Genomic DNA, 57,671 nt, shown 5'->3' with positions numbered 1-57,671 from the left:
CGCGCACCGCGAAGCGCAGGAAGGCCCAGCGCACGCACAGGTCATGTTCGCCGTCGAAGGCGGCGCGGTACGCGGCCAGGGCCTTCTGGGGGTCTTCAGTGACGGCGAGCCGGAAGGCGGCCATCTCGCGCACGTCGCGCTCCTTGTCGGTGCGCATCACCTTGGCCAGCGCGTCGATGGAGTCCGAGTCGAGCAGCGGGTCGGAGTACGACGGCATCTCCAGCGCGAGCAGCCGCACCGCCGAGTCATCCGACGTGGTGCCGATGTCCAGCAGGTCCTTCCAGTACGGCGCATACGTGCCGGTGCGCTCGTAGTCCTCCTTCATCACCCGGCCCAGCGTGCGCGTGGCCATCCACGCGGCGGAGTCGGCGGAGTCATCCATCGCGATGGCCTTGAGCCGGCCGCGCGTCTCCGGCGTGAAGCGGTGCTGCGTCTCCAGCGCGTCCAACGCGGAGGCCCGGTCCGTGGTGGCCACCGACTTGTCCTCGGCCACCGACACCAGCTTCTCCGTGACGCGCGGGTGGCGCACGGCGGGCGAGGCCTTGAGGGCCTCCAGGTAGATGGCCGGCTCTGGCGGCGCGGCGTTCACCGCCCACGCCACCAGTTGCAGCGCTCGGTCCGGGTCGTTGCCCACGAGCTCCGTCAGGCGCTCCTGGAGATAGGCCACCAGCGCTGTGTCGCGCGCCTGGATGGCGGCGGCCACGGCGGCGTGCAGCGACTCCATCGTCGCGGACCTGTCCAACGCGGCGAGCCCGTCCCAGCACCCGGGCATCGGAATCTCCTCGCGCGGGCCCGTGCGCGCGGAGGGCGGAGGCTCCGCGTTGGTGGCATTCCCGGCGGCGGCCGTGGCCATGGCAGGAGTCACCGCGACGTGCGGCGGAGGACCGGCGTCATCGCTCCCGGCCGAACCTCGCCACCACACGACGCCCAGGGCGACGAGGAGGACGAGGCCGGCGAGCGCGACCTTGAAGAGGGGACGGGAGGTCATGTCGAAGGGGGCTCACGCGGAGGAGGAAGGACGGGCGCACGCGCGCCGGACATCGGAGATGTGAAGCCGGGCAGGGGACGTGCGGCCCCCGCCCGAGGACACCTGCACGCTTTGGCTACAGCGTGGGAACGCCCAGCCGGTTGGTGCAGTTGGCGTTGGTGCCGCACGTGGTGCCGACGCTGGTGTACCAGGCCGACTTGCGCGTGCCGTACTGCCGGTTGTCCGCGTGCACGTGCGGGCCAGTGGCGCTGCCCGTGCCGCCCACGAGCCCCAGCGCGCAGCGGTCGCACGTCTTCGTGCCGGAGCTGACGTTGGCGTAGAAGTGCAGCTGGCGGAAGTCCCAGCCGTTCGCGCCGGACACCACGTAGTAGTTGCCCGCGCCGCCGTTACACGTGGATCCGTAGCAGGCCGCCGCGCAGCCGCCGTAGTAGTAATAGTAGTAGTTGCCCACCAGCATGCCGCGGTGGTTCCACTCGCCGCAGGATCCGTTGCCGATATCCAGCGCCGTGTGGCTGCTCCCGGTGCAGTTGTAATAGGTGGTCGAGTTCACGTAGGCCGCCGGGTCGCAGATGGGGCCGTTCGCCGTGGCCGCCACCCCCGGACTGGCCCACGCCGCGGCGGCCAACGCCACCCCGGCGGACAGCAACGTCTTCAGCTTCATGCGGTGCTCCCTCCCGTCATCCACCCCCCCGTTTCCCCTCGAATGGGGCGGGGGTGGTGAAGCCGTAATACATGAAAAACTGGAAACCGTCTCGCGAATCGGGAATTGAGAAACACAACGATTCCAAGGGCTTCCGTGCCGCGCCGTGTCGTTTCCCGGTGTGCGACGCAACTGGCGGCAAACGTTCACGACAATCTGGAATGTCGGCGTTCTGCCGACCCTGGCGCACCGCTGCCGGGACCCTCAGGCCAGGTGTCTCCGTCACCTGGGAGAAGCGACATGACCACGATTGGCAAGCCCGGCTCGCGCACGACGTCCCCTGTCAGCACCCCGCAGCCGAAGACGCCCGCCGCGCCCGGGAAGCCGAACGCGGTGAAGGCCGCCGTCACGCAGCGGATGTCGGACGGCTTCGACTCGGGTCCCCGCGCGGGTTCGCGTCCCCAGCTGACGGAGGTCCGCACCACCGAGACGGCGCTGAAGAAGGACAAGGACGGCGGTGGCTTCCTGGGCGGAATCGGGTCGGGCATCGGATCGGCCATCGACAAGATCGCCAAGGGCGTGGCGAAGGCGCTCGCGCCGCAGGTGAGCACGAACGCGGACGGCCGCACGGTGGTGGACCTGGGCGCGGGCAACAACACCGCGACGGTGTCGCAGAACAAGGACGGTGGGCTGACCATCAAGTCCGGCAGCGACACGGTGACGCTCACCGCGGAGCAGGCCAAGGGCGCCATCATCAACGGCGGCGCGGGCAACGACTCCATCACCGTGGACAAGAGCGTCACGCAGGACATCACCCTGGACGGCGGTGAGGGCGACGACAAGCTCACGGGCGGCGCGGGCAACGACACGCTCATCGGCGGCGCGGGCAACGACACCGTCATTGGCGGCGAGGGCAAGGACACGCTGAAGGGCCAGGACGGCGACGACTACCTGGAGGGCGGCGCGGGCGATGACCGCATCATGGGTGGCGAGGGCCGCGACGTGATGTACGGCCTGGACGGCAACGACTCCCTGTCCGGCGGCAGTGGCCGGGACTACATCGACGCGGGCGCGGGCGATGACCGGGCCTACGGCGGCGAGGGCGACGACCAGGTCATCGGCGGGCGCGGCAACGACACGCTGTCGGGTGGCGCGGGCAACGACGCGGTGGCGGGCGGCGCGGGCAAGGACACCGTCCGTGGCGGCACGGGCACGGACAAGCTCTACGTGGAGGAGGGCGAGACCACCGCCGACGCGGCCGAGGGCGAGCGTGAAATCGTCGACATGACGGACGCGGACCAGCGGGGCTCCTCCGTCTCCGTGACGGGCAGCGCGGAGTTCCAGGCGCGCGTGCAGTCGGACCTGGACGCGATGCGCTCGCTGCCTTCGGGCCAGGACCTGCTGCGCACGCTGGACGACAGCGGCAAGAAGACGGTCATCCGCGAGACGTCCAGCGGCAACAGCGCGGGCGGCACGAACTTCAACGACGGCTTCATGAACGCGGACGGCACGCCGGGCAAGGGCACGGACTCGCAGGTGAACTACAACACCACGCGCATCTCGCTGGGCAGCGAGGAGTGGATGAACCGCCCGCCGGTGGTGGGTCTGTTCCACGAGCTGGTGCACGCCTCGGACATGAACAACGGCACGCTGGCGCTGGGCTCCAAGGACGGCACGCGCAACCTGGAGACCTCCGCGGTGGGCCTGCCCATCGACCTGGACCAGAACCCGGCGACGCCGGACGTGGTCCAGGGCGGACGTCCCGGAGAGAACGTCCTGCGTGACGACCTGAACCTGCCCACCCGCCCGCGCTACTAGGATTCGGGGGATGAAGACCTTCCGCCGCGCTGGTGCCATCATGGCGCTGGCAATCATCGTGGGCTGTGCGCGGGCGCCGGAGCGGCCCGCGCCCCCAGCGGAGCCAGGAGGACAGCGCGTGGCCCAGGCGGACGTGGAGCTGAAGGTGGAGTCGGTGACGCACGAGGCGGACACGCTCGCCGTCACCTACGCGGTGCACAACCGGACGCAGAAGGCCGTGCTGCTCACGGACGGCCTGTGGGACGTGGGCTTCAGCGGCCACCTCACGCTGGCACCCGAGCGGGCCTACGTGGACCTGTCCGGCGGAAAGGTGGTGCTGTCGCGGATGTTGGTGCCGGTGCCGGAGAACCTGGAGGTGGAGGCGCCGGAGGTGCCCGCGGTCAGCCGCGTGGAGCCGGGCGCCACGGCGAACCGCCGCGCGGTGGTGCCGCTGCCCCTGCGCACCGCGCTGCCGTACCCCACGGGCCCGGAGGAGACGCGCGAGCTGTCCACCGTGCGCGAGGTGTCCCTGCGCGTGGGCTACCTGCCGGACGCGGACGCCATCACGCTCAGCCAGGGGAAGGACGCGCAGGGCACGCCCATCCAGACGCCCCGGTACGGGCCGGTGGTGATGGCACAGCGGGTGTTGGACAGCGGACCCCTGCCGGTGACGGACGCGAAGTAGGGAACCCGGGCCCTGGCGGTGGAGGACGAGCGCGATGACGGCTCCGGGCCCGTCATCGTCACCGAGGACGAGCAAGGGCGCCGCTCGCTGCGCTTCGGCGACGGGGGCGCGCGCCAGAGCGTGGTGTGGCCCGGCGAGCCGCTGCGGCTGGAGCTGCCGTACACCCGCATGGCGATGGTGTCGCTGGCGTTCGTGCCCCGGCCGGAGAACATCCTCGCCATCGGGTTGGGGGGGGGCGCCATCCCCATGTTCCTGCGCGCGGTGCTGCCGGACACGCACATCGACGTGGTGGAACTGGACGCGGCGGTGGTGGACGCCGCGAAGGAGTACTGCGGCTTCCAGGAGGACGCGCTCCTGCGCGCGCACGTGGCGGACGGGCGGGCCTTCATCGAAGCGGACGGGCCGCCCTACGACCTCATCCTCCTGGATGCATACGGAGCGGATCAGATTCCCGGGCACCTGGCCACGCGCGAGTTCCTGGGCGCGGTGCGCGCGCGGCTGACGCGAGGCGGGGCGGTGGTGAGCAACGTCTGGGAGTCCGCGGCGAACCCGCACTACGACGCGATGGTGCGCACCTACCAGGTGAGCTTCCACGGCCTGTCCGTCTTCGAGGTGCCCACCACGACCAACCGCATCCTGGTGGGGCTGGAAGGCCCGCTGCGGCTGACGCGCGAGGCGCTGGTGGAGCGGGCCCGCCGGGTGGAGCGGGAGCGCAAGCTGCCTTTCCGGTTGAGCACCCTGGTGGCGCAGCGCTACCGGCCCCTGACGCGGCGGCTGGGGCGGGGCCGGGTGTTGACGGACGCGGAACTGGGGCCCGGCGGCCTCATCCCGGAGGAGTGAGGCCGCTCTGCTGGCCAGTGAGCACAGCCCCGCCCGGCCGCGGCTGAATCAGGGGGTGGCGCTGCTAATCTTGAAGGCTCGGTACGTCAGCATCCTTTCGGGAGACGCGATGAACGGCGCGAACGACGGACGACCCGGCCAGCCCTCTGCTTCCTCCGAGGACGAGGCGACGCTGGCGGATGGCGAGTCCGATGCCGCGGGCCTGGAGGCCCGTCCGAAGTCGAAGCCCATCTACGTGTTGGAGGGCAACACGCTGAGGACGCGGCTGACGCGCGAGCTGGGCATCCACTATCCCTTCGTCGGAGCAGGCATGGCGTTCGTGTCCCTGCCTCCGCTGGTGGTGGCGGTTTCGGAAGCGGGCGGCCTGGGAATGTTGGGCACGGCGCCAGAGCCGCCGGGCGTGCTGGAGGCGCGGCTGAAGGCCATCCAGGCGGGCACGCAACGCCCCTACGGCGTGGACTTCATCGTGGACAAGGAGCCACACGGCTTCACGACGCGGGACCACGTGGACACATGCATCGCGGCGAAGGTGCCGGTGGTGGTGTTCCACTGGGCGTTGCCGCCGCGCGAGTGGATTCAATCGCTGCAGGCCGCGGGGACGCGGGTCTGGGTGCAGGCAGGCACGGTGGAGCTGGCGAGGCAGTCGCTGGACGCCGGGGTGGAGGGGCTCATCGCCCAGGGGCGGCAGGCGGGCGGGCGAAACCTGGGCAGCACGCCGACGTTGGTCTTGCTGAAGGAGTTCCGGAAGTTGACGGGCGTGGTGCCGGTGCTGGCGGCGGGAGGCATCGCGGACGGGTTCAGCGCGGCGCGCGCGCTGCATCACGGCGCGGACGGCGTCTGGGTGGGCACGCGGCTGGTGGCGTCGGTGGAGGCGTACGCGCACCCGCTCTACAAAGAGCGGCTGGTGGACGGGGACGCGGGCGACACGGCGATGACGACGCTGTTCGGGCCGGAGTGGCCGGGCAAGCGCATGCGGGTGATCCGCAACCGCGTGGTGCGCGAGTGGGCGGGGCGGGAGTCGAGCGTGCCGGCGACGGCGGAGTCGGGCGCCATCGGGACGACGCGGCTGTTCCCGGGCGTGCTGGACGTGCAGTACGTGATGCCGAGGTTCAGCTCCTTCCTGCCCACGCCGGACACGCAGGGAGACCTGGAGGAGATGAGCCTCCCGGCGGGAGGCGCGAGCATGGCGCGCATCGACACCGTGCAGCCCGCGGGGCAGATCGTCGTGGAGATGATGGAGCGGGCCCGGCGGTTGTTGGAGTCGCCGGAGGGGCTGGATGAGGCGGACGAGGACGACCGGGGTTAGCGCGCCGGGAAGCGCTGTTCGAGGCGGTCTTCCCAGTCGTCCAGCGCGGAATTGGCCCCCGCGTAGTCCTTTGCGGAGCGCGCGTAGCTCGCGGACTGCGCGATCGCTTGCAGTGACTCCTTCAGCGCCTTTGCTTCTGGTGCGCCCGCGCTTCTGCGAAACAACTCCGTCCGGAGCCGCTGGATGCGCTGAAAGAGCTCCTTCTTTGCCTGTGAGGGCTTCGGAGACCTGGCGTCCACGCCCGCGTCGGTCCCAGGGGTGCCCGCGTCAGCCCCCTGGATGACTTCATGAGTCTCATGTGGGCCCGCGTCAGTCCCATGGGGGCTCGCCTCAGTCCCATGGGGGTTCGTATCGGCTGGGGTTTCGGTAGGAGGAGAAGGCACTGAGCGGAGCCGGACGATGCCAGCGCCTACGCTCAGCAGCACCAACGCGCCAAGCAGTGCCCATCCAATGCCCGGCGGTTGGCGAATGGCCTTGAGCGCTTCCTGCGTGCTGGGCGTATTGCTGTCACCCGCAGGGAGCGGGATCTCGGTCTTCGTGAGGGATGGCGCGCGAGGAGGCGAGCGCAGTGGGATGCGCTTCAATTGCTCACGCACGGCTTCGGCGGAAGGCGGCCGTGACGCGGGGTTCTTCGCAAGCAGATGGAGCACCAGGGCGTCCACTTCCTGCGGCAGTCCCGGGAGGCGCGACGAAGGCAGCGGCGGCGCCTGCTCCAGGTGCGCGAACATCACCTGGACGGACTCGCCCTGGAAGGGGCGCACGCCAGTGAGCAACTGGAACATCAGCACGCCCACCGCGTAGAGGTCGGTCGCCGGCCCGACGGTGTCGCCGCGGATCTGCTCGGGCGCCATGAACTCCGGCGTGCCGATGACCATGTCGTCCGCCGTCAGCGGCTTGTCGCGCGACTCCATCAACTTCGCGATGCCGAAGTCGACCAGCTTCACGGCGGCCGGAGTCGATGGCGCTTCCACGATGAAGACGTTGGGTGGCTTCAGGTCGCGGTGCACCACGCCGGCACGGTGCGCGGCGCTCAGCGCGGAGAGCATCTGGTCCATGACCCAGACGACGGACTCCAGGTCCATGGGGCGCTTCGCGCGGACGAAATCAGAGAGCGCCCGTCCCTGGAGCAACTCCATGATGACGTAGGGGCGCTCATCCGGGAGGGTGCCAAAGCCGAAGATGTCGATGATGCCCGGATGCCGGACGGCATTGACCGCACGGGCCTCCACCAGCAGGCGCTGCACCTGCTGCTGCGACACCATCTCGACGCGCATGACCTTGATGGCGACCTGCTTGCCAATCAGCGGGTGCACGGCGCGGTACACCACGCCCATGCCGCCCGCGCCGATGCGCTCCTGGACGACGAACTCCCCCAACTGCGAACCCAACAAAGGATCCGGAGGCGTGCTGACCCGCGATGGGGGGCGCATGACCTGTGTGGCATCGCTTCGAGAGGAGCGGGGGCTTTTCATGGGGGCGCTGGCGCGCGAACCATAGGCATGCGCTCCCAATGCATTCAAACATCCGCGGGTCAGCGGATCACGATGTGGAGGATCTCCTGGGACAGGGAGACCCACAGGGTCGTGCCTGACTTCCCTGGGAAAGAAATGATCAGCGCGGGAAGCGCGCCTTCAGCTTCTCCAGCCAGGCGTCCATTCTGTTCAGAAGGGCCATACTTCCGTCGGACGTCTGCTCCGGGGCATTCGCCTCTGTGTGGAACTGCTGGAGTTGGGATTCGAGTTCCGGAACGCTTCCCGCATCACCGGTTCGACTCCTGAGTTCCTTGGCCAGTTGCTCCAGCTTCAGGGTCACCTTCTCGGCGATAGAGAGTTTCCGAACCGAGGTGACAGAGGTGGACGGTGGTGGCGTGGCGGGGGCGGGCACGACAGGCTCACGCGACGGTGGCTTGGGAAGCTCGGCCAGAGCAGGTGTGAAGCTCGCCGGAAATTTTTGGGGATCGGAACGCCAGCGCTTGAAACTCTTTTCCCAGCGCTCGATGTCATCCAGGATGAGGTTCGCCTCGCTCGGAGTTTCCGCCCTGACTGCCGCCTGGTAGTACTTGACTAGGCTTTCCTGAAAAGCTGGTGGAGGGCTTCCGTTGGGGCTTTGGGAATAGAGAGCCTCGTACAGCGCATCCAGCTGCTTCGCTAGGTATCTCTGCGTGGACGAGTCCTGCGAGAGCTTCGGCCGCGCGAAGCGCGCAACAGCAACGGGCGGCGCGACGACCGGGGCGGACGCGGGCTGCGTCGGGGGCGGAGCGGGTGTCCCAACGAACTTGTTGCCTTCAGTCTCCGTGACATCGGTCACAGTGGCCTTGCCCTGGGCCGCGATGGGCGGCTCCGGAGTTACAGAGGGGATGGGCTCTGGCAATGACGTTGAGGAGACCTTGGTTTTGTAAGTGATTCTTCCCGTGCGAGAGGGCCGTGAAGGTGACCCTTTCTCCTCGGATTCGGACGAAACCTTTTCGGCCTCCTTGTCAGGCTCCTCCTCCGTCGACGGGACGGTCACCGTGGTGCCCACGGCCTGGGAAGTTTCCGAAGTGGCCTGCTTGACGCGAACTTCTTTCGTGGGCTCGGTTTCAGGCTTGGGCGCTATCTGCGTGGGGACCGCTTCAGTCGGAGCAACCGGGTGGCTCAGCCACCACGCTCCAGCCCCCAGGCCCACGAGCAACGCCGCGCCTCCCAGCATCCAGCCCAGGCGCGCTGGCCGCCGGAGGGTCTGGAGCGTCTCCGTCCCCGAGTCTTCAGCATCCGCGACCACGACAGGCGCACGGGTGGCGACACGGGCCGCGGCGGGCTTGGGCACAGGGGCCGGGCGCTGTGTGGATGCCTTGGGCTTCAGGCCCGGGGGCCTCGCGAAGGTCTGGGTGCGGGACTCCGTGGGCACCCGCTGGAGCTGCTGCTGCACGGCCTCGGCGGAGGGTGGGCGCAGGGCGGGGTCCTTCGCCAGCAGTTGGAGCACCAGCGTGTCGAGCTCCGGGGGAATCCCCTCCGCGCGCGAGGAGGGCAGCGGAGGGATCCGATCGACATGGGCGAACAGCACCTGGACGGGATCGCCCTGGAAGGGCCGCGCGCCCGTAAGCATCTGGAACGCCATGATGCCCAGCGCGTAGAGGTCCGTTGCCGGGCCCACCGTGCCGCCGCGGATCTGCTCGGGCGCCATGAACTCGGGCGTGCCCAGCACGGAGCCATCGAGGGTCGTCGGGCTCTCCCTGTTCTCCAGCAGCTTGGCGATGCCGAAGTCGACCAGCTTGATCGTGGGCGCGGCGTTCGGCGGCTCCACCATGAACACGTTCGCTGGCTTCAGGTCCCGGTGTACGACCCCCGCCCGGTGTGCCGCCCCCAGCGCTGAGAGGATCTGATCCAACATCCAGAGGACGGTGGGCACGTCCAACCGCTTCTGGTCGGACAGCAGCTCGGAGAGCGGCCGGCCCTCCAGCAGCTCCATCACGACGTAGGGGCGCCCATCCGGAAGCTTGCCGAAGCCGAAGATGTCGATGATGCCCGGGTGCCGGATGGCATTCACCGCACGGGCTTCCACGAGCAGCCGCTCATGCACCCGGGGGGAGACGAGCTCCGCGCGCAACACCTTGATGGCGGCCTGCTTCCCGATGAGGGAATGGGTGGCCCGGTAGACGACCCCCATTCCTCCGGCGCCGATCCGCTCCTCGACGGTGAAGTCACCAATCTGTGACGAGAGCAGCGGATCCACGAGAGGCGTGGTGTCCGCCGACGCGGTCTTCCGCAGGGTGAGCGTCGCCCCGTCGGGAATGGAAGGACGGTGGGTTTTCATGAGGGGAGTTCGCGCGGACCATAGCCGCCCATTTCCCCTGATTCCAAACAACCCACCAGCATGGGGCGGCGGGTCGTGAGTGACTGCCGGGATGTAAAATCATACCCGCCAGGGATTGCCTCCCGCCACATGCGCGGGTCAGCGCGCAGGGAAGCGTTGATCCAGGCGGTGTTCGAAGTCGTTCAGCGCCTGCTTGATCGTGGCCAGCTCCTTGCGGGTCTTCGCCGTGGCGATGCTGTTCAGGAGCATCACCTGCTCTTCGACAATGTCCTCCGGAAGGTCTTTGCCTCCGTTCCGGACCCGCATCTTCGCCACGAGGGTCTTGATCCGCCCGAGCAGCTCATCCTTCTTGTCCTGGATGCTTACCGAAGGAGGGGGAAGCATCTGCGCTTGCGCGGGCGGCGGACTGGACGCTGGCAAGGTGGTGACCGTCGTCGGCTCCTCGGGGGGCTCCTGAGCGGGCGCCGGTGGCGGCGTCTGTACTTCCGAACGGGAGTCCTGCTGAAGCTGGGGCTGCGCGGGTTCCGGCCGTGGTGGCGCTTTGGCGACGTGGGCGGGAGGGGGCTCGGAGGTGACTGCTGGCACGGGATCGGGCGTCCGGCGCTGGATGACCGCGGCCCCCGCAACCAGGAGCAGCACTGCCCCCGCCAACCCCCAGCGCAGGCCAGGTGATGGGCGGATGGCATTGATCGCATCCTGTGTCGTGCTGTGCGTCACGGTGTCTCCCGCGGAAGGTGCTGTCGTAGGTGTTGCGTCTGGCCTCGGAAGCGAAGGGGCCCGGGGCGCGGAGCGCAGGGGGATGCGCTTCAAGCGCTCGCGCACGGCTTCGGCGGAAGGAGGGCGCCGCGAGGGGTCCTTCTGCAGCAACTGCAGGACCAGCGAGTCCAGTTCCTGCGGGAGCCCGGGCACGCGCGAAGAGGGCGCGGGAGAGCGCTCCTCCATGTGCGCGAACATCACCTGCACCGAGTCCCCCTGGAACGGGCGCACGCCGGTGAGCAACTGGAACATCATCACGCCCACTGCATAGAGGTCCGTCGCGGGGCTGACGTCGCCGCCACTGCGGATCTGCTCCGGCGCCATGTACTCCGGCGTCCCGATGACGGAACCGTCAGCCGTGAGCGGGGTGTCGTGTGACTCCAGGAGCTTCGCGATGCCGAAGTCGACGAGCTTCACGGAAGCCGGCGCCTGGGCGGTTTCCACGATGAAGACGTTCGCGGGCTTCAGGTCCCGGTGCACGACCCCCGCACGGTGCGCGGCCTCCAGCGCGGCCAGCATCTGGTCCATGACCCAGACGACGCTCTCAAGCTCCATGGGCCGCTTCGCACGGACGAAGTCCGACAGCGGTCTTCCCTGGAGCAACTCCATGGTGACGTAGGGCCGCTCATCCGGAAGGCTGCCGAACCCGAAGATGTCGATGATGCCCGGATGCCGGATGGCATTGACCGAGCGGGCCTCCACGAGGAGCCGCTGCACCAGCGGCGCGGACACCAACTCCATCCGAAGGACCTTGATGGCGGCCTGCTTGCCAATCAGCGGGTGCACGGCGCGATACACCACGCCCATGCCGCCCGCACCAATGCGTTGCTGAATGACGAACTCACCCACCCGTGTGCCCAGCAGGGGATCCGGGGCTGCGCTGGACCGAGACTCTGGCTGGGCGGATTGCCCTGCGTCGCTTCGAGAGGAAGAGGGGTTTCTCATGGGGGGCGCTGGCGCGCGAACCATAGCCATGCGCTCCCAGTGCTTTCAAACATCCCCTGATCCGCATTCCCGATGCGGAGGAACCCGTGGATCCACATGACCCACTCAGGGTCTTGTCTGACTTCTCTATTGGGGAGAGATGATCAGCGCGGGAGCCGTGCGTTCAGCTGCTCCTGCCACGAATCCAGCGCCTGATTCACTGCCATGCGGTTGGTGGCGGTATCGGCCTTCACGGCCTCCGTGTAGAGGCCGACCAGCTTCCGCGTGAGGTCCGGCGCGACGTCCTGGCCCTTCGTGCGTTTGCGCAGCTCCGCGACCAGCTTGTCCAAGCGCTGGGCCAGCCTCTGCTCAGACACGTTGGCCCGGGGCAGAGTGGGCAGCGAGGGCAGCACGAGCGGCGGGACCTTGGGCATCTCCGGGACGACGACCACGGGCGGCGCGTCATGCAAGGCGATGCGCTGCGCCAGCTCCTTCTCGATGCCATCCAGCGCCATGTGGATCCGCGCGCGCTCGGCCTCCGTCGTCGCGTCCGCGGCGGCCCGGTACTGGTGGATCAGCTTGCCGCGCAACGCTCCTTCCTCGTCCACGTCCTTCGCTCGCGCCCGCTGTTGCTTGAACAACCCGGACAGCCGCCGCGCCAGCTTCTTCTCCGACGCCGTCGAGAGCGGCAGCGGAGGCAGTCCTGTCTTCACCTCCGTCTCCGGCGCCTCTTCCTCGAGCTCCTCGGGCTCGGGCTCGGCTGTCACGACCGGATCCGGCACGGGTGGCACCACCGGATCCGGCGCCTTCACCACGGGCGGGACCGGCATGGGCAGACGCTGCTCCAACCTGGGAGGCGTCTCCGCGGGCCGCGTCACCCACCAGAGCCCCGCGCCCAGCAGCGCCACCCCCGCGACCGCCGCCGCCGCGAGCGGTGCCACCTTCCAGCGATCCGCGAGCCCCGGCGGCCGGGGCGCCGCCGGAGACGTGGGCTCCTCCCGCTTCGGCTCCACCGCCACGGAAGGTCCCAGCGCATCCGGAGGCCGCTCCAGGGACAGCGCCTTCAACCTCTGCCGCACCTCCTCCGCGGAGGCAGGCCGCTTCGCCGGAGCCTTCTCCAGCAACTGGAGCACCAACGCGTCGAGCTCTGGCGGAATGCCCTCCACCTTCGACGAGGGCGGCGGCGGTGCCTGTTCGACGTGCGCGAACAACACCTGCACGTTGTCTCCCTGGAACGGACGCGCGCCGGTGAGCATCTGGAACGCCATCACGCCCAGCGCATACAGGTCCGTGGCAGGGCCCACCGCGCCGCCGCGGACCTGCTCCGGCGCCATGAAGTCCGGTGTCCCCAACACGGAGCCGTCCGCGTGCGTCAGTCCCTCTTGCGACTGCAGCACCTTGGCGATGCCGAAGTCGACCAGCTTGAGCATGGGCGCCGCGTCCGGCCGCTCCGCCATGAACACGTTCGCCGGCTTCAGGTCCCGGTGCACCACGCCCGCCCGGTGCGCCGCCCCCAGCGGCGAGAGGATCTGATCCAACATCCAGACCGCTGTCCCCACGTCCAGCCGTCCCCGCGAGCGCAACACCTCCGCGAGCGACTGGCCCTGGAGCAGCTCCATCACCACGTACGGCCGCCCGTCCGGCAACGACCCGAAGTTGAAGATGTCCAGGATGCCCGGATGACGGATGGCGTTGACCGACCGCGCCTCCACCAGCAACCGCTGCGCCTGCTCCGGCGACATCAACTCCGCACGCAACACCTTGATGGCGGCCTGCTTGCCAATGATGGGGTGCTCCGCCCGGTACACCACCCCCATCCCACCCGCGCCAATGCGCTCCTGGATGATGAACTCACCCAGCTGCGCCCCCAGCAGCGGATCCGCCTTTGGCGCCGTGGGTGCCATCGCCACCGGCACCTCCCGCTCCGTCAGCGCCCGGTGTGCCCCCGTCTCCGGAATTCTTCGCGTCTTCATGGAAAAGCTCGTTTTGCGGTGACAGTACCGTGAGCCCGGGACGCCGTCGCGTGCCCTGAGGACTTGCCGGTTGTTCGCTCGTTCGACAGGCGACGCGGAGGTCCCCTTACTTCCAGTGAGCCGGTCCTTTTCCTCCCTGTTACCTCCGGAGGAATCCCTCATGGCGACGCCCGCCAAGGCCCGTCATGTGGATGTTGAGGGCTCGGGACTTCCGTGGATCCCCTGGACGTAATGCTCAGCGCGGGAAGCGCGCCGTCAGCCGCTCCTGCCACGCATCCAAGGCTTGATGCACGGTCATGCGCTCGGTGGCGGTCTGGGCCTTCGCGGCCTCAGTGAAGATGTCCACCAGCTGCTTCGTGAGCTCCGGCGCGACGTCCTGGTTCTGAGTGCGCTTGCGCAGCTCCGCGACCAGCTTGTCCATGCGCTGGGCCAGCTTCTGCTCGGAGGCATTGCCCTGGGGCAGGGTGGGGAGCTTGGGAATCACGAGCGCAGGGACCCGGGGCGCCACGGGGGGCGTGACAACGGCGACGACGGGAGCCGGGGGCGCGTCGTGCAGCGCGATGCGCTGGGTCAGCTCCTTCTCGATGTCATCCAGCGCGACATGGATGCGCGCACGCTCGGCGTCCGTCTTCGCATCCGCGGCGGCCCGGTACTGCTGGAGCAGCTTGCCGCGCAGCGCTCCGTCCGCATCCACGTCCTTCGCCCGCGCCAGCAGCAGCTTGAACAGACCTGCCAGCCGCTGCTCCATCTTCTTCTCGGAGGCAGTCCCCGCCGGCAACGGTGGCAACTTCGTGGACTTCGCCAGGGTCGCTGTCGCGGTCTCCGCCTCCGCGGACGCTTCTTCCTCGATGACCTCGGGCGGCTCCTCGACAGGGGCCTGCGTCGCAGTGACCGGCGGCGGTTCCACCGGAATCGTGGGCCTCGTGTCCACCATCACCTGCTCGGAAGGTCGCGGCGGCGCAATCACTTGCGTCTGCTCCGCCTTCCGCGCCTGCATCCCCAACCCGTAACCCACTCCCAGCAGCGCCACCCCGGCGACCGCCGCCACCGCGATGGACACCCCGTTCCGGCGAGGCGGAGCCACGTTGGCCGTGGGCACCTCCGATGCAACTCGCGGCTCCACACTCGACGGCGGTGCAGCCTCCGGCTCCACGTTCACGGAGGGCACGGGCGGTCGCGCCAGCCCCCGGAGCTTCAGCCGCACGGCCGTCGCGGTCGCGGGCCTCTTCGCTGGCGCCTTCTCCATCAACTGGAACACCAGCTCATCGAGCTCCGGCGGAATCCCCTCCACCCGCGACGACACCCGGGGAGGGACCTGCTCCACGTGCGCGAACATCACCTGCACGTTGTCACCCTGGAACGGCCGGGTGCCCGTGAGCATGTGGAACGCCATCACTCCCAGCGCGTACAGGTCCGCGGCCGGGCCCACCTCGCTGCCGCGGATCTGCTCCGGGGCCATGAAGTCCGGCGTCCCCAGCGTGGAGCGGTCCGCCCGCGCCAGCGCGTCGTGCTCCTGCATCACCTTGGCGATGCCGAAATCCACCAGCTTGATCAGCGGCGCCGCGTCCGGCTGCTCCATCAGGAACACGTTCGCGGGCTTCAGGTCCCGGTGCACCACCCCCGCCCGGTGCGCGGCCGCCAGCGCGGCCAGGACCTGCTCCAACACCCAGGCCGTGGTCCCCACGTCCATCCGGCCCCGCTCGCGCATCCGGTCCGCGAGCGACTGGCCCTGGAGCAGCTCCATCACCACGTACGGCCGGCAGTCCGGCAGCGTCCCGAAGTTGAAGATGTCCAGCACGCCCGGATGCCGGATGGCGTTCACCGCCCGCGCCTCCACCAGCAGCCGCTGCTCCTGCTCCGGGGACACCAGCTCCGCGCGCATCACCTTGATGGCCGCGTGCTTGCCGATCAGCGGGTGCTCCGCCCGGTAGACGACTCCCATCCCTCCCGCGCCCACGCGCTCCCGGATGATGAACTCGCCAATCGTCGACCCCACCAGCGGATCCACCGACGGCGCCGGCGCCGCCGGGACCTCCTCGTCCGTCACCACCTCCGGTGACCCCGCTTCTGGCAATCGTCGGCGTTCATGGGAGAGCCCGTCTGGGGCCATGGTATCGGGCCATCGCCATGACGTCGCGCGTCCAAGCGAGCCATCTGCCCGCTCGCCCGCCGACCTATCCTCGCTGATCAGAGAATCCAGTTCTCCAGAGCGAAAAATGCTGATCCGTGGAGGGGGCCCGGCCTCAAGGAAACGGGGGTGACCCGTTGTAGAATCAGGTCCGTCCTCACCTGGACGTTCCCGGGTCGCGCTTCCGGATCCCTGCTCCCCAGGGACCGCACCCGAGGGGGAACATGGCACCGGCATACGACGCCCTGGTCATCGGCACCGGGTTTGGCGGGGCGGTGGCGGCCTGTCGGCTCGCGCAGGCGGGTTTGTCCGTGCGCGTGCTCGAGCGCGGCCTGCGCTACCCGAAGGGCAGCTTCCCTCGCGACTTCGAGGACCCTCGCAACGGCTGGCTGTGGCAGCACCGGCAGGGGCTCTTCGACATCAAGCTCCTCAAGGGGATGAGCGTGGTGCAGGCCGCGGGGTACGGCGGCGGCTCGCTCATCTACGCCAACGTGCACCTGCGCCCGCCGCCGGACGTGTTCGCGTCCGGGTGGCCGGAGGGCTTCAGCCGGGAGTCGTTGGATCCGTACTACGACCTGGTCGCGCACATGATGGACGTGCAGCCCATCACCGCCTCCGCGCGCGGCCTGCCGCCCAAGACGAAGCGGATGCAGGAGGTGGCGAAGAAGCTGGGCCGCGAGGCGCAGTTCTTCTACCCGAACCTCGCCGTGCGCTTCGCCCCCGCAGGCGAGCCCCTGCCCAACAAGTTCGGCGTGCTCCAGGAGGGCTGCAACTACTGCGGCGAGTGCGACATCGGCTGCAACCGCCGCGCGAAGAACACCCTGGACCTGAACTACCTGGCCGTGGCCGAACAGCGGGGCGCGGAGGTCACCACGCAGGCGGAGGTCACCCGCATCGAGCCCCTGTCGCCGGGCTATCGCGTCACCTTCACCGACCACGCGAGCGCCGGCATGCAGCGCACCGTGGACGCCCGCCGCGTCTTCCTGTGCGCGGGCGCGGTGAACTCCACGGAGCTGCTGCTGCGCAACCGCGACGTGCTCGGCACGCTGCCGGACCTGAGCGCTCGGCTGGGCACGCGCTATTCCGCCAACGGGGACTTCCTCGCCTTCGCCTTCGACACGAAGGAGCCGTGGGACCCCGCGGTGGGCCCCACCATCACCACCGGCATGGTGGTGGATGAAGGCCAGGGCAAGGACAAGACCTGGTTCCTCTTCCAGGAGGGCGGGCACCCGGTGCAGGCCGCGGGGCTGATGGTGGCCATGGACCCCGACCGCGCCATGTCGCTCCCGGCGGACCTGCTCCAGCGCGAGCTGGTGAAGGTGCTGCGCACGCGCTCCAAGGAGATGGCCGCCATCGAGAACGAGCGCGGCCGCTTCCAGGCCGTGTTCCTGGCCATGGGCCGGGACAAGTCCAACGGCCGGCTGACGCTGTCCCCCATCACCCGCGAGCTCCAGGTGCAGTGGGACGTGCCCGCGAACCTGCCGCTGTACCGCACGCAGGAGCAGCTCTGCGAGGACGTGGCCCGCGCGCTGGGCACGCGCGCCGCCTACAACCCGCTGTGGGAGCGGCTGCACCTGCCGGTGTCCGTGCACAACCTGGGTGGCTGCGCGATGGCGGAGGAGCCCGCGTACGGCGTCCTCAAACCCGACGGCCAGGTGCACGGCTACCCCGGCCTGTACGTCATGGACGGCGCGGCGCTGCCGGTGGGCGTCGGCGTCAACCCGTCCTCGACCATCGCCGCGGTGGCGGAGCTCAACGTGGAGCGGGCCATCCGCGAGGCGAAGGACGCGCCGGGCTGGGTGGCGCCGGAGCGCGCGCCCATGAAGGCCGCGCCCGCGTACCCGCCTCGCGTCAGCCTGCGGATGATGCCGGAGGTGGAGACGGTGGCCCCGCCGGTGGTGCCGGGAACGGATCCGCTGGGCGACGTGGTGATTCCTGTCGGCGGCACGGTGGTGTCCCCCACGCCGGTGGTGGGCCTGCGCTTCACGGAGCGGATGAAGGGCTTCCTCCAGCCGAACCACCCGTCGCCGGAGGACTTCGCCGGAGCGGCGCGGGCGGGCCAGCGCGGGGGGCAGACGGCGGAGTTCGTCGTCACCATCACGCTGCCCAACCTGGACCGCTTCCTCGCGGAGGAGTCTCACGGCGGCATCGTTCAGGGCACGCTGCACGTGCGCGGCTTCACGCCGCCCGGAGGCGCGCCGGTGGAGAACGGCGTCTTCAACCTCTTCGTGGGCACGGAGCGCTTCTACGAGCGGCGCATGCTGTACCTGATGCCCTTCACCGGCGTGGACGGCCAGCCGTATCTCCTGGATGGCTACAAGGAGGTCAACGACGACGCGGGCTTCGACGTGTGGAGCGACACGTCCACGCTCTACACCGTGCTGCGCAAGGGGCACGAGCGCACCGGCCCCATCGTCGCCACCGGCATCATCCGCCTGCACCTGCCGGACTTCCTCCAGCAGCTCACCACGTTCTCCGTGCTGGGCACGTCCTCGCCGCTGAAGCAGGCGGACGCGATGCGGCGCTTCGGCGGGATGTTCATGGGCACGCTCTGGGACGTCTTCGCCCGCGCGAAGTTCGACTAGGGGGGAACACATCGTGGGCATGGCGAAGAAGTACGACGTGGTGGTGGTGGGCTCCGGGTTCGGTGGTTCCATCACCGCGCTCAGGCTGGCGCAGGCGGGCAAATCCGTGGCGGTGCTGGAGAGGGGCCGCCGGTACAACCCGGGCCAGTTCCCCCGGGACGTCACGCGCGCGGACGAGCTGCTCTGGCGCCACCCCATCCGCCCGGAGGCGCGCGGGCTCTACGACGTGCGCTTCCTGTCCGGCATCGGCACGGTGACGGCGAGCGGCGTGGGCGGCGGGTCGCTCGTCTACGCCAACGTCCACGTGCGGCCGGACCCCGTCGTCTTCGACCATCCGCGCTGGCCCCGGGGCTTCAGCCGCGAGGCGTTGGATCCGTATTACGACAAGGTGGCGAGCGAGCTGGACGTAAGCCCGTTCCCCGCGTCCATCCCGCTGAAGAAGCGCGACCTGTTCCAGCAGGCCGCGCGGCGCATGGGCCGCCAGACGTTCGACCCGGACGAAGCCGTGTCCTGGACGGAGCCCTCCGCCCCGGGCCGCAAGGCGTGTCAGCGCTGCGCGGAGTGCGAGTTCGGCTGCCAGTACGGCGCGAAGAACACCCTGGACCTCACCTACCTGGCGCGAGCGGAGAAGCTGGGCGCCACGGTGTGGCCGGGCCTGTCCGTGTCCCACGTGCAGCGCGTGGCGGGCGGCTACCGGGTGCACTTCAAGGACCTGGCCACTGGAGAGAAGACGTCCGTGGAGGGCAGCCGCGTGGTGCTGTCCGCCGGGGCGCTGGGCACGGTGGAGATCCTGCTGCGCAGCCGCGACCGGACCCGCACGCTGCCGCTGGTGAGCGACTGGCTGGGCAGGGGCTACTCCGGCAACGGCGACTTCCTGGGCTCGATGCACGGCAGCCGAGAGGAGATCCTCCCGTGGGAGGGGCCGGACGTGGCCACGGTGATGCGCTTCTTCGACGCCGCGCCGCGCTTCACCATGGTGACGGCCACGTTCAACCGGCCGGCGACGGCGGTGCTCGCGGGGATGGGGCAGCCGCAGCTGGGGCTGCTGGGCGGCGTGGGGGCCCCGCTGTGGCCCAAGCTGTGGCCGCTGCTGCACGGCGCGTTCGCCAAGGGGCTGTTCAACAAGCCGCTGGGCACCGGCGTGGACCCTTCGCGCACGAGCAACCTGTTCGCCATTGGCCAGGACAATGCCAACGGGCACATGGTGCTCAAGGGCGACCGGCTGGACATCGAGTGGGACTACGCGAACGAGAACGTGGCGCTGGTGAACCGCATGACTTCCGCGATGCAGGAGCTGGCGTCGCAGTACGGCGGGACGTTCGCGCCGCTCGTCACGTGGGAGCTGTTCCGCCGGCCGTTCACGGTGCACTCGCTGGGCGGGGCGCACCTGGCGGAGTCGCCGGCCCGAGGCGTCGTGTCGACGGAGGGCGAAGTGTTCAACTACCCCGGACTGTACGTGGCGGATGGCTCCGTCATCCCCACGTCCATCGGTTTCCATCCGGTGATGACCATCAGCGCGGTGGCCGAGCGCATCGCGGAGGCGGTGGCCCATGGCTTTTGATTATCGAAGCAGCGCGGCGGTGTTCCGGACGCGGTCCCAGGATGTGACGCTCCAGGGCCTGCCCATGGCGGAGCGGTACGACTTCCTCGCGGGCGACGGCGTGCCCCTCAAGCTCACCCGCTACGTGGGGGGCACGAAGGGGCCGGTGCTGCTGGTGCACGGCGCGGGCGTGTGGAGCGGCATGTTCATGCTGCCCACGCTGAAGGAGAACTTCGTCCAGTACCTGGTGCGCCACGGCTACGACACGTGGCTGTTGGACTGGCGCGCCAGCGTGCAGCTGCCCCTGCGCCAGTTCACGCTGGACGACGCGGCGGACCACGACATGCCGGCGGCGGTGCGGCGCATCCGCGAAATCACCGGCGCGGAGTCGGTGCAGGCGGTGGTGCACTGCGCGGGGTCCGCGGCGTTCTTCATGTCCATGGCCGCGGGCCACCTGCCGGACGTGCGCACCGTGGTGGCGTCGCAGGTGGCGCTGCACCACCACACGCCGGCCTCCACGCGCTTCAAGGCGCTCCTGCGGGTGCCGGAGCTGCTGGACGCGGGGCTGGATTCGCTGACGCCGGATGACGCGTCCCGCACGCCGCTGTTCCAGGCGGCCTTCACGAAGGTGTCCAGCTTCCTGCGGATGGAGTGTGACAACCCGGTGTGCCACCGGCTGTCGTTCATGTACGGCCGGCTGTACCGGCACGCGCGCCTCAACCCGGAGACACACGCGCGGCTGGAGGAGCAGTTCGGCAGGTGCAACCTGCTGACGTTCCGGCACCTGGGGCAGATGTCGCGCGGCGGTCACGCGGTGAAGTTCGACTACGGCCGCGCGGAGAACCTGCGGCGCTACGGGCAGGCCCGGCCGCCGGACTACCTGGATCCGGAGCCCTTCCAGCGGCCCATCACGTTCGTCTCCAGCGAGCAGAATCGCACGTACCTGCCGTCGTCCACGGAGCGCACCTTCCAGTGGCTGCGCGAGGCGAACGGCGCGCGCTGGTACCAGCGCCGCATGCTGCCGGGTTACGGACACCTGGATACCTTCATGGGCAGCACCGCCGCGGAGGACACGTATCCGGTGCTGCGCGAGGCGCTGGAGTTCCAGCCCCGCTGACAGGCCGCCACCGTCCAGGGGAGCAGGAGGCGGGGCGACCGGTCGCCGACGATGGCGGCCCCTTCGCGGGTGCTTACCGTTGGGCCGACGTTGGAAGTCTCTTCTCTCGCTCGGCTTTAGTGGAGGCCCGGATGAAAGCGGTCGTGCTCAAAGGCTATGGGGACGTGGATGTGCTCGCGGTGCAGGAGATGCCCGAGCCGAAGGTGGGGCCGGGCGAGGTGAAGGTCCGCGTCACCGCCGCGAGCATCAACCCGGTGGACTGGAAGATCCGCCGCGGGGACATGAAGGGGCGGATGGACCTGAAGTTCCCCACCATCCTCGGGCGCGACGTGGCCGGTGAGGTCGTGGAGGTCGGCACGGGCGTGGAGTCCTTCGAGCCGGGCGACCGCGTGATGGGCCTGGTGAACGCCGGCTACGCGGAGACGGTGGTCGCGCCCACGGAGGCCTGGGCGAAGGTGCCCGACACCCTGGACCTGCGGGACGCCGCCGCGCTGCCGCTGGTGGCGCTGACGGGCACGCAGCTCATCGAGGAGCACGTGCGGCCCTCGCAGGGGGAGACGGTGCTCGTCACGGGCGCGCTGGGCGCGGTGGGGCGCTCGGCCGTCTTCGCGGCGCGGGCGCGGGGCGCGCGCATCTGGGCGGGCGTGCGGAAGAAGCAGGTGGAGGAGGCCCGGAAGCTGGGCGTGGACGGCGTCGTCGCGCTGGATGATCCGAAGGACGTCGCGAAGCTGCCCACGCTGGACGCGGTGGCGGACACGGTGGGTGGTGAGGCCGTGGCGGCGGTGCTCGGCAAGGTGAAGCACGGCGGCACCGTGGGCACCGTGGTGGGGGAACCGAAGGGCGCGAAGGAGAAGGGCCTCGTCGTGCGCAGCTTCATGGCCCATCCGGATGCGCACCGGCTCGAGCAGATTGCCCAGAGCGCGGCGAAGGGCGAGCTGGTGATTCCCATCAGCCGGACGTTCAAGCTGGACGACGCGCGCGAGGCCCAGAAGGTCGCGGAGCAGGGCGGCGTGGGCAAGGTGCTGCTCGTCAACTGACGCGAGCGTTCAGAACGGGGCGGCGCGGGTGAAGGACACGCGCTGCCCCGTCGCCGGGTGCACGAAGGACAGCGTTTCGGCGTGCAGGTGCAGGCGCAGGCCCGCGTGTCCGTACAGCGGGTCTCCCACGATGGGCGCGCCCAGGCCTTGCGGGTGCGCTGCGTGGACGCGGAGTTGGTGCGTGCGTCCGGTGCGTGGATGGAAGGCCACTCGCGTGTGGCTCGCCGCGCGGTGGAGGACCTCCCAGTCGGTGACCGCGGGCTTGCCGTGGATGGGGTCGACGATCTGCCGGGGACGGTCGTCCAGGTCCACGCGGAGGGGCAGGGTGATGGTGCCCGCGTCGCCGTGCACGGGACCGTCGATGAGCGCCACGTAGCGCTTGGCCACGTCGCGGTGGAGGAACTGGCGTTGCAGGGACGCGTGTGTGCGGCTGTCCAGCGCGGCGACGAGCAACCCGGACGTGTCCAGGTCCAACCGGTGCGCGAGCAGCGGTCCCGTGGCGTTGGGGTATCGCGCGCGCAGGCGGGTGAGCACCGAGTCCAGCAGTGAGGCATCCCGGCCCGGCACGGACAGCAGGCCACAGGGTTTGTCGATGACGACGAGCCACGCGTCCTCGAAGACGATGGACAGGTCCGGCGTGGGCGCGGGCGGCGGGACGAAGACGCGGGGCGCGGAGACCTCCAGGCCCTCCAGCATGAATGGGAGCAGGGGACCGCACTTGTCTCGGCACGCTGGATAGAAGGCGCCCTGGATGCGGCCGCCGGACGCGGGTGGCGTGCCCCACCAGAACTCCGCGAGCGCCACCGGCTGGAGTCCGTGCGCGAAGGCATGGGCGAGCAGCTTCGCGCCCGCGCAGTCACCGGCACCGGACGGAGGCTCCGCGCCGCCGTAGAGCGAGCGCAGGGGGCGGGATTCGCTTCGGGCGTTGGTGATGGCGTAGGTGTCGTGGAACTGCTTCATGAAACCGCGAGAGACGATGCGGCGCAGGCGGTCCAGCGCGCGCACGCGACGTTCCGCTTTCGCTCGGGCAGGGGCGAGCAAGCGCCGGGCTTCTTCCTGTGCCGCGTCCCACCTGCGCTTCTCCGCCTTGTCACCCCGGCTCTCCTGGTCGAGCGCGTGCAGTGCCTGGGTGCGTTCGGTCTCCGTGAGCGTGGACATGGCGAGAATGTCTGCTCGTCGCTCATGGCGCTGGCGGCGCCGGGCGTCGTGGCGCAGGCGCATGGCCTCGCGCTCCGTGGCCTCGCGCGACTGGCGGGCGTCATCGTCCTCGCGCAGGCGACGCAGCTCCTCGGAGGTGCTCCATGCTTCGGCGCGCGCGAGCAGGGCCTTCACCGTGGTGTCGGCCACCGACTCCACGCGGGCCCGTGCCTCGCGGTCGAACACGGGGGGCACGAAGCCCGGTACGTCCCAGCGTCCCGCGAGCATCGCGGAGAAGGCTCGCAGTACGCCGAGCGTTCCATCCGGCTGCCGCACCACGAGCACGCCGAACATCTTCCCGCCGTCAGGCCCCTGAAGGATGGAACTCGGGAGCCCGGGCGCGATGAAACCCTCGCGGAGCGTGGCCTGCAGCGCCTCCGCGGCCCGGCGCGCGAGTGCGTGCGGACCCACGGCGTCGAAGGGGCTCGGGAACGCTCCTGGCACTTCATCCGCTCGGGGTGCCGGTTCGAGGAGGGTGAAAAGCGGGTCCACTGCGCCGGAGTAGCACGAAACTCGTACGCAGGCCCCACCGGTCCTGAGCGCCTGGCGGGCAGGCTGGCTGCCATTGCAAGTGCATGTCAGGATCGCGCTTCCATTCATGCCCATGCACCTTTCATCCGCGACGTCTCTCCTCTGGTCCGCCGTGCTCCTGACGGTCCTCGCGACAGCTCCGGCGGCCGCCGAGGAGCCCCCGTCCTCCACGCCCCCCAGCAAGGGCAGCCAGGACGCATGTCCACCGGCGCTCCGCGTCGTGGTGGATCCCCAGGAATTGAAGAAGCAGGTGCGCGCTGCGAAGACGACCACCGGATTGCGCAAGCTCCTCCACCCGCTGGGCTTGGACTCCGCGTGGGAGCAGCACGAGTGCCTGAAGGAGGAGGGACAGGTGTCCGCGCAGCTCGACGTCTTCCGGGCACGCATCCTGTTGGCGGACGCGCAGGACTTCGTCCTCCAGGCACGGGGACAGGCGTGTGATGGGCTGAAGCTGTTGGATGGGGTGGTGCTTCATCCGCTCGGCGGCAAGAACACCTTCTGCGCCATTCCGATGGACTTCCTTCCGGGCGTGGTGGAGAGCCAGGCCTATCGCGCCGTGTTCTCCTTCGAGAACCTCACCGACCCGGTGCGGCAGGTCGTCCGGGTCGAGAAGTCCGACGCGGACTCGCGCAACGAATACCAGACGCTGTCGTACTGGGAGGCGCAGGAGGGCACGCTGCGCTCCATCTTCACCATCGAGTCAGGAAGCCACATGGGCTTCGTCCATGGCGCGACCGAGGTGAAGGTCACCCCGGTGGGAGACGCCTTCCCACGCTTCCTCCAGGTCAAGGAGTCCAGCCGGGACTGCGGCAGTTTCGTCGACATGCCCTCGGGTGAGAGCGTCTATGAGTCCAGTTGCAGGGACGCCGAGAACGAGGTGCGCATGTGCTACCGCCGCAAGTCACCCGGTGCCCCGGGGGGCTATGACAAGTGCTAGGGCGCTGGGCGCGCGGGCCGGCTGGCGCGGAAGAGGGCGGCAGCGCGGTCCATGCATCGCTGGACGTCATCCAGTTCCAGGTAGCCCGCGTCGTAAGGCCCGCCCGGCCAGACCTCTTCGTGGCGCCAGCCCTCTCCACGAGCCATCGCAGCCTCGTCGACGTCGAGCGGGTCGCAGCCTGGTTGCGCGATGTCCAGCTCCCACGAGTCCCAGCGCGCACGGAAGTAGAACGGAAGTCCATCCACCTCGCCGTCGCCCTGCATCGGGCAGGACCCGCCGAAGTCACCGCTCCATCCGTTTCCCTCGAGCTTCACGGTACGAGCTCCTGAATGCGTCACAGCCCATCCCGGATGGGCCATGTTCGAACGAACCCCGCGTGAAATGGAGGCGAAGTGATGGACATCCCTGTGCGGTTGCGTGAGTGGATCTCCGCAGGGCGACAAGTGGGGAAGCGTAGAGACCTGGTGCGGGAGGGAGAAGCGATCTACCAGACCATGGGGATTCAGCGCTCAGGGGATGTTTTTGTTGCCTATTATTTTGAGATCCCTGAGGCGCTGATGGCTGTTGAGGAGAATGCTCTTGAGTTGATGGAGAGATTCGAGACGTTGGAAGCCGCCCTCGCTTTTCTAGAGAAGGTTTCGGGTTTAGACGTGCTCGACATGACGCCTCAGAAGGGGCACAAGATTTTCCGAGTTCGATGAGTGGATCAGCTGATGTGAAAATGTCGGAAAGGGCTGTTGAGATTCTGCGAGACCTCCGTAGTCGAGGCCTGACAGTGGAACAGGCGTTGGATGAGATGCGGGGGATGAAGCTGGGGCTTATCAATGTCGTGATCGCTCTTCGTGCTGTGGGCTCGCACCGCCATCCTGAAGGCAGGGGAGGGCTGGAAGCTGGAGGTGGACGGCCAGCCCTACGTGGCGAAAGGCGTCACTTTCAATGGCACGGGAGGGCCCGCGAACTTCGACAAGGATTGCGAGCAACTCAAGGCCCTGGGCGTCAACACGCTGCGCACCTGGGGCACGGGTGATGAAACGCCCGCGCTGCTCAATGCCGCGCAGAAGCATGGCCTGCGAGTGCTCGTCGGACTGTGGCTGCGGCCCGGCCGTCCGGGCATGGAGAATGACGACGCCTTTGACTACGTGCGCGACGCCAAGGGCCGTGAGGCGCAGCTCCAGGCCACGGTCGCGCAGGTGCGCCGCTTCAAGGACCACCCGGCGGTGCTCGCCTGGGGCGTGGGCAACGAGGTCATCCTCAATTCGCCGGATGAGCCGTCCAAGGTCGCCTACGCGCGCTTCCTGGAGAAGGTCGTCCGCGCGGTGAAGAAGACGGACCCCGCGCACCCGGTGCTGTCCGTGGATGCTTGGACGCTGGGCATCCCGTTCTGGGAGAAGTACGTCCCCTCGCTGGATGCGTATGGCTTGAATGTCTACGGCCGGGGCATCCATGCGCTGGCGGACGCGGTGAAGCAGGCCGGTGGCCGCAAGCCCTGGTTCATCACGGAGTTCGGCGCCCAGGGCGAATGGGAGGCCCCCAAGGACGCTCGCGGCGTGCCCCAGGAGCCGGGTGACGGCGAGAAGTACGACGTCATCGTGGACGGCTGGCGCAACGCGCTGGCTCCGCACGTCCAGGCGGGCCGGTGTCTGGGATTGTTCGTCTTCAACTACAGCGCGGCGCTGGACCACACCGGGCTGTGGCTGGGGATGCTGTCCGGCACTTCCACTCGGCCGGCGTGGCACGCGGTGCGGGAGGCGTACACGGGCGTGAAGCCAACGCCCGCGCTGCCCGTGCCGGTGCGACTGGAGGTCCGGGGCTTGGAGAAAGACTGGGCGACCGTGGCCTTCGACGTCACGTCCGCCACGCCGCTGGAGGTCTCCTTCGCCTACAACTTCCGGGGCGCGGCGACCCGAGCGGAGCGCGACCGCGTGACGGTGCTGAAGTCCCGGAAGGGGACCACTCCCGGTACGTGGCGGGTGCGCCTGCCAGTCGTGACGGGCGCCATCAAGCTGTACGGCCTGGCGAAGGACGGCGCGGGGAACCTGGTCGCGGCCACGACGTCCGTACCGGCTCCAGCGACTCCTTGAGGGCCTGCGCTACAGTGCGCCGCCATGTCCTGGCGTCTGCTGTTCCTCTCCCTGCTGTGCCTTTCAACGGGTTGTGGCCACTACGGTCTTCCCCCATCCACTGCGAGTCACGGTCACCTGTCGCTGGCCATGGATGCCTACCTGGACGACCCGAGTTCCTATGAACGCCGCATCGCCCAGGGCACGAACTTCGGGTTTGTCACCACCGACGCGCTCGCTTCCTTGAGGGCCCCTTCCGTGGAGCTGGAGCCTGACCAGGCGCCCCGTGTCTTCGAAGAGGCCGTCCAGGTCCTGAAAGGAAATCCCTCCGACGAGGAACTCCGCCGCGCCTTCGGGGAGCTGCGAGCCGCCTGCGACGCTGACCATGAGCAGGCGTGCGTGTTCTTGAAGGAGCAGGTGCAGCCCGCGGTCATCCTCGAGGCAGCGGCGGTACGCCCCATGAAGAGGGAGCCGCGGTTCACCCATGCCGAGTACGCGCTGATCATCCTCGGCTGCCGGCTGGATGTGGATGGCCGCCTGCGCGACTGTCAGGTCATCGAGAATGGGCCGGAGCATGAAGCAGAGCACCTCATCGCGCAGCTCTCCATGGACCGGTACAAACCATGGATGCTGGCGGGACATCCGATGAGCCGCCCGTACACCGTCAACTTCCTTCCCGTTTACGGCAGCAACCGGAGTCCGGACCTGTCCACGGAGTTGAAGCTGGAGTGGGCCCGGAAGCGGGTGGGGTGGTCTCCCACGAGCACATCGGCCTGGACCAACCTGGCCGCGCAGCTCGCCATCCATGCACCGGATCATCCGCATTATCCCCGGGTGCTGGCCCGGGCGTACGCGCTGGCGCCCGAATACTGGTGGATCGCCACGGAGATGGCCTGGCAGCGCGTCCAGGCGGGCCAGCACGCCGACGCGCTGATGGCACTGCGCCCCGCCATCCGCCGCTCTTCGCTTTCGCTGGGCGAGCGCCCCAACCCCTACGTGCTGGAGACCGCCGCCGCCGCGCACTTCGGGCTGAAACAGTGCACCGAAGCGCTGGCGCAGCAGCGCAAGGCCGTGGAGCTGTTGCCCGCGCAATGGCCCGCGCCGGAGCGGGAACGCTTCCAGCGCAAGCTCCAGGACTACCAGTCCTCCTGCGCGCCTTCCGCGCCAGCGGCTCACTGAGCTCGCGCGGTCAAGGCGCCTTGGGCCCGTCCTCCGGGAACTGACGCCTCCACCCGGGCGCGAGGTTGGGATTGGCCTTCAGCGCCGCATCGCGGTCCTCGCGGGCCTGGGCTGAGCCCGGGTCCTTCGTGCGCAGGATGGCCGCGCGCAGCAGCAGGGCTTCGGGCCAGTTCGGACGCTCCTTAAGCAACGCGTCCGCCAGCGCGAGTCCCTTGGACAGGAGTGGCTCTGGGTCCTGCTTCGCGGCCTTTCGCACCACCGCCCACTCACGGAAGAGGTGCCCCTCCTCCAGACGGACCTCCCGGTTCAAGGGCTCCACCTGGAGGGCCTCCTCGTAGGACTTCTCCGCGCTGAGGAACTCCTTCTCCGCCTTCTCCGGATCCGTGCGGGCCGAATGGCGGGCCCGCAGGCCGGACATCGCCCCGGTGGCGCGATGACGCAGGACGGGGTCCTGACCAATCCGGCCCATGATGTCGAGGCCCTCCCACGGCCGCTTGAGCACGGGCTCGGGATCCTGGCCCTGCTCCAGCAGTTGGTGCGCCAGGAGGTGGGAAACCTTCATGCGGCCTACGAACTGCTGATTCTTCTGGGTTCTGAAGAAGGGGCGCGCCTGGCTGTAGAACGCGTCCGCCCGCTCCGCCTCCTCGGTGGGATCCGCTCCCCGCCACCAGGCGTACTCCGCCCGCGCAGCATGGACCGCCGCCTGCCCGACCTTGCCCAGGTCCTGGGAGGGCGCCCGCTTCGCCGCCTGGACCTGGGCCGCCTCCGCCTGATCAATCAGGGCGGTGGGGTCGCCTCCGTGCTCCCAGAGTTCCCTTGCGTGCTCCAGGAGGACGAGCCCCAGTTCGTGATGCAGGGTCGGATTGTGGGTATCGTTGATGAGGGCATTGCGAATGTTTTGCGCGGCCTGCTCGAACCTCCACGGGGCCGTCTCGCCTTGGGCCCGCTTCCGCAAGGCCTGAGCCACGTCGTGGTGCGCCCAGAGGAGCCACACCGCGGGTGCCTTCGTGCTGCCCCCTTTCAGAGCATTCGACACAGCCACTCCCGCTTGCTCCAGGTCCTCGTCGACATCCTTCGCCGTGGGATTGGAAGCCCGGGCCAGGAGGAGCTCTCCCAGCCGGACCCAATACGCGGGGACGCGCGCCTCGAGCGCGACCACGCTCCGATAGGCTTCGATGGCCTGCTCCTGGTGCTGCCAGCCTTTGGATCCGGCCCTCCAACTCCCTGCCTGGAGGTCGGCCTCCGTCCAGAGATGGAGGAGCCGGGCGCGCAGGAGGTGATACGCGAGATCCCGTCCAGACGGAGGAACGGCGTCCAGCAGAGAGAGGGCCTCCTGGAGCTTGTAGAAGTCCACGGGGCTCTCCTGCAGGACCTTCTCGGTCTCCTGCACCATCACCCGGGTCCGCTCCATGCGGCCGCATGCGCTCGTCGGATCCAGCGCCAGGGTGTGTTGCGCGGCCTCGACGGCCCTGCTGCGCAGGGAAAGGAGGGCCCCATAGGAGTTCGGGCGCTCCGCGAGCATGGTGAGGAAGCGCGCCTTCTCGCAGGCGAACCCTGCATCGCCGGGATCCACCTGGGTGGCCGCGTCCATCGCCGCGAGCCCCGTCTGCGCCGGGCCTGGCTTGTCGTCGTCCTCGCTGGAGAGCATGAACACGGTCCCGTCGAAGTGGGTCCGCACGAGTTTCATCCCAGCGGCCTGGTAGCGCCCCATGGCGAGGTGGGCCGGGGCGAAGCTCTCCGCGGTGGCCCGGGCATCCGTGAACGCCTGGAACGCGGCTGTCATGTCCTCGCCCGTCTCCTTCCGCCGCTGCTGCCTCCAGTGCCAGGCCGCACGCAGCAGGAGCACGTCCGCGCGCATCAGCCGCGCTTCCACGAACCAGGGATGTTTCCTGCCCACGGCCTCCAGGAGCTCCAGCGCCGCGTCCAGCCGTTCCTCGTGCATCGCGACCAGCGCCGCGCCGTAGTCCGTTGACGGATACTCCGCCCCCGCGGCCTGCCGCAGCAACGTGAGCACCGGCTCCCGGTACCTGCTCTCCGCGTCCGCCTCGCGCGCCTTCCGCTCGTCCCCGTCGGGAGCGGCGATGGCTTCCATCCGCAGCACGCGGTAGCGCTCGCTCAAAATCTGCGCACGGACCCACGCCACGCGAGGATCGCGGAAGCCTGCGTTCCAGGCCGCATCCAGCTGCGCGAGCGCTTCCGTCTCGCGACCCAGGGCCCGTTCCCCACACGCGAGCGCGTAGTGTCCGGGCCCCTGGGCCTCTGCGCCGCCGAGCGCCATCTCCTTGGAGACGGTCTCCATCCAGCCGCGCAGCTCCGCCTGCTCCGCGCGCACGTCGTGCAGGCGGGCCATGCCCACCGAGCGGGCCCGGGCCTCGATGCGGTCCGCGGCGCTGGTGAAGTGCGCGGCCCAGACCGTGTCCCGCTGGGATTGCCTGTCCGCCGCGCATGACGTTGCCACAATGATTAGCAGGACCTGCAAGGCCCGCACGCCGCTCCGGGACCTTCCAGCGGTTGCGCTGCTCGGGACGTCATTCAATGGCGCGGCTCCTGGTGCGTTCCGTGACGGACACAGAACGTGTGCCATTCCAGGATACAAAGCCTTACGCCGTTATGGATATTTTGCTTGCCGCGCGGCGCTCAAGGCACCGGGAGCTTGTCCTCCGGGAACTGACGCCTCCACCCGGGGGCGAGGTTGGCATTGACCTTCAGCGCCGCGTCCCGGTCCGCGCGGGCCTGGGCCGAAGCCGGGTCCTTCGTGCGCAGGATTGCCGCGCGCAGCAAGAGGGCTTCGGGCCAGTTCGGACGCTCCTTGAGCAACGCGTCCGCCAGCGCAAGTCCCTTTGCCAGCAAGGGCTCCGCGTCCTGTCCGGCGGCCTTCCTCGCCATCGCCCGGTACCGGTTCACCTCACCCAGATCCAGACGGACCTCGTGACTCCGAGGCACGTTCTCCAGGGCCTTGGTGAGGGTGGCTTCCGCGCCGTCGAAGTGCAACTCCGCCTGCTGTGGATCCGTCCGGGACGTCCACCGGGCCAGCAAGAGGGCGTCCCCGCTCGCGAGTCGCAGGTATTGGACTCGCCGTATCAAGGCAAGACGGGCCATCAGGTCGATGGACTTCCCCCCGCGGTCGAAGGCGGGCTGCGGATCCCGCCCCTGCTCCAGCAGGAAGCGCGCCTGGATTTGAAGCACCCGCATGAGGCCCAGGACGGCCTCCGCGTTCGAGGGCCCCTCGGGCATGGCTTGGAGATAGAAGGCTTCGGCCCTGTCCACGTGGCTGGAAGGATCCTCTCCCCGCCGCCAGGCGTACTCCGCCCGGAGCGCATGGATGTCCGCCTGCGCCCGCTTCCCCGGGCCATGCCCGGAATCCAGCGTCGTGGCTTCCGCCTGCGCCGCCTCCGCCGCGTCGAGCAACCCGGTGGGATCGCCTCCGCTTGCCCATCGCTCCTTCCCCTGCTCCAGGAGGACCTGACCCAGACCGTGATGCAGTGACGCTTCACGCGGATACGCGGTGAGGCCATCACGAAGGCGGAACTCGGCGGTCTTCCACGTGAGACCGGTGGCCTCGCCCCGGGCCTGGTGGCGCAGGGCCTTCGCCATCTGGGCGTGGGCTCCCAGCAGCCACAGGCCGGGCGTCTTCGTGTGCAGGGAACCCGCCTTTTCCCAGGCCTCCTCCGCCAGATCCAGGCCCTCTGCCCGGTTCACCGTCAACGGGTCCAGGCTCCGGTCCACGAGGAGCTCCCCGAACCGGACCCAATACGCGGGGACGCGGTATTCGCGCGCGAGGATGACCTGCCAGACGTTGATCGCCTGGTCCCGGTGCGCGCCGTACCGGAATCCGACCCGAGGCCCTCCCCATTCGTTTTCGAGCGCCACCTCGTGCTCCAGGATCCGGGCGTGCAGGAGGTCGAACGCGAGGCCCCGCTCGGCTGGGGGAATGGCCTTCAACAGGTCCTGCACCGAGGGCATCGATGAGCTGAAACGCTCCTGCCTCGCCTTCTCCGCTTGGGACACCTGGGTCCGGAGCCGTTCCTCACGGACGCAGCGGTTGGTCGGGTCCCGGGCCAGCATCACGTTGGCGATTTCGCTCGCGTGCTGGGCCAGGTGGCCGTTGAAGGACTCCTGGCGCCGGGGATGCGCCACCAGGGCATTGAGCAATCGCAGCCGCAGACAGGGAGGGACGGGGGCGGAGGGATTGAGCCGGGACGCCGCGTCGAGCGCGCTGAAGGCGCGGCCCGCGGGACCCGAGCCCTCGGGGCCGTGAAAGGACATGACGCCGGGCACCGGTTCCTCTCGGTCGTAGGAGGGCATGGTGCCGGGCAGGTCGGTACGGAGGAGGGCGATGACGGCGGATTCGAACCGGACCTGAGCCAGGTGGGTCTGCATCCGGCTCTCCGCCGTGCTCCTGGCGGCGGCAAGGGACTTGCGGCCGTTCTCCAGTTGCGCCCGGGCCGCATCCTTGTGGCCTTCCTCCCACAGCTGTGCGGAGCGGAGCAGCAGCACGTCCGCGCGCAGCAGTGGCGCCTCGACGAACCAGGGATATTCGGTGGCCACGGACTCCAGCAGGTCCGCCGCGGCGTCCAGCCGGTCCTCGTGCAGGGCGACGAGCGCCGCGCCGTAGTCCGCCGACGGGGCCTCCTTCCCTCGGGCCTGACGAAGCATGTCGAGCACCGACCTGCGGTATATGAAATCCACGTCCTGTTCGCGCACCCTCCGCTGATCCAGATCCAGCACGGTCAACGCCTCGACGCGCTGCTCGCGGTAGCGCTGGCTGAGCACCAGGGCCCGGGTCCACGCCACGGAGGGCTCGTGGTAGCCCGCGCTCCATGCGGCCTCCACGTGCACGTAGGTCGCGTGCAGGTCGCCCAGGGCCAGCGCCCCTCGTGCGAGCGCGGCTTGTCCGGGGCCCCACGCCTTGGGACCCGCGAGCATCATCTCCATGGACAGCGTCTGCATCCAGTCGCGCAGCTCCGCGTGTTCCATGCGCACGTCGTGCGACCGGGCCAGGTCCACCGCGCGGGCCCGGGCCTCGATGCGCTCGGCTGCTTCACTGAAGTACGCGGCCAGGGACGTGTCCCTCTGGAAGGACGTGCCCGTCGCGCAGGCCGGGGCCGCGACGAGCCAGAGGACCTGCAAGGCCAGCACCGCGCTCCGGGGCCATCCAGGGGGCGCGGCGTTCGCGGCGTCTTTCAATCAGACAGCTCCAGGTGCGTTCCGGAAGGGAATCCCACTCCAGGATACGCAGCTTCGCGGCGACCCGGGTTGTTCCCCGGGGCCATTCCAGCCCGTGCCGACTCATGTCTAGAGTGCGGACCCATGCGTTGGAGCTGGCTGTCCCTGTCCCTGCTGCTTGGATTCACCGGATGTGCTCATTCAGGCATCCCGACCCTGCCCGCGAGTCATGGCCATCTGATGTCCGCGATGGAGTCCTTCCAGGTGAAGAAGGGCCTCCCGTCGACGGGGATGTGGGACGTCGCGATCGGGGCCGAGGTGTCGCCGAAGCCGCCGCGCAAGCTGGAGCCAGAGCAGGCACCTCTTGTCTTCGAGGAGGCGGTCAGGACGCTGCGTGGCACCCCCGGAGAGGACGCCATCCTCAGCGCGTTCCAGGACATCGCGGCCGCGTGTGTGGCGGGTCTCGCCGAAGCTTGCAGGCTCGAGTCCGAGGCGTTCAGCGGTCCGGCGGTGATCTCTCCGGCGGCCCTCACGTATCCCGAGCCGTTGCTCAGGCAGGGGGCGTTCGCATTCATGGTCTTCCACTGCCGCATCGGCGCGGATGGCCAGGTGCGTGACTGCAAGGTCGTGGAAGGGGCTCGGCTGCCCGGCGTCGAAGAGAACCTCGCGGCCTGTCAATTGGCTCGGTACCGTCCCGCGACCATCTCGGGGCACCCCGTGAGTGTCGACTACACCTTCCACGTGCGCTTCGTGCCGGAGGGGCGCACGTTGACCCGGCATCAAGAACAGGAATGGGCCCGGCTGCGGGTCCGCCAGAATCCCGAGAGCCGTTCGGCATGGCTCAACCTCGCCCGGGAGCTCGCGAAGAATGATCCAGGGGATCCGCTCTATCCCCAGGCCGTCGCCCGCGCATACTTCCTGGCGCCCAGGAGTGGGTGGGCCGCCAGCGAGACCGCGTGGCAGCTGGTGCAGTCAGGCCAGTATGCGCCGGCCCTCAGCGCGGTGCGCCCCTTCCTGCGACGCAGCCACAATCCCTATGTGCTGGAGACCGCCGCCGCAGCGCAGTTCGGGCTGAAGCAGTGCACCGCCGCCCTGGCGCAACAGCGCAAGGCCGTGGAGCTGCTGCCCGCGGAGTGGCCCGCGCCGGAACGGGAGCGTTTCCAGCGAAAGCTCCAGGACTACCAGTCCGCCTGCGCCGCGCCCCCGGCCACTCCCTGACGCCACGCGCTCAGGGCTGGAGCGGCCCGTCCTCCGGGAACTGACGCCTCCACCCGGGAGCGAGGTTGGCGTTGGCCTTCAGCGCCGCATCGCGGTCCTCGCGGGCCTGGGGCGAAGCCGGGTCCTTCGTGCGCAGGATGGCCGCGCGCAGCAGCCGGGCTTCGGCCCAGTTCGGACGCTCCTTGAGCAGCGCGTCCGCCAGCGTGAGCCCCCGTGACAGCAGCGGCTCCGGGTCTTTCTTCGCGGCCTTCCGCGCCACGGCCCACTCACGCAGCAGCTGGCCCAATTCCAACCGGGCCTCCTGGTGCGTGGGCTCCAGGTTGAGGATTTCCGCGTAGTGCTTCTCCGCGCCGCTGAACCCCAGCTCCGCCTCTTCCGCGTTCGTGCGGGCCGAATAGCGGGCCAGCAGGCCATAGAGCGCGCCGTGGGCTCGGTGATGCACGACGCGATCCCGGTGGAACCCCTCCATCGTGTCGAGTTCATGCAGCGGGCTCAGGAGCATGGGCTCGGGATCGCGGCCCTGCTCCACCAGGGGGCGCGCCTGGAGCTGGGCGGAATAGTAGAGGCCCGCGAACCGCTCATCCTTCCGCGGTCTCGGGACGGAACGCGCCTGGCTGTAGAACGCGAACGCCCGGGCCGCCTCGTCGGTGGGATCCGCTCCCCGCCGCCAGGCGTACTCCGCCCGCGCCGCGTGGACCGCCGCCTGCCCGAGCCTTCCCATCGCCAGGAGAGGCGCCAGCGTCGTCGCCTGGGCCTGGGCCGCCTCCGCCTTGTCGAGCAGGGCGGATGGGTCGCCCCCGTGCTCCCAGGCCTCCTTCGCCTGCTCCATCAGGATGCGCCCCAGCGCGTGATGCAGGGACGGCTCGCGGGCCCCGGGGGTGATGGCGGCCTCGATGACGGTCGCGGCCTTCGCCAGGTTCGGCCCCGCGTCTTCCCCGCGGGCCCGCTGCCGCAGGGCCCGAGCCATGCGGATGCGCGCCTCCAGGAGCCACACCTCGGGCGCTTTCATGTGGAGCCGGACGGCCTTCTCCCAGGCCGCTTCCGCCTGGTCCAGGTCCGCGCTGGCGTCCTTCGCCGCGGGATCGGACCCCCGGGCCAGGAGGAGCTCCCCCAGCCGGACCTGGTCCGCCGGGATGCGCGCCTCTATCGCGAGCACGAGCCGGTAGGCCTCGATGGCCTGGTCCCGGCGCTGCCAGCCGGGTGAGCCGACCGCCGGCCTCCCCGTTTCGAAGATGCTGTCCGCCCACGCATGGAGGAGCCGGGCCCGCAGCCGGTGGAACGCGAGGTCCCGTGCGGACGGAGGCGTGGTGTCCAGCAGCTCCAGGGCCTCCCCGAGCTCGGGGCTCCCCACGGAGTTCTGCCTCGTGAACTCCTCCGTCTGCTGCACCAGCGCCCGGCTCCATTCCGCGCGGCCACATGCGCTCGCCGCATCCAGGGCCAGGGCGTGTTGCGCGGCCTTGATGGCATCCTCGCGCACGGCGTCGTTGTGGTGCTGTGCGCGGTCCAGGTGCTCCACCAGGACGTTGAGGAAGCGCGCCTTCTCGCAGGCGAACCCGGCGTTGCCGGGATCCACGCGGGCGGCCATGTCCAGCGCCTCGACGCCCCACTTCGCCGGGGTCGGATCCTCACCGGACAAGAGCAGCACGGCGCCGGAGAGGTCGGCTCGGGTGAGGTTCATCGCGGCGGTCTCGAAGCGCGCCTGCGCCAGGTGGGCCGGCGCGAAGCTCTCCGCCGTGGCCCGGGCCTCCGTGAGCGCCTGGCGTCCGGCCGTCAGGTCCTCCCGGGCATGGACCTTGTCGCCCCGGCCCCAGCGCTGAGCGGCGCGCAGCAGGAACACGTCCGCGCGCAGCAGCCGCGCCTCCACGAACCAGGGATGCTTCGTGCCCAGGGGCTCCAGGAGCGCGAGCGCCGCGTCCAGGCGGTCCTCGTGCAGCGCCACGAGCGCCGCGCCGTAATCCGAGGACGGCACCTGCGCCCCCGAGGCCTGCCGCAGCAGCGTGAGCACCGGCTCCCGGTACTGGCGCTCCGCGTCCTCATCGAGCACCTTCCGTTCGTCCGCGTCCGGCGTGGCCAGCGCCTCCAGCCGCAGCACGCGGTAGCGCTCGCTCAGGGCCTGCGCCCGGGCCCACGCCACACGAGGCTCGCGGAAGCCCGCGTTCCAGGCGGCCTCCAGGTGCGCGCGGGACTCCGCGTCCTGCCCCAGCGCGCGCGCCCCGCACGCGAGCGCGTAGTGTCCGGGCCCCTGCGCCTCGGGGCCGCCGAGCGTCAGCTCCTTCGACAGCGTCTCCATCCATCCGCGCAGTTCCATCTGTTCCGCGCGCACGTCATGCAGCCGGGCCATGCCCACCGCGCGGGCCCGCGCCTCGATGTGCACGGCCTGTTCAATGAAGTGCGAGGCCCAGGCGGCATCCCGCTGGGAGGTTTTGTTCGACGCGCAGGCCGATGCCGTGACGAGCAGCAGGACCTGCGAGGCCAACACCGCGCGCCTGGGCCATCCCGCGGTCGCGTCGTTCAGGGAGTCTTTCAAGTCGACGGCTCCAGGTGCGTTCCGACATGTGTTCCATTCCAGGATACGCAGCCTCGTGCCGTCACGGGTCGCCCCCTGGTGCCTACTTCGTCCAACTGTCCCCGTGGCCCTTCGTGATGCCCAGGTCCTCCACCCAGTAGTCCGCCTTCGCGGAGGCGGGTGACAGGGCGAGACCGCTGCCCTCGACCTGGCCGTTCTTCACTCCGTCCACCTTCCAGTTCACGTCCTCCGGCCGGTACTGCGCATGGCGCCGCATGTGTTCGACCATGCCGGAGAAGATGCTCTGGATCCCCAATGCGCCGGCCAGGGTGCGTTTCTGCTGGGCGAACTCCGCATCCACGAAGGTGTTGCGCAGCTGGGAACGCAGGCTCTTGGGTTGGACGGGCGCCCCGCAGAAGCCAAACGCCTCCGCCCGGGCGATGTAGTGGCGGGCAATCGTCCACATCATCGGGTGCCGTGACGGCGCGTACATGGCCCACATGTCCGTGCCGTTGAGCTGCGTCAGCTCGTCCGAGGGGTCCTCTTCCATGCCCATCTGCAGGGCGAACTCGTCCTTCATGAAGGAAGGGTGCTTCGCATTGAAGGTGAGGCTGTCCTCGAGCTTGAGGAACGTGGGGACCTTCGGAGGCTGCGCGAGCATCTTCTCGAATTGCTTGCGGTCCTCGATGACGCAGTTCGCGTCGAGGAAGTACCCGCCGTTCACGCCCAGCGTCAGGAACGTCAGGATGTCCTTGGCGGGCGCGTGGCCCTTGTTGGCCAGGTAGAACGCCAGGAGCTGGTCCAGCTTGTCCAACAGGAGCGCGCCCAATTCCTTGCGCACGACCGGCGCCCCCAGGACTTCGTCCAGCCCGTGCACCTTGACGCGCTTGCCCAGTGCCCGCTCGAACTCAGGGGCCATCTGGGGCAGGCACCAGAAGTACACCGTCGCGGAAGCAAAGCCAGACGCGATGGCCTTCGGCGTCTTCGTGTTCGAGTCGTTCGGCTTGCCCGTCCCGTACCAGACGAAGTGGAGCGCCGTCTTGTGGGGCGCCGGCTTCCGTTCGGGCCCCGGCTCCGGCTCCTGGACGCCATCCTGCAGGACGTCGAACGGATTGAAGCGGGGGTTGTCCTTGCGGAGGTTGGCGATGGAGAAGGGCTTGGGGGACCGGGGCATCCCATGAGTATCGGTTGTCTTCACGGCGCGTGACAACATCACGTCAGCGCAGCGACGGGTCCTCGCTGATCCGCGCCACCGCGCCGTGCAGGATGCCCAGCTGCCGGGGCACGCGCTCCAGCAGCTTGCCCAGCACGGGGTCGTCGCTGGTGCGCGGCAGTGCCAGGGCGGGCAGGGGCGGGGGCTCGCGCCGCTCCTGTAGCGCGCGGGCGAGCAGCTCCAGGCTGTCACTGGCCCGCTGCGCCAGCTGCTGCGGCAGCACCGACGTCGTCCTTCCTTCGAAGCGCCCCGTGCCCAGCGCAGTCACCGCCAGCGCGAACCTGCGCGTGTAGGTGAGCAGCGCCATGCCCGGCTCCAGGTGCCCGGGTGGGCCCCGGTACTCCGTCATCAAGCGCTGGAAGGACGACTCCGCCTCCAGCAGCGCCTGGTCCAGGAGGCGGCGCTCCTCGTTCACCGCGGGCTCCGTGCCGCTGCGGTGCGTGACCAGTTGTTGCAGGTACTTCCCGTCCGCGCGCAGGGCGGAGGCCGCCGCGTCCGGGAAGCGGCGGCGCTCCGGACTGGGCCACAGCGTCCAGGAGCCCACCAGCGCCAGCGCCCCCGCGATGAGCACGCCCAGCGAGCGCTGCGACGCCACCGTCCAGTCCCCGGAGCTGAGCGTGGCCATCAGGAGATAGTCCGGCGTGAGCAGGACCTGGAACGCGCCGAAGTTCAGCGGCAGCAGCGCCACGGAGATGGCCGTCAGCCCGCTGATGACGCCAATCATCATCGGCGGCGTGTGCACCGTGGTCGCGATGAGCGCCGCCAGGCTCGCGCCCACGAGCGTCCCCAGCGTGCGCTGGAGCACGCGCTCCTCCGTGCTGCCCGCGTAGGGCTGGAGGATGGAGATGACCACGAGGCTCACCCAGTGCGCGTCGCCCACCTGCAACGCCCGCGTCAGCCCCAGCGCCGCCGTGGCCACCATCCCCGTGCGCAGCGCGTGCCGCAGCACCACCGAGTCCGCGTGCAGGTGGTCGCGAATCGGCCGCCACAGGGAGAACCCCGGCGCCTGCCGGGGGCCGCCCACCGTGCCCTTGCCTCGCGCCGACACCGGGTCTCCGAAGAGCAGGCCCGACGCCGTCTCGTGCGCCACGCCCGCGTGCTCACGCAGCCGGTCCAGCAGCGTGGCGACGTGCGTGGACAGCGGCCCCTCCGCGCTCTGACGCACTGGCGGCGCGGCCATCCTCGCGGGCTGCCGGCGACGGGGCCTCAGCGCCAGCCGGGGCGGCTCGCGCATGCCCTCGTTGCGCTCCTGCAGCAGCGCCCGCGACACCCATTGGTCCATCGCGCCGAAGGCCTCGCACAGCCGGATCACCCGGTCTCGCGTCGCGTGCATGTGCGGGTCGCGTCCCACCACCTGCATCGCCTCCGCCAGCGCGCTGAGCAGCGCCACCATGGGCTCCACCAGCTCCACCAGCACCAGCAGGTGCTCGCCCCGCCGGGACTCGTCAGGCCTCCCGCGCCGCGTGGCCGCGAGCACGTCGCGCGCCCGTTCAATGTCCGGGCGGAGCCTCGCGTGGCGCTGCAGCCCCGCCGCCCACGCCTCGGCCGTGGCTCCGTCCCGCGTGGCCCTCCCCAGGTCCTCCGCCGCGATCGCGAGCCCCGCGTACACCTGCGCCACCGCCCGGCGCGCGGGGCGGTAGGGCCTGAGCGGCCACAGCAGCAGCGACAGCGCCATCGCCCACAGGCCGCCCAGCAGCAGCGCCACGCCTCGCAGCACCGCCTCTCGCGGCGAGGCGGCGGGCGCGCCCAGCGACACGACGAAGATGACGGCGAGCTGACCTCCCACGGAGCCCGCTGTCTCGCCGTAGCAGCGCGCGAAGTTCGCTGCCGTGACACCCAGGAGCAGCAGCGTGGCGTCCACCACGTACGTGTAGCCCGCGGGCGCGGCGAGCAGGCCGACCAGCGCCCCCAGCACCGTCACCACGCCCATGACGCGCGCCCGCACGCGGTAGGAGCCGCCCTTGTCCGCGAGCGTGACGAGCAGCCCCGTGAGGCCCGCCCAGCCGGCCTGCGGCACGGTGGTCAGGAACGACAGACACAAGGGCAGGGCGGTGGCGACGGCGGCCCGGATGCCCGCCCACAGGGCCGGTCTTCCGGGGTCCACCCGGAGGAGCGACTGGAGGTGTCTCCGCAGTCGATGGCGCATGGGCTTCAGGGGAGCGGCGGGCCGTCACCCCAGAGGGTGGCCACGGCCGTCCCCATCCACACGCGGAGGAGGCTCCTCCCCTCGAGGCCTGGGCGCCACCCGGGCAGTACCCCGGGCCCCGTCCCACAAGCCCCTCCCTCCCGGAAGTCGGAGGCGGGGGGCCTGGCGTCAGCCCATTCCCAGGGCCGGCGCGTCCTCGGCGGGTGCGCCTTCCGCTTCGAGCGTGGTGCCATCCCAGGGGATGTAGCGCACGCCCGGCATCGGCTCCGGACCGTGGAACTCCAGCGCGCCCACGGTGGAGGTCAGCTTCCCGGTGGGCTTCCACGCCGCGAAGGGGTGGGGCCGGGAGAAGAGCTGCACCTCGCACCGGGCCACGTCGCTCTGGGCCACCAGCACGTCCCAGCCCGTGGGGTCGCGGTACGCATAGCCCACCAGCGTGCGCGGGTCGCACCACGCGCGGCCCTCAATGGCCACGGTGGCGGAAGCGGCGCGGAAGGACAGCTCCCCGGACGTGGGCGACGTCACGCGCGACAGGAGCACGTGGGGCATTTCATGGAAGGTGTGCTCGGCGTCGCGCGTGCGCAGGTAGATGGGCGACAGCCGCGGGTGGCCCCGCTTGCGCTTCGCGCGCACCGCCATGATCTCCAGCCGCGCGTCCGGGTCCTCGGCGAAGCGCGGGCAGTACAGCCACGTCAGCTCCTCCAGCCGCCGGTGGCCCCACAGGTGCTTCTGCAGGCCGGGCGCGCCCTTCACGTCGATGCGCTCGCCGTCCACCGTCACCGTGCCTTCGAAGGTGACGTCGTCGTGCACGTGGGCGACCTGCGTGGGCAGGGGCAACAGCGCGGTGCCTCGCGGTTCGCGGCGCACCGGTTCGGGGTGACCGCCCTGGAAGCGCAGGTCCCACGCGATGGAGTGCCCGCCGCTGGCCACCTGGCCGTGGACGTGGCCGGGCGTCAGCTCCGAGTCCGCGATGCGCACGCCGCCGTTCGGCAGCGCCGTGAACGCGGAGGCCGGATGGATGGCCTTGAGCGCCACCGCGGGCCGGTCCTGGGATGCGCAGTCGAACGCCGCCGCCCACATCGTGGCGCGAGGCTCGCCGCCGCTTCCCGGCGCGGGAGTGAACAGGGTGTAGCGCAACCACCAGGCGCGGTCTCCGCCCGGGTCGAGCACCACCAGGAACCAGATTTCGAAGAACCCCTGCTGATGACCGTTCCAGCGCGGCAGGTTGGCGCGCTTGCTCGACGGCATTTGGATGAATCCCCCTCTTCGCGCGGCCGTTCACGGCCCGGACGCCGCGCGCAGACCCTCACGCTGGCAGATGGGGCCCGGTGCGAGCAAGGGGCCCCGGGGTCGCGGATCCGCGCTCAGGGGGACGCCGGTGACTCAGGCGCCCGGAGCGCCCCAGGACACGCGGTACGTGACGCTGTCGTCGTCGAACTGGACCACGTCCACCTGCGTGGCCGGGCCGCTGGCGGCGCGCACCGTGGCCAGCATCACGCCCTGCTTGAAGTAGCGCAGCAGGCCGGGCTCGTTGAGCCATAGGTCCGCTTCGCGCTCGCCGCGCTCGGTGATGCGCACCTCGGTGTAGTTGTTGCCGGTGCGGAAGCTGTGCTGCGTGCGCAGCAGCATCCGCTTGGGCCCGATGAGCCGCAGCACGCCCAGGAGCGCCCGGCCCACCATCGTGTCGCGGTAGCCGTCGATCATCCGCTCGCCGAGCATCCGCCACGCCACCGGGTCCGGCTGCTCCGGGTGCAGCGTCTTCGCCGTCAGCGCCACGCAGCGCGTCCACGTGTCCAGCGAGTACGCCGGCTGCAGGGGCCGGTCCAGGTCCAGGCCCTCCTTGCGCAGCTGCTCCTTGAGGGCGAAGGGCACCTTCCCGGAAAGTCCCCGGACGAAGAGTCCTTCGACGATGGTCGGGAATACGAGTTTCTCGGCGGTGGCCATGGGGGCCATTCCGCCCAGCACCGCGCGTTCCGGTCAAGACCTACCGCCCGCGTGGCGTCCAACGCCCGAAAGCGCGGTCGTCCTCCAGGGCCATTCCACCCGTTCCGGCACCCGTGAAACATCGCGTGTATCCATGAAATTCACGCAAGGTGCGTAAACACTCCCAGCCCTCGCGGGGCGCGTCCATCTGGTAGCGTCCGGGTGTCCCCTGGCTCTCCCTGGCTTCCCACTGGCCCTGATGACGTCCCGTGTCCTGACGTGCCTGCTCTTGTCCGTGCTGTGCGCGCTCCCGGCCCTGGGCGCCCGGCCGGTGCCCGCGCCGGCCGCGGACGGCATGGTGATGCTCCAGCGGGTGGACACGGCGCGGGTCCAGGGCAGCCCCAGCACGCTGCGCACGGAGCTGGACGCGCAGCAGGCGAAGGCGCCCAAGGACCCCATGCCCCGGGTGTACCGGGCCTTCCTCGCGCTGCCCTCGGACGAGAGCTTCGCCGAGTTCAAGGCGCTGGCGGTGGTGTACCCGGAGAACCCGTGGCCGCACGTGGGCATGGGGCTCGTCTACGTGCGCTGGGGCATGTTGAAGGACGCGGCCGCGCCGCTGGAGACCGCGCGCAAGGCGGTGCCCGGCTTCGCGCCCGCGCTCTGGGCGGACGGCTTGCGGCTCCAGGCGGAGGGCAAGCCCGCGGAGGCGGAGGGCCGGCTGCGCGAGGCGCTGGCGAAGCTGGACATCCCGCGCTTCCGCACGGACCTGGCGCTGCTGCTGGCGGGCCGTCCGGGTGGCGCGGCGGAGGCGCGGGCGCTCTTGGTGCGCTCGGTGAAGGAGTGGCCCGAACAGCCGGAGGCGCTCCAGGTGCTGTCGCGGCTGGCGCGCGAGGCCGGGGACGCGAAGGCGGGCGCGGAGGCCGGGGCGCTGCTCGTCGCGCTCCAGCCGCATGACCGCGAGGCGCACCGTCGGCAGGCGGAGGCGTGGCTCGCCGCGGGTGACAAGGCGCAGGCGGTGAAGATGCTGGAGCGCTACGCGACGCTCGGGGGCGCGGAGCCCGCGGTGCTCGCCACGTGGGTGAAGCTCACCGTGGAACTCGACCGTCCGGAGGACGAGGCGAAGGCCCTGGTGCGCCTGGCCGCGGCGACGCCCAAGGACCCCGAACCGCTCCTGCGGCTGGCGACGCTGGCGGAGGCGAAACAGGACGTGGCCGCCACCGAGGCCCGGTTGGATCAGGCGGCGGCGCTGGCCCCGCAGCGAGCGGACATCCAGGTGCGGCGGGCGCGGCTGTTGCTCAAGCTGGAGCGCTACTTCGAATCCATGGCGGCGTACCGCGCGGCGCTCGCCGCTCCGGAGCGGCCGGTGCCCGAGGCGGCGGAGGAGGCCGCGCAGCTGACCAAGAAGCTGCACCTGCCCGCTTCGCCCGCGCAGGGCACGGTGGAGCAGATCTACGACCGGGTGTCGCTGGGGCTGGTGGCGCTGTACCTGGAGCACCTGATGGAGAAGCCGGACCTCAAGGGCAACCTGAAGGTGCGCGTGGACCTGGACCCCACCGGGAAGGCCACGAACGTGGTGGTGCTCTACGACAGCCTCCAGGACGTGCTCATCACCCACAGCGCGCACGTGGCCTTCATGGACGCCCAGTACCCGCCCGGCAGCGAGCCGCAGGTGTACCAGTACGTCTTCCGCCCTCCTCCGCGCTGAGGCGGACATCCGGAGCGCTCCCTTGCCGCAAGCGGGTTGACGCTGGCGTGAGCGGACGGCACAGACTGGAAGGCCTCACGCCAGGAGCCCGCCCGTGAACGCCGCCCCGCTGTCGCCCGCCGCCCTGTGGCCCCGCACGCTGGACGTCACCCGCCACGCGCTGGAGACGGGGGCGCTCCAGCCCATCGCCACGGAAGCGCGCACGGTGCCGGTCGCGGGCACGGAGTTCCAGGTGCGCGTGCTGGGACGGGTGGCGCTCAAGGAGCGCAAGCGTCCGGCGCCGTCTGGCTCGGAGCCGTTCAATCCGTTCGCGAACCCGGAGCCGGACCTGGTGCTGGGGGACGTGGCGCCCGCGCACGTGTGCCTGCTCAACAAGTTCAACGTCGTGGAGCACCACCTGCTGCTGGTGACGCGGGCCTTCGAGTCGCAGGACGCGCTGCTGACGCACGCGGACTTCGACGCGCTCTCCACGTGCCTGGAGGGGCTGGACGGGCTGGCCTTCTACAACGCGGGGGAGACGGCCGGCGCCAGCCAGCGCCACAAGCACCTGCAGCTGGTGCCGCCCCTGGGACCGGACCGCCTGCGCGCGCCCGTGGAGGCGCTCTTCCCCGTGCTGCCGGGGCCGGGCCGCGTGGTCGCCGCGGAGTCGCTGCCGTTCGCGCACCTGCTGGCGGGCCTGGGGCCGTGGGGCGCGCCGGGGCAGGGCGCGCGGATGCTGGCGGCGTACCGGCTCCTGCGGGACGCGCTGGGCCTGGCGGAGAGCGCGCCGTACAACCTGCTCGCCACCCGGGACTGGATGCTGCTGGTGCCCCGCGGCCGCGCGGAGCACCTGGGCGTCAACGTCAACGCGCTGGGCTTCGCGGGGTCGCTGCTGGTGCGCACGCCCGAGCAGTTCGACGCGGTCGCCGCGCTGGGGCCGCTGGAATTGCTGCGCCAGGTCGCGGGCGTCGCTCCGTAGGAAGTGTGCAACCGCGCGAGCGGACCGGCACAATGCCCGGGCAGCAGGCTCACCCGTCAACCAGGGCAGTCGCACGACGCGGGTGGGGGGCCCGAACCGGATGGAGCGACGACCATGGATGTGAACGAGCTGGCCCGCGTGCCGGGCGTGAATCCCCAGGTTCCCGACGCGGCACGCATCTACGACTACACGCTGGGCGGCACCCACAACTTCGACGCGGACCGGCAGGCGGCGGAGTACATGTTCTCGCTGCTGCCCTCCACGCGGAAGTGGGTGCGGATGCTGCGCGCGTGCCTCCAGGGCGCGGCGAAGCGGCTGTCCACGGAGGGCTTCACGCACTGGGTGGACTTCGCGTCCGGCCTGCCCACCAACGACCACGTGCACGGCGTGCTGCCGCCGGACGTGAAGGTGCTCTATTCCGACATCAACCCGCTGACGATGGCGCAGGCGCGCGTGCTGCTGGGGAACGACCCGCGCGTGCGCTACCTGGAGTGCGACATCCGCCAGGCGAAGTCCTTCCTGGAGCGCCCGGACGTGCGCGACTTCCTGGGCGGCGAGCGCAAGGTGGTCCTGGGCGCCAACGGCATCACCGTGTTCCTCAAGGCGGAGGAGAACCGGGAGTTCTTCCGCGACCTCTACGACTGGGCCGCGCCGGGCTCCCGGCTCTTCACCACGTTCGAGACGAAGGACCCCGCGAAGACGACGCCCCAGTGGGAGCAGTTCGTGGGCATGTTCCAGAAGATGGGGGAGAGCTTCGAGCTGTTCTCCCTGCCGGAGTACCTGGAGCTCTGCAAGCCGTGGACGCCGGGCCCTGGAGGCGTGCAGACCGTGAGCCGGTTCCTGGGGCTGCCGGACGGCTCCATCACCGAGGAGGACCGGCAGGGCGTGGGCATCGAGTTCTACGCCGTCATCCTGGAGAAGAAGTAGCCGCCGCCTTCGCGCGGTAGCGCAGGCCGATGAGCGCCGCGACGAAGCCCGCCGCGGCGCCCACGCCCAATGCCTGGCGGGGACCGAACGTGTCCGCGACCCACCCGACGATGGGGGCGCCCAGGGGCGTGCCGCCCAGCGCGATGGCCAGGAGGATGGCGAGCACGCGCCCGCGCATGGACGGCTCGGTGGACAGCTGCACCAGGCTGTTCGCGGTGGTGGTGAAGGTCTGCGCGGACACGCCGATGATGACGAGCGTGACGCCGAAGAGGGCATAGACGGGCATCAGCGCCGCGAGCGTGAGCCCTGCTCCGAAGACCGCGGCCCCCGTCACCAGCAGGCCGATGCGCGGCTGCGCGCGCCGGGCGGAGAGCAGCGCGCCCGTCACCGAGCCGATGGCCATGATGGACGTGAGGAGCCCGTAGCCGCTGGCGCCCTGGCCGAAGACGCGCACGGACATGGTGGAGATGAAGATGGGGAAGTTGAGGCCGAAGGTGCCGATGAGGAAGAACATGGTCAGCACCGCCACCAGGTCGGGCCGCTTCCAGACGTAGACGAAGCCCTCCAGCAGGCCTCCGCGCGTGCGCGGCGCCCGGTCCCTCACGTGCAGCTCGTGCACACGAAGCAGGCTCAGTGAGCAGAGCACGGCGCCGAACGAGGCCGCGTTGAGCACGAACATCCACCCGGAGCCCACGGTGGAGATGAGCACCCCCGCGATGGCGGGGCCGAGCATGCGCGCGGCGTGGAACGAGGTGGAGTTGAGCGCCACGGCGTTGGCGAGGTCCTCCTCACCCACCAGCTCCGACACGAACGTCTGGCGCGCGGGGGCGTCGAACGCGGTGACGCACCCCAGGAGGAACGCGAACACGTTCACGTGCCACAGCCGGATGTGTCCGGAGAGCGTGAGCAGCCCCAGTCCCAGCGCCAGTGCTCCCAGGGCCGCCTGCGTGGCGAACAGGAGCTTGCGCCGGTCGAAGTGATCCGCCGCGAAGCCCGTCAGGGGCAGGAACAACAGCGGCGGCGCGAACTGGAGCGCCATGACCACGCCCACGGCCGTGGCGTTGTTGTGGGTGAGCTGGGTGAGGACGATCCAGTCCTGGGCGGTGCGCTGCATCCACGTGCCCACGTTGGACACGAGCGCCCCGGCCGCCCACGTCCGGTAGTTGTAGCCGCGCAGCGAATGGAAGGTGCCCTTCATCCCGCGGGAGACCTTATCCGCATGACTCCCCGTTGAGTGCGCAGCGGCCGGACGCGCAGGGCGTGAAGGAAGCGCTGGAGCAGCCCGTGGCCTCGCAGCGGCAGGTGGTGACCCGGTGAGTGGACGGGTCGCAGCACGGCGCGTAGTTCGTCACCGGCGGGGGGCCCGCGTCCGTGCCGGCGTCCACGCCCGCGTCGATGCCACCGTCGGTGCTGGTGCCCGCGTCGGTGCTGGTGCCGCCGTCTTCGATGCCGGTGCCTGCGTCGGTGGTACCCGCGTCGACGCCGGCGCCTCCGTCGAAGCTCGAGCCGCCGTCCTGGCTGCCGGGGAGGGTCTCGCAGCTGTCCCGGAGCGACGGCGTGCAGGTGCCGGCCGAGCACGCCTGGAAGCGAATCTCACAGCCGTCGGGGTCCTCGCAGAGGCAGGTGTCCACCTGGTTGCGGACGCAGCAGACGGCCCAGGACACCTCGCCCAGTTCGTCCGGGTCCTCGTAGAGCGGGTCGAAGCAGGCGCCCAGGAGCGCGACGAGGGGGGCGAGGACGAGTCGTTTCACGGCGGTTGGGACACCCGGTGCGGCCGGCCTGGGACATGCCGCCGGGGTGCGACTAATATCCCACAGCCCATCGCGGATGCGATGCGATGTCCCAGGCCGCCGGGGCCGGGTGTCTCAAGGACGAAAAGGAAGGTCGGACCCATCGGATGGCGAGCGGGCTCGGTGCGGAGGAGCTCAGGGAGCTCTACGAGCGCTTCGCGCCCGTGGTGCACCGTCGCGCGCTCGCGCTGCTGGGCCGCGATGCCGACGCCTGGGACATCGTGCAGGAGGTCTTCGAGCGCATGTTGACGGCTGGCGCGCGGTTCCGACGGGAGGCCCGCCCCATGACGTACGTGTACCGCGTCACCACCAACCTGTGCTTCAACGCGCTGCGCTCGCGCCAGTTGCGGGAGCCGGTGCTCCTGGAGGCCCCGGAGGCCGCGGCGCTCACGCCCAGCCAGTGGGAGGCCGCGGACTTCATCCGGCACCTCGTGGGGCGGATGGGCGAGCGCGAGCTGGAAGTGGCCACGCTGCACTTCTTCGACGGGCTGACCCAGGAGGAGATCGCCGGGATGCTGGACGTGTCGCGAAAGACCATCGTCCGCGACCTGGACTCCATCCGGAAGAAGGCGGCGGAGCTGGGGCGGCTGCCGGACGCGATGGAGGCGGAGCGTGGCTGAGCACCTGACACGGCTGGAGCTGGACGAGTGGCTGTCGGGGCTGGATGCCTCGGGGCGCGCGGAGCGGCACGTGGCCGCCTGCCAAGCCTGCGGGATGATCGCCGAGCGGATGCGGCAGGCGCGCGCGTCGAGCCTGGCACAGCCCCGAGCGAAGGCGGTGCTGGCGAGGCTGGAGGAGAAGCGCGCCCGGTCCGCGAGGCCCTGGTGGAGTTGGGGCGTGCCGCTGGTGACCGCGCTGGCGGTGGGGCTCGCGCTGGTCGTCTATGTGCCGCGAGGCGCGGAGGATGGCGTGCGGCTGAAGGGCACCGTGGCGCTGCGGCTCTTGTCCGTGCAGGGCGCGCCGGTGCAGGACGCGAGGTCCGGTGAGCAGGTGACGCTCGCGGTGGGCACGGGGCCGTACCGGAACGTGCTGGTGCTCGCGGTGGATGAGGCGGGCGCGGTGGATGCGCTCTGGCCGAGGGAAGGTCAGGCGAGCGGCACGGTGGAGCCGGGGGCGGAGGTCCGGTTGTCCCCCGCGTTGGAAGTGACGCCGGGGTCGGTGGCGTTGCATGCGTTCTTCTCGGATGCACCGCTGGACGTGGCGCAGGCGCGCGAGGCGCTCACGTCGCGTGTCACGGAGGCGCGCGGGAAGGGGCAGGGACCGCTGGAGGTGGCGACGCCGGAGGACATCGGGAAGGCCCAGGCGCGCACGCTGCTGAGGGTCGTGCCGTGAGCCGCGCGCTGGGCCTGGGCTGGCGGGTGGGCGCGGTGCCGGACCCGCCGCGAGTGGGCGCGGAGGATGCGCGGCGCCGCTGGGCACTGAGCATGGGGGGACGGTTGCTCGCGGTGCTGCTCATGGTGCTGGGACCGGCTCCGGTCGCCGCCGCGGAGGAGGCGCCGCGCCGTTGGGCGCTGATCGTGGGAGAGAACCAGGGCCTGGCCAGCGAGGAGCGGCTGCGCTTCGCGGAGACGGACGCGCAGCGGATGCGCGAGGTGCTCCAGGAAGTGGGCACCGTGTCGCCGGAGCGCACGATGACGTTGCTGGGCGCGGATGCCGCGAAGCTGCGCGAAGCCCTGGCGCGCTTCCGGGCGCGGCTGGCCGTGGAAGCCTCCCCGAGGGATTGGCTCCTGCTCTACGTGTCGTCGCACGCGGGCGACGGAAGCCTGCACCTGCGCGGCACCGAGCTGCCGATGCGCGAGCTGGTGGACTTCCTCAAGGGCGCGCCGGTGGGCGTGGGGCTGCTCATCCTGGACTCATGCCGTTCCGGTATCGCCACGCGGTTGAAGGGCCTGAAGCCCGTGGCCGTGCCGGTCACGATGGAGGCCGCGGACCTGGAGGGCCGGATCGTCATCAGCGCGTCTGGCGCGGATGAGTACGCGCAGGAGTCGGATGCGTTGCAGGGCTCCTTCTTCACGCACCATCTGGCGGTGGGGTTGCGCGGAGCGGCCGATGCTTCGCGGGATGGGCGCGTCACGCTGGAGGAGGCGTACCGCTACGCCTATGCGAGGACGCTGGAGTCCACGCTCGTCTCTCCGGGAGGCATGCAGCGTCCCACGTTCCGCATGGACCTGAGCGGACGCGGAGAGTTGATCCTCTCCGAGCCCCAGCGCGCGCGAGGCCGACTGACGCTCGACGTGAAGGCCCCGGGCCGTTGGCTCGTCATGGCGTCGGAGAGTGGCGCGCTGGTGGCGGAGCTGGAGAAGGGTGAGGGCCCCACGACGCTGGCCGTGGCGCCCGGTGCGTACCGGCTGCTGCTGCGCGCGGAGGACGGATACCTGGAGCGGTCGGTGCGGGTGCCGCTCGACGGGGCCGTGTCGGTGGGCGGCGAACCCCTGGAGCAGGCCGCGAGGATGAGGCTCGCGCGAAAGGGCGGAGCGGGTTCGGAGCTGTTGGTCGCCGTGGGGCCATCGCTGACGTCGGGCATCGTGTCGGGCCTGTCGTCGCTCGCGGGCCTGGACGTGCGCCTGGTTCGCGAAGGGCGGCTGTTCACCGGCGTGGACACATCAGGCCTGGGGCTCGCGGTGCGGCGGGGGACGGGCAGCAGGGTGTCCTTCCAGCAGACGGAGCTGGAGCTGCGGCTGGGCGCGGGGCCGCACTGGAAGCTCGGAGCCTGGACGTTCAGCGGCGCGCTGGAGGCGGGGGCACTGGCCGTCTTCCAGTCGCGCATCCCGGACGAAGATGCGCGCTTCGGGCTGGAGCCACTGGCGCTCGTCACCGGGGGCGTGCGGCTGGACGTGCGAAGCCGCCTGTCGATGCTCCTGAGCGCGTCCGCCGGAGGCGTCATGGCGAAGCGGGACTCCGGCACGGCACTGGTGCCCAGGGCGTCCGCGTCACTGATGGTCGGCTATGCGCTCTGACCTGTCGCGTTCGCCGGGCCGGGCCCTTGGGCTTATTTCGGTTGGAGCAAGTGGAACCAGGTGAGGATGCCCAGCGCAAAGTGCCACATCGCTACGTAGGCGCCCTCTCGTTTCTCCCAGCGCACCAGAAAGCGCCGGAAACGGTTGAGCCAGGAATGAGTCTGCTGGACGACCCAGCGGAGTGAAGGACGTCGCCGCTGCGACTGCGTGGGTCTTCGCAGGCCGCATCGCCTGGGATCCCGGAGTGTAAAATCAGACTCCCGGGCAGTTCGCGCACGGGCTTGAATGTGTAACCCAGGTCGACGAACGTCGTTTGCCGACAGCTCCGATTCGGCAGAGAACGTCGGATCGGAATGGGCTCAAGCGTGGCTCGCGCCAGCGTGAAGTCGTTCGCGTTGGCGCCAGCGACCACGAGGCCGAGGGGGACGCCGCGTGGTCCTGCACCCGTGTGGAATACGGCCTCTGTGGAGGTGAGGTCGGGTCAGGCGCCTGCGCGTCTTTCGGTGCGCCGCGCGCGAAGCACGCGGCGCACCGATTCTCCTACCGAGACCGCGCTTGAATCAGGGCACACCGCCTCATCGCGGCATCGCGGACAACTACTCAGAGTCCGTTGGGGACCACGGTCACGGTGCCGGAGCCCCTGTTGGTCAGGATGAGATCGGCGTACCCGTCCGCGTCCATGTCCGCGGTGGCGATGGCGTTGAGGCCAGGCGAGGCGCCGGTCGTGACGACGGTGCCGGAGGTGAAGCCTCCGTTGCCGTTGCCAGTCATCGGGCGGACTCCGCCCGATGCCGCGGTAACGAGGATATAGGCGTCGAGCTTGCCATCGCCGTTGAAGTCATCGGCCACGACGCCCAGCGCCGAGTTGGCGGCCGTAGTGGCCGCGGCGGTGGACTGAACGCCGCTCGCGAAGGTGCCGTTGCCGTTCCCCTTGAAGAAGAAGAGAAACCGGCCGGCCGCGCCGTTCGAGAGGATGTCGAGCGTGCCGTCGCCGTCGGCGTCACCGAAGGCGATGCCCGCCGTCTGGCCGTTTGCGGAGTTGCTGTAGGCGACGGGAGCGGCGAACGAGCCATCGCCCTGGTTGATGAGGACCGACAGGCGTGCGGTGGCGGGGCTCGTCACCACGAGGTCGGAGAACCCATCGCCGTTCAGGTCACGACAGGCGATGGTTGACTGCGCGCCGCCGGTGTTTGAGATGCCGATGAACGTGGGCGAGCCGAAGCTGCCCGCGCCGCTGCCGAACAGCACGCTCACCTGGTTCTGGGTCACGCTGGTCGTGGCGATGTCAGCCACCCCATTGTTATCGAAGTCCCCGGTGCAGAGGTGGACGGAGCCCGGGGTGCCAGTGGTGAAGCTCGTCGGCGCGCCGAAGGTCCCGGGCGCGCTCGAGCCCAGGTTCTTGTAGACGCTGATGTTTCCGTTGATGAGGGGCAGGTTGGTCTGCCCGTTGACGGTGACGGCGTCGAGCCACCCGTCGCCGTCCACGTCCACGGCCACGACCGCGTTGCTGGAGAGCGAGGCGCTCCCGTAGTTGACCTCCGACTGGACGCTGGCGTCGCCATTCCCCAGGAAAACGGAGAGCGAGCCAGAGGGAGTCTGGGTCGACTCGGATTCGGCGTTGGCCACCAGGATGTCGAGCTTGCCGTCGCGATTCACATCGGCGACCGCCGGGGCCAGCGGGTGGTGGTTCGCGGGGGAGCTGACTGGCGTGCCGGGGACCTGGCCGGTGGGGGCGACCTGGCAGGTGGCGTTCGAGCAGATCTGACCCGCCGAGCACACGATGCCGCAGGCGCCGCAACTATCGGCGTCGCTCTGGAGGTTCACCTCGCAGCCGTCGGACGAGTTCCCGTTGCAGTCCGCGAGGGTGCCGGAGCAAGACTGGCAGTGGGTCCCCTCGTAGGTGGGCGCGCACTTGCAGGTGTAGCTACCCACGCTGTCGATGCAGGTGCCACCGTTCAGGCAGGGGCTTGCGGCGCACTCGTCGATGTTGGTGCAGGTCACGCCGTCGCCCTCGTACCCCGCATTGCAGTCACAGGTGAAGGAGCCCCCGATGTTGGTGCAGGTGGCGTTTTCGTTGCAGTTGTCGGTACCGGCGGCGCACTCGTCGATGTCGGTACACACTGTCGGCTCTCCCGTGCAGGTGTAGCCCGGCTCCAATTGGCAGACGCTGTTGCAGCCGTCTCCCGAGAGTTGATTGCCGTCGTCACAGACTTCGAATCCGCTCAGCACTCCGTCACCACAGATGGCCCGCAGCGACGTCTCCACCGCGTCCACCAGATAGAGCGCGAGCACCGCGCCCCTCAGGCGCACGTAGCGATAGGGCACGTTCCCCGGGTACGTCGCCACCGCGATATGCGTCCCCAGGCCCAGCTCCTTCAGGTGCAACGTGCTGGAGCCGATGAAGGTCCCATCCGCCTTCAGGAAATCCACCTGGGCTACGAGTGCCAGCGTGAGTCCCTGGTAGTAGACGCGCAGGTCTCCGGTGCCTTCCTCTCCCTGGCCCAGGTCCAGGACCAGCGCTGAGTTGAGCAGGCTCAGCATGGTCGCGGCCTGCCCGTCCGGAGCGCCCAGCGCCGCGCTCGCGTTGAGCACCGCCGCCGTGGTGCTCGACACCACCGCGTCCGCATACGGGTCCCACGTCAAGGAAGCTTCCGGCCTCTCACGCGTCAACGCCGTGTCCACCTCTTGCGACACCCCGTCCTCCGGAGGACCTACCTTCTCATCGAGGGACTCCACGGCACACGCCCCCAGCGACAATGCCAGCGTCACGCCCAGTCCCCACGACCACAGCACACCAGAATGACTTCGCATCGAGTGTCTCCCCATCGAGGAGCAGGACGAAGCCCGGAATGGATCACCCCTCCTCATGGAATGAACGACACCATTTCGCGCTAACTACAGCCAGGCATGCAAAACTTTGATGGCAAACGTTTTCGGGCTGCCTGCCAATAAGCCCTGGAGGACCATCGACACCAAGTCCATGTCATGTCTGTGCCCGTCTCCGCGAATCGATGCGCAGAGATGGGAATGGTAGCGCATCGCCGACAGTGCCGGTGAGCCCCAGGTGCGCGGCCAGGCGTAAAACCTTCGAGTGGAGGTGACGCCAGCACAACAGGAAGTGCCAGTCATCCAGGCGCGGCATAGGCAAACGAGGAGGACTTCCCCCGCCCCCCGCCCGTTCGCGGAGGCGAACCGGATGCTCGGAGCCCCAAAGGCGCTGAAATGCCTCCCCGCTTCCTGGTGGAGCCCTTGCGCCTTGGCGCTCATGAGTCCAGACGCAGTGCATATCCTCCATGCGGCGGAGTCTCCGGGGTATGTCGCGAATTGATGACGGTCCTTAATTTCAAACGACAAATGCCAGAGTGGTGTGGTTGTCTCCTGCTCCCCGGAATGCCCTCCGGAAAGGAGGCACCATGCTTCGAAGCACATTGAAGTCCGCGCTGGTTGCACTGGTCATCCCCAGCCTGCTGCTCACCGCCTGCGGTGAGGGATTGGAGTCGCGTCCCGCCCTGGACCCGGAGATGGCCCGAGTGCCGGCTGGCGCCCCGGTTCGCGAGGGCTACGCCTGGAACGCCGCGAGAGGGAAGCTGGTGCCAGTGAAGTACGCCGAGGTGGATGGCCTGGCCATCCTTGAGGGAGACATGGTTCTCGGCACGGTGGAGGAGATGGAGGCGCGCGTGCGCGAGGTGAAGGCCCGGGGAGGTCTCCACGCCCCGGGGGTCCAGGCCCAGGGCGTGGCCATCACCGGAGCAAACTTCCGCTGGCCCAACTCCGAGGTGCCCTACACCATCGACGCGGCTGTGCCAAACCAGGCGCGAATCATGGACGCCATCAATCACTGGCAACAGCGTACGCACCTGCGCTTTGTGCAACGCACCGTGCTTAACGCGGCGCTGTATCCGAACTATGTCAATTTCCAGACAGGCACTGGGTGCGCTGCCAACGTGGGCCGGATTGGTGGCAGGCAAGGGGTGTGGCTGGATGGCACCTGCAGCACTGGAAACATCATTCATGAAATCGGACACGCTCTGGGGCTGTGGCACGAGCAGTCGCGCGAGGACCGCAATAACTACGTGCTCGTCCGGCCCGAGAACATCATCCCGGGCTATGAGCAGAACTTCAGCCAGCAGATCGCCGACGGTGACGACATCCTCGCCTATGACTACGGCTCCATCATGCACTACCCGAGGACGGCGTTCTCGCGGAACGGGCTGCCCACCATCGAGCCGCTGGGGGGGCAGGCTATCGGGCAGCGCGATTCGCTGAGCATCACGGACGCGGCAACCGTGGCGCGTCTCTACTCGAGAACCATCTCCCTGCGTGCCTTGCGCGGCCACTACGTGGTTGCCGAGGGCGGCGGTGGCGGCGCGGTGAATGCTAATCGTGCTGGCGTTGGCCCCTGGGAGAAGTTCCAACTGGTGGACCGCAACGGGTTCGAACTGCAGACCGGCGACCTCATCCACCTGCAGACGGCCTCAGGTAACTATGTCATGGCCGTGAACGGTGGCGGCTCGGAGGTGACAGCCACCCCCACGGCGCCTGGCAACTATGAAACCTTCCGCATCTTGAAAATAGCCGGCACGGGCCTGCTCACCATCGGTACCGGAGACACCGTGGCCCTGTCGACGAACAATCTCCTCAACCCCCGCTACCTGTATGCCGATAACGGTGGCGACGGATCGGTGTATGCCGCCGGCGCCGCCGTGGGGCAATGGGAGCAGTTCACCATCACCTTCTACTGAGGGACGGGGTAGGGCCGAGGAACTCCGGGCGAGAGCAGACACGCGTCTGGGAGGGTGTGGTCGCGGGAAGTGCCGTGGCCACGCCCAGGTCCTCGTAGAGGAGGGCCGCTCCCGCCTTTGCCCATTCACTCCGTCCGCTCGGGATGTTGCTGCCTGGCGCCAGGCAGGATCAACGCGGGCTGTGCGCCGACATGAACAGAGCGATGCCGAGTGGAGCCGCATCGAGCCCCTGCTGGGCTCCAGGACTGGTCCTCGCTCGAAGCGAGGGGACCGTGACTTCATCAACGCGGTGGTGTGGCGCGTGAAGCCCGGGTTTCAGTGGCGGGACTTGCCCGAGCGGTTCGGTCACTGGAAGACGGTCTACAATCGGTTCCATCGCTGGACGAAGACAGGACGATGGGAAGCCATCTTCAAGGCGCTACGGCTCCTGGAGTCACGTGGGGCCGCCAGGGGACTGCGGAGCAAGCCCCGGAAGCTGCTCTACGAGCGTCTGGTGGATGTGCTGCCCGCTGAGGTGCTGCGCACGGAGGTCCGGCGCCTGCTCAAGGCGCGTGAAGACTGGTGAGCTGCTTCAGCACCTTGGCGATGTGATGGTTCGTTCCCACCTTGCGCCACAGGGCCGGGTTTCCAGATGTCTCCGCACCACCAGCGCATCTGAACCTCAATGTTCCCCCTGGGATTTGCAGTCGCTCTTCCAGCCAGCCCGGGCACATCTGCTCGACGGAGAACCTGTCGCCGTGAGGCGTTCCAGAGAGGAGCAGACCTCTGCTTGAGTCGTCAGCGGCTGATGCTTCCAGGTAGAACACGCCTCGCCTGTCTTTCACCGGAGCCCCCATGACCCCGCGCCGCCACTTCCTGCTGTCCGTCACGCTGGGCCTCACCCTGGGCTGTGCGGGTGCGAAGCCCACCGCGACCCCGTCCGCTGAACCTGGCGCTCTGGAGCGCGTGGCACTGGTGCATGGTGGCGCGGGGCCGTGGGCGGTCGCGGGCTATCGGATGGGCGATTACGCGCTCCAGCAACTGGGCCTGCCCCGGGGCAGCTTCAAGCTGGAGGTCATCCATCGCAGCCCGGCGAAGGTCCAATACACCTGCGTCGCGGACGGAGCAGCGGCGGCCACCGGCGCCAGCCTGGGCAAGCTCAACTTGTCGCTGGAGGCCACGCCCTCGCCGGAGGACGTCGCGACCACGTTCCGCAACCGCGACACCGGCCAGTCCCTCACGCTGCGCCCGTCCGCCAGCTTCGTGCAGCGCTTCCGCGACGTCCCTCGCGAGAAGCTGGGCGAAGCGGGCCGGGCCGTCCTCACCCTGCCAGACGCCGAAGTCTTCGAGACCGTCACGCCCTGAGCGGAACGCCGCTCAGGAGGCGACGAGCGCGATGGCCAGTGCCGGCAGCGCGCCCTGGACGATGCTGGCCGTGAGGAACTTCCGGTTGCTGCTCACCAGCACCAGCGCCGCCATCAACATGCACCCGCAGCCGAACACCACCGCTGCCACGCCCGACGCCACCGCGCCCCTGTGCACCAGCACCACGCCCACCAGCACTCCCACGGCGAGGAACAGGTTGTAGAAGCCCTGGTTGAGCGCCATTGGCTTCACCACATCCGCATCCGCCTGCGACTTCAGCCCGAAGCGCTTCCACACCTTTGGCTGCGAGAAGACGATGCTCTCCATCACGAAGAACAGCACGTGGATGAGCGCGGCGATGACCGCGAAGACCTGCGCCAGTGGCGACATGATGACTCCCCCTCCGGGGTTGGGATATTCTGAACCAGTCAGTTCCGAATTCATATTGAAACGGTCAGTTCAGAATTGTCAAGGAGGGTGACGTGGCGCGGACGCGGGCGTTCGACGAGACAGAGGCGGTGCGGGCGGCGCTGGGGGTGTTCTGGTCGCGCGGCTACGAGGCGACATCGCTGTCGGACCTGGAGGCCGCGACGGGGCTGAACCGCTCCAGCCTGTACCAGACGTTCGACAGCAAGCGCGGGCTGTTCGCGCGGGCCATCGCGCTGTACCTCCAGGAGGTCATCGGGCCCCGGCTGGGTGTCTTCGCGAAGGACGCGCCGGGCCTGGAGCAGGTGACGGAGTACTTCGAGTCGCTCGCGGCGACGATGGCCACCGCGCCGCCAGCGCTGACGCGGCGGGGCTGCCTGCTGGTGAATACGGCGACGGAGCTGGGTCCGCATGACGCGGAGGCAAAGCAGGCGGTGGAGGACTACCGGGCGCTGCTGCGAGGCCACCTGACGCGGGCCCTGGAGGGCGCGGCCCGGGCGGGCGTGCTGCCTCGCAAGACGGTGGCGCGCCGGGTGGAGCTGCTCCTGGGAGCGGTCATTGGCGTGCTCGTCACGGCGCGCGTGGACCCGGCGGCCGCGGCGAAGCTGGCCCAGGCGGCGGCGAGCGAGGTGGCGGGC

At 69.8% G+C, this 57,671-nt stretch carries 43 protein-coding genes and 1 pseudogene (1 of these 44 running past the window's edge); 23 read left to right on the top strand and 21 right to left on the bottom strand.

Features of this window, described 5'->3' with window-relative positions; translation table 11 throughout:
• Window positions 1-988, bottom strand: partial view of a HEAT repeat domain-containing protein gene (locus D7Y21_RS08265; RefSeq protein WP_121712364.1) — the 5' portion only. 179 nt of this gene lie to the left of the window's left edge; the window shows 988 of its 1,167 coding nt (coding positions 1-988); it begins with the start codon at window positions 986-988; its stop codon lies off the left edge, out of view.
• A gap of 115 nt (window positions 989-1,103) precedes the next feature.
• Window positions 1,104-1,649: a peptidase M23 gene (locus tag D7Y21_RS08260; protein ID WP_120563571.1), complete on the bottom strand. Its 546-nt coding sequence runs from the start codon at window positions 1,647-1,649 to the stop codon at window positions 1,104-1,106.
• Between the two features lie 279 nt (window positions 1,650-1,928).
• Here D7Y21_RS08260 and D7Y21_RS08255 point away from each other — a divergent pair, with 279 nt between their 5' ends.
• The 4 genes from D7Y21_RS08255 to D7Y21_RS08240 are packed head-to-tail and all read left to right on the top strand — an operon-like array spanning window position 1,929 to window position 6,256.
• Window positions 1,929-3,446: a M91 family zinc metallopeptidase gene (locus D7Y21_RS08255; protein WP_121712362.1), complete on the top strand. Its 1,518-nt coding sequence runs from the start codon at window positions 1,929-1,931 to the stop codon at window positions 3,444-3,446.
• 10 nt (window positions 3,447-3,456) lie between these two features.
• Window positions 3,457-4,110: a hypothetical protein gene (locus D7Y21_RS08250; RefSeq protein WP_120563569.1), complete on the top strand. Its 654-nt coding sequence runs from the start codon at window positions 3,457-3,459 to the stop codon at window positions 4,108-4,110.
• Between the two features lie 18 nt (window positions 4,111-4,128).
• Window positions 4,129-4,950, top strand: a complete 822-nt coding sequence (locus D7Y21_RS08245) for a spermidine synthase (RefSeq protein ID WP_121712360.1) — start codon at window positions 4,129-4,131, stop codon at window positions 4,948-4,950.
• Window positions 4,951-5,005: 55 nt separating this feature from the next.
• Entirely contained in the window at window positions 5,006-6,256 is a 1,251-nt protein-coding gene (locus D7Y21_RS08240) for a nitronate monooxygenase family protein (RefSeq protein WP_233612023.1), read from the top strand.
• Here D7Y21_RS08240 and D7Y21_RS08235 read toward each other — a convergent pair.
• The 5 genes from D7Y21_RS08235 to D7Y21_RS08215 all read right to left on the bottom strand — a co-directional run bounded on the left by D7Y21_RS08235 (window position 6,253) and on the right by D7Y21_RS08215 (window position 15,775).
• Window positions 6,253-7,686: a serine/threonine-protein kinase gene (locus D7Y21_RS08235; protein ID WP_233612022.1), complete on the bottom strand. Its 1,434-nt coding sequence runs from the start codon at window positions 7,684-7,686 to the stop codon at window positions 6,253-6,255. The genes D7Y21_RS08240 and D7Y21_RS08235 overlap by 4 nt on opposite strands.
• A gap of 181 nt (window positions 7,687-7,867) precedes the next feature.
• Window positions 7,868-9,967 carry a serine/threonine-protein kinase gene (locus D7Y21_RS08230; RefSeq protein ID WP_158627255.1) on the bottom strand — a complete coding sequence of 700 codons (2,100 nt, stop codon included), beginning with the start codon at window positions 9,965-9,967 and terminating at the stop codon, window positions 7,868-7,870.
• Between the two features lie 219 nt (window positions 9,968-10,186).
• Complete coding sequence (locus D7Y21_RS08225; RefSeq protein WP_158627254.1) at window positions 10,187-11,653, bottom strand: serine/threonine-protein kinase; 1,467 nt, start codon at window positions 11,651-11,653, stop codon at window positions 10,187-10,189.
• Between the two features lie 239 nt (window positions 11,654-11,892).
• A complete protein-coding gene (locus D7Y21_RS08220; protein WP_121712349.1) occupies window positions 11,893-13,701 on the bottom strand; it encodes a serine/threonine-protein kinase in 1,809 nt (602 codons plus the stop codon).
• Window positions 13,702-13,936: 235 nt separating this feature from the next.
• Complete coding sequence (locus D7Y21_RS08215; RefSeq protein WP_233612021.1) at window positions 13,937-15,775, bottom strand: serine/threonine-protein kinase; 1,839 nt, start codon at window positions 15,773-15,775, stop codon at window positions 13,937-13,939.
• A 278-nt stretch (window positions 15,776-16,053) separates the two neighbouring features.
• On the opposite strand from D7Y21_RS08215, the gene D7Y21_RS08210 reads away from it, so the two are divergent.
• From D7Y21_RS08210 to D7Y21_RS08195, 4 genes are all read left to right on the top strand, one after another.
• Window positions 16,054-18,414 carry a GMC oxidoreductase gene (locus tag D7Y21_RS08210; protein WP_121712345.1) on the top strand — a complete coding sequence of 787 codons (2,361 nt, stop codon included), beginning with the start codon at window positions 16,054-16,056 and terminating at the stop codon, window positions 18,412-18,414.
• Window positions 18,415-18,433: 19 nt separating this feature from the next.
• Complete coding sequence (locus tag D7Y21_RS08205) at window positions 18,434-19,975, top strand: FAD-dependent oxidoreductase (RefSeq protein WP_121712342.1); 1,542 nt, start codon at window positions 18,434-18,436, stop codon at window positions 19,973-19,975.
• The gene (locus D7Y21_RS08200) at window positions 19,965-21,071 is read left to right on the top strand and encodes an alpha/beta fold hydrolase (protein ID WP_121712340.1); all 1,107 of its coding nucleotides are present in this window, start codon (window positions 19,965-19,967) and stop codon (window positions 21,069-21,071) included. The genes D7Y21_RS08205 and D7Y21_RS08200 overlap by 11 nt, the downstream gene beginning before the upstream one ends.
• A 131-nt stretch (window positions 21,072-21,202) precedes the next feature.
• On the top strand, window positions 21,203-22,108 hold the full coding sequence (locus D7Y21_RS08195) for an NADP-dependent oxidoreductase (RefSeq protein ID WP_120563559.1): 906 nt from the start codon (window positions 21,203-21,205) through the stop codon (window positions 22,106-22,108).
• 9 nt (window positions 22,109-22,117) lie between these two features.
• Here D7Y21_RS08195 and D7Y21_RS08190 read toward each other — a convergent pair whose 3' ends face one another.
• Window positions 22,118-23,749: an RluA family pseudouridine synthase gene (locus tag D7Y21_RS08190; protein ID WP_233612020.1), complete on the bottom strand. Its 1,632-nt coding sequence runs from the start codon at window positions 23,747-23,749 to the stop codon at window positions 22,118-22,120.
• A 154-nt stretch (window positions 23,750-23,903) separates the two neighbouring features.
• Here D7Y21_RS08190 and D7Y21_RS08185 point away from each other — a divergent pair, with 154 nt between their 5' ends.
• A complete protein-coding gene (locus D7Y21_RS08185; protein WP_121712336.1) occupies window positions 23,904-24,773 on the top strand; it encodes a hypothetical protein in 870 nt (289 codons plus the stop codon).
• On the opposite strand, the gene D7Y21_RS08180 is transcribed toward D7Y21_RS08185, so the two are convergent.
• Window positions 24,770-25,087, bottom strand: a complete 318-nt coding sequence (locus tag D7Y21_RS08180; RefSeq protein ID WP_147469221.1) for a hypothetical protein — start codon at window positions 25,085-25,087, stop codon at window positions 24,770-24,772. The two genes, D7Y21_RS08185 and D7Y21_RS08180, sit on opposite strands and share 4 nt — an antisense overlap.
• 81 nt (window positions 25,088-25,168) lie before the next feature.
• Between D7Y21_RS08180 and D7Y21_RS08175 the strand changes: the two genes are divergently transcribed.
• From D7Y21_RS08175 to D7Y21_RS08165, 3 genes are all read left to right on the top strand, one after another.
• The gene (locus D7Y21_RS08175; RefSeq protein ID WP_121712333.1) at window positions 25,169-25,474 is read left to right on the top strand and encodes a hypothetical protein; all 306 of its coding nucleotides are present in this window, start codon (window positions 25,169-25,171) and stop codon (window positions 25,472-25,474) included.
• Window positions 25,475-25,615: 141 nt separating this feature from the next.
• Window positions 25,616-26,854, top strand: coding sequence for a glycoside hydrolase family 2 TIM barrel-domain containing protein (locus D7Y21_RS08170; protein ID WP_233612019.1), 1,239 nt, complete (start codon window positions 25,616-25,618; stop codon window positions 26,852-26,854).
• Between the two features lie 24 nt (window positions 26,855-26,878).
• Window positions 26,879-28,012, top strand: coding sequence for a hypothetical protein (locus D7Y21_RS08165; protein ID WP_147469220.1), 1,134 nt, complete (start codon window positions 26,879-26,881; stop codon window positions 28,010-28,012).
• A gap of 10 nt (window positions 28,013-28,022) precedes the next feature.
• Here the strand turns inward: D7Y21_RS08165 and D7Y21_RS08160 are convergent, their stop codons facing one another.
• Window positions 28,023-30,470, bottom strand: a complete 2,448-nt coding sequence (locus D7Y21_RS08160; RefSeq protein WP_147469219.1) for a hypothetical protein — start codon at window positions 30,468-30,470, stop codon at window positions 28,023-28,025.
• A gap of 179 nt (window positions 30,471-30,649) precedes the next feature.
• The gene (locus tag D7Y21_RS08155) at window positions 30,650-33,199 is read right to left on the bottom strand and encodes a hypothetical protein (protein WP_147469218.1); all 2,550 of its coding nucleotides are present in this window, start codon (window positions 33,197-33,199) and stop codon (window positions 30,650-30,652) included.
• 123 nt (window positions 33,200-33,322) lie between these two features.
• On the opposite strand from D7Y21_RS08155, the gene D7Y21_RS08150 reads away from it, so the two are divergent.
• Window positions 33,323-34,396, top strand: a complete 1,074-nt coding sequence (locus D7Y21_RS08150) for an energy transducer TonB (protein ID WP_147469217.1) — start codon at window positions 33,323-33,325, stop codon at window positions 34,394-34,396.
• Window positions 34,397-34,406: 10 nt separating this feature from the next.
• On the opposite strand, the gene D7Y21_RS08145 is transcribed toward D7Y21_RS08150, so the two are convergent.
• The 5 genes from D7Y21_RS08145 to D7Y21_RS08125 all read right to left on the bottom strand — a co-directional run bounded on the left by D7Y21_RS08145 (window position 34,407) and on the right by D7Y21_RS08125 (window position 42,205).
• Window positions 34,407-36,923 (bottom strand): hypothetical protein, encoded by a 2,517-nt coding sequence (locus D7Y21_RS08145; protein ID WP_121712323.1) that lies wholly within the window; start codon window positions 36,921-36,923, stop codon window positions 34,407-34,409.
• Window positions 36,924-37,005: 82 nt separating this feature from the next.
• Window positions 37,006-38,076, bottom strand: coding sequence for a hypothetical protein (locus D7Y21_RS08140; RefSeq protein ID WP_120563548.1), 1,071 nt, complete (start codon window positions 38,074-38,076; stop codon window positions 37,006-37,008).
• Between the two features lie 43 nt (window positions 38,077-38,119).
• On the bottom strand, window positions 38,120-40,261 hold the full coding sequence (locus tag D7Y21_RS08135; RefSeq protein WP_120563547.1) for an FUSC family protein: 2,142 nt from the start codon (window positions 40,259-40,261) through the stop codon (window positions 38,120-38,122).
• A gap of 168 nt (window positions 40,262-40,429) precedes the next feature.
• Window positions 40,430-41,509, bottom strand: a complete 1,080-nt coding sequence (locus D7Y21_RS08130; RefSeq protein ID WP_121712321.1) for a hypothetical protein — start codon at window positions 41,507-41,509, stop codon at window positions 40,430-40,432.
• 135 nt (window positions 41,510-41,644) lie between these two features.
• Complete coding sequence (locus D7Y21_RS08125; RefSeq protein WP_120563545.1) at window positions 41,645-42,205, bottom strand: DUF2378 family protein; 561 nt, start codon at window positions 42,203-42,205, stop codon at window positions 41,645-41,647.
• A gap of 238 nt (window positions 42,206-42,443) precedes the next feature.
• On the opposite strand from D7Y21_RS08125, the gene D7Y21_RS08120 reads away from it, so the two are divergent.
• The 3 genes from D7Y21_RS08120 (at window position 42,444) to D7Y21_RS08110 (ending at window position 45,774) form a co-directional block, all read left to right on the top strand.
• A complete protein-coding gene (locus D7Y21_RS08120; RefSeq protein WP_121712320.1) occupies window positions 42,444-43,889 on the top strand; it encodes a hypothetical protein in 1,446 nt (481 codons plus the stop codon).
• 94 nt (window positions 43,890-43,983) lie between these two features.
• Window positions 43,984-44,847, top strand: coding sequence for an ATP adenylyltransferase (locus tag D7Y21_RS08115; protein ID WP_120563543.1), 864 nt, complete (start codon window positions 43,984-43,986; stop codon window positions 44,845-44,847).
• A 114-nt stretch (window positions 44,848-44,961) separates the two neighbouring features.
• The gene (locus D7Y21_RS08110) at window positions 44,962-45,774 is read left to right on the top strand and encodes an SAM-dependent methyltransferase (RefSeq protein WP_120563542.1); all 813 of its coding nucleotides are present in this window, start codon (window positions 44,962-44,964) and stop codon (window positions 45,772-45,774) included.
• Here D7Y21_RS08110 and D7Y21_RS08105 read toward each other — a convergent pair.
• Window positions 45,755-46,972: an MFS transporter gene (locus D7Y21_RS08105; protein ID WP_121712318.1), complete on the bottom strand. Its 1,218-nt coding sequence runs from the start codon at window positions 46,970-46,972 to the stop codon at window positions 45,755-45,757. The two genes, D7Y21_RS08110 and D7Y21_RS08105, sit on opposite strands and share 20 nt — an antisense overlap.
• A 13-nt stretch (window positions 46,973-46,985) precedes the next feature.
• Entirely contained in the window at window positions 46,986-47,525 is a 540-nt protein-coding gene (locus D7Y21_RS42570) for a hypothetical protein (RefSeq protein ID WP_121712316.1), read from the bottom strand.
• Window positions 47,526-47,671: 146 nt separating this feature from the next.
• Here D7Y21_RS42570 and D7Y21_RS08095 point away from each other — a divergent pair, with 146 nt between their 5' ends.
• Genes D7Y21_RS08095 through D7Y21_RS08085 form a run of 3 tightly spaced genes read left to right on the top strand, consistent with a single transcriptional unit; the run spans window position 47,672 to window position 50,521 of the window.
• Window positions 47,672-48,184, top strand: coding sequence for a sigma-70 family RNA polymerase sigma factor (locus tag D7Y21_RS08095; protein ID WP_121712314.1), 513 nt, complete (start codon window positions 47,672-47,674; stop codon window positions 48,182-48,184).
• Window positions 48,177-48,896: a hypothetical protein gene (locus D7Y21_RS08090; protein ID WP_121712313.1), complete on the top strand. Its 720-nt coding sequence runs from the start codon at window positions 48,177-48,179 to the stop codon at window positions 48,894-48,896. The genes D7Y21_RS08095 and D7Y21_RS08090 overlap by 8 nt, the downstream gene beginning before the upstream one ends.
• On the top strand, window positions 48,893-50,521 hold the full coding sequence (locus tag D7Y21_RS08085; RefSeq protein ID WP_121712311.1) for a caspase family protein: 1,629 nt from the start codon (window positions 48,893-48,895) through the stop codon (window positions 50,519-50,521). The genes D7Y21_RS08090 and D7Y21_RS08085 overlap by 4 nt, the downstream gene beginning before the upstream one ends.
• A 32-nt stretch (window positions 50,522-50,553) precedes the next feature.
• On the opposite strand, the pseudogene D7Y21_RS42565 reads toward D7Y21_RS08085, so the two are convergent.
• A pseudogene (locus D7Y21_RS42565) lies at window positions 50,554-50,706 on the bottom strand (IS5/IS1182 family transposase); the annotation flags it as partial.
• Between the two features lie 415 nt (window positions 50,707-51,121).
• Window positions 51,122-53,332: an FG-GAP-like repeat-containing protein gene (locus D7Y21_RS42560; protein WP_158627253.1), complete on the bottom strand. Its 2,211-nt coding sequence runs from the start codon at window positions 53,330-53,332 to the stop codon at window positions 51,122-51,124.
• Between the two features lie 602 nt (window positions 53,333-53,934).
• Here D7Y21_RS42560 and D7Y21_RS08075 point away from each other — a divergent pair.
• The 3 genes from D7Y21_RS08075 to D7Y21_RS08065 all read left to right on the top strand — a co-directional run bounded on the left by D7Y21_RS08075 (window position 53,935) and on the right by D7Y21_RS08065 (window position 56,607).
• Window positions 53,935-55,263: a M12 family metallopeptidase gene (locus D7Y21_RS08075; RefSeq protein WP_199735382.1), complete on the top strand. Its 1,329-nt coding sequence runs from the start codon at window positions 53,935-53,937 to the stop codon at window positions 55,261-55,263.
• Between the two features lie 181 nt (window positions 55,264-55,444).
• Window positions 55,445-55,828 carry a transposase gene (locus tag D7Y21_RS41710; protein ID WP_158619268.1) on the top strand — a complete coding sequence of 128 codons (384 nt, stop codon included), beginning with the start codon at window positions 55,445-55,447 and terminating at the stop codon, window positions 55,826-55,828.
• Between the two features lie 269 nt (window positions 55,829-56,097).
• Window positions 56,098-56,607: an FmdE family protein gene (locus tag D7Y21_RS08065; RefSeq protein ID WP_121712306.1), complete on the top strand. Its 510-nt coding sequence runs from the start codon at window positions 56,098-56,100 to the stop codon at window positions 56,605-56,607.
• A gap of 12 nt (window positions 56,608-56,619) precedes the next feature.
• Here the strand turns inward: D7Y21_RS08065 and D7Y21_RS08060 are convergent, their stop codons facing one another.
• Window positions 56,620-56,997: a DUF1304 domain-containing protein gene (locus D7Y21_RS08060; protein ID WP_120563534.1), complete on the bottom strand. Its 378-nt coding sequence runs from the start codon at window positions 56,995-56,997 to the stop codon at window positions 56,620-56,622.
• A gap of 92 nt (window positions 56,998-57,089) precedes the next feature.
• Here D7Y21_RS08060 and D7Y21_RS08055 point away from each other — a divergent pair.
• Window positions 57,090-57,671: TetR/AcrR family transcriptional regulator (locus D7Y21_RS08055; protein WP_147469216.1), on the top strand; the 582-nt coding region annotated here is incomplete at its 3' end.

Source organism: Corallococcus sp. AB045 (assembly GCF_003668895.1).
Taxonomy (GTDB): Bacteria; Myxococcota; Myxococcia; order Myxococcales; family Myxococcaceae; genus Corallococcus; species Corallococcus coralloides.
This window is presented reverse-complemented; position numbering and strand designations above follow the sequence as displayed.

Excerpts from the sequence above, each read along its gene's own strand:
- D7Y21_RS08260 (WP_120563571.1), bottom strand. The coding sequence starts at position 1,649 with ATGAAGCTGAAGACGTTGCTGTCCGCCGGGGTGGCGTTGGCCGCCGCG.
- D7Y21_RS08255 (WP_121712362.1), top strand. The coding sequence starts at position 1,929 with ATGACCACGATTGGCAAGCCCGGCTCGCGCACGACGTCCCCTGTCAGC.
- D7Y21_RS08250 (WP_120563569.1), top strand. The coding sequence starts at position 3,457 with ATGAAGACCTTCCGCCGCGCTGGTGCCATCATGGCGCTGGCAATCATC.
- D7Y21_RS08235 (WP_233612022.1), bottom strand. The coding sequence starts at position 7,686 with ATGCGCCCCCCATCGCGGGTCAGCACGCCTCCGGATCCTTTGTTGGGT.
- D7Y21_RS08220 (WP_121712349.1), bottom strand. The coding sequence starts at position 13,701 with ATGAAGACGCGAAGAATTCCGGAGACGGGGGCACACCGGGCGCTGACG.
- D7Y21_RS08210 (WP_121712345.1), top strand. The coding sequence starts at position 16,054 with ATGGCACCGGCATACGACGCCCTGGTCATCGGCACCGGGTTTGGCGGG.
- D7Y21_RS08205 (WP_121712342.1), top strand. The coding sequence starts at position 18,434 with ATGGCGAAGAAGTACGACGTGGTGGTGGTGGGCTCCGGGTTCGGTGGT.
- D7Y21_RS08200 (WP_121712340.1), top strand. The coding sequence starts at position 19,965 with ATGGCTTTTGATTATCGAAGCAGCGCGGCGGTGTTCCGGACGCGGTCC.
- D7Y21_RS08195 (WP_120563559.1), top strand. The coding sequence starts at position 21,203 with ATGAAAGCGGTCGTGCTCAAAGGCTATGGGGACGTGGATGTGCTCGCG.
- D7Y21_RS08185 (WP_121712336.1), top strand. The coding sequence starts at position 23,904 with ATGCCCATGCACCTTTCATCCGCGACGTCTCTCCTCTGGTCCGCCGTG.
- D7Y21_RS08175 (WP_121712333.1), top strand. The coding sequence starts at position 25,169 with ATGGACATCCCTGTGCGGTTGCGTGAGTGGATCTCCGCAGGGCGACAA.
- D7Y21_RS08165 (WP_147469220.1), top strand. The coding sequence starts at position 26,879 with ATGTCCTGGCGTCTGCTGTTCCTCTCCCTGCTGTGCCTTTCAACGGGT.
- D7Y21_RS08150 (WP_147469217.1), top strand. The coding sequence starts at position 33,323 with ATGCGTTGGAGCTGGCTGTCCCTGTCCCTGCTGCTTGGATTCACCGGA.
- D7Y21_RS08140 (WP_120563548.1), bottom strand. The coding sequence starts at position 38,076 with ATGCCCCGGTCCCCCAAGCCCTTCTCCATCGCCAACCTCCGCAAGGAC.
- D7Y21_RS08135 (WP_120563547.1), bottom strand. The coding sequence starts at position 40,261 with ATGCGCCATCGACTGCGGAGACACCTCCAGTCGCTCCTCCGGGTGGAC.
- D7Y21_RS08130 (WP_121712321.1), bottom strand. The coding sequence starts at position 41,509 with ATGCCGTCGAGCAAGCGCGCCAACCTGCCGCGCTGGAACGGTCATCAG.
- D7Y21_RS08125 (WP_120563545.1), bottom strand. The coding sequence starts at position 42,205 with ATGGCCACCGCCGAGAAACTCGTATTCCCGACCATCGTCGAAGGACTC.
- D7Y21_RS08120 (WP_121712320.1), top strand. The coding sequence starts at position 42,444 with ATGACGTCCCGTGTCCTGACGTGCCTGCTCTTGTCCGTGCTGTGCGCG.
- D7Y21_RS08110 (WP_120563542.1), top strand. The coding sequence starts at position 44,962 with ATGGATGTGAACGAGCTGGCCCGCGTGCCGGGCGTGAATCCCCAGGTT.
- D7Y21_RS08105 (WP_121712318.1), bottom strand. The coding sequence starts at position 46,972 with ATGAAGGGCACCTTCCATTCGCTGCGCGGCTACAACTACCGGACGTGG.
- D7Y21_RS08095 (WP_121712314.1), top strand. The coding sequence starts at position 47,672 with ATGGCGAGCGGGCTCGGTGCGGAGGAGCTCAGGGAGCTCTACGAGCGC.
- D7Y21_RS42560 (WP_158627253.1), bottom strand. The coding sequence starts at position 53,332 with ATGCGAAGTCATTCTGGTGTGCTGTGGTCGTGGGGACTGGGCGTGACG.
- D7Y21_RS08075 (WP_199735382.1), top strand. The coding sequence starts at position 53,935 with ATGCTTCGAAGCACATTGAAGTCCGCGCTGGTTGCACTGGTCATCCCC.
- D7Y21_RS08065 (WP_121712306.1), top strand. The coding sequence starts at position 56,098 with ATGACCCCGCGCCGCCACTTCCTGCTGTCCGTCACGCTGGGCCTCACC.
- D7Y21_RS08060 (WP_120563534.1), bottom strand. The coding sequence starts at position 56,997 with ATGTCGCCACTGGCGCAGGTCTTCGCGGTCATCGCCGCGCTCATCCAC.